The sequence below is a fragment of the Clostridium sp. CTA-1 genome, from assembly GCF_054768215.1.
Map to the genome: position 1 here is coordinate 115,344 of NZ_BAAAAP010000004.1, position 57,671 is coordinate 173,014.

50 protein-coding genes and 1 riboswitch (1 of these 51 only partly in view) are annotated in these 57,671 nt (G+C 28.1%); of the genes, 45 read left to right on the forward strand and 5 right to left on the reverse strand.

Annotation, left to right across the window (positions count from 1 at the left end; all coding sequences use genetic code 11):
• The 11 genes from ade to ACYUEW_RS04540 all read left to right on the forward strand — a co-directional run.
• Positions 1-1,588, forward strand: partial view of an adenine deaminase gene (ade, locus tag ACYUEW_RS04490; RefSeq protein ID WP_460276297.1) — the 3' portion only. The gene continues 212 nt to the left of window position 1, outside the view; only the last 1,588 of its 1,800 coding nucleotides appear in the window; the start codon falls outside the window, past its left edge; its stop codon occupies positions 1,586-1,588.
• A gap of 402 nt (positions 1,589-1,990) precedes the next feature.
• Entirely contained in the window at positions 1,991-2,665 is a 675-nt protein-coding gene (locus ACYUEW_RS04495; protein WP_085333802.1) for a response regulator transcription factor, read from the forward strand.
• Entirely contained in the window at positions 2,662-4,050 is a 1,389-nt protein-coding gene (locus tag ACYUEW_RS04500; protein WP_460276298.1) for a sensor histidine kinase, read from the forward strand. Before ACYUEW_RS04495 ends, ACYUEW_RS04500 begins: the two co-directional genes overlap by 4 nt.
• A 283-nt stretch (positions 4,051-4,333) precedes the next feature.
• Positions 4,334-5,302: a glycosyltransferase family 2 protein gene (locus ACYUEW_RS04505; protein WP_460276299.1), complete on the forward strand. Its 969-nt coding sequence runs from the start codon at positions 4,334-4,336 to the stop codon at positions 5,300-5,302.
• The gene (locus ACYUEW_RS04510) at positions 5,286-5,705 is read left to right on the forward strand and encodes a GtrA family protein (protein WP_043031042.1); all 420 of its coding nucleotides are present in this window, start codon (positions 5,286-5,288) and stop codon (positions 5,703-5,705) included. The genes ACYUEW_RS04505 and ACYUEW_RS04510 overlap by 17 nt, the downstream gene beginning before the upstream one ends.
• Positions 5,706-5,823: 118 nt before the next feature.
• Complete coding sequence (locus ACYUEW_RS04515) at positions 5,824-8,085, forward strand: glycosyltransferase family 39 protein (RefSeq protein ID WP_460276300.1); 2,262 nt, start codon at positions 5,824-5,826, stop codon at positions 8,083-8,085.
• 355 nt (positions 8,086-8,440) lie between these two features.
• Positions 8,441-9,478 carry a helix-turn-helix domain-containing protein gene (locus ACYUEW_RS04520; RefSeq protein ID WP_003487576.1) on the forward strand — a complete coding sequence of 346 codons (1,038 nt, stop codon included), beginning with the start codon at positions 8,441-8,443 and terminating at the stop codon, positions 9,476-9,478.
• A gap of 264 nt (positions 9,479-9,742) precedes the next feature.
• Positions 9,743-10,780: an ABC transporter substrate-binding protein gene (locus ACYUEW_RS04525; protein WP_460276301.1), complete on the forward strand. Its 1,038-nt coding sequence runs from the start codon at positions 9,743-9,745 to the stop codon at positions 10,778-10,780.
• 2 nt (positions 10,781-10,782) lie between these two features.
• A complete protein-coding gene (locus ACYUEW_RS04530) occupies positions 10,783-11,901 on the forward strand; it encodes a FecCD family ABC transporter permease (RefSeq protein WP_003487572.1) in 1,119 nt (372 codons plus the stop codon).
• 1 nt (position 11,902) lies between these two features.
• Positions 11,903-12,673, forward strand: a complete 771-nt coding sequence (locus ACYUEW_RS04535; protein WP_042385825.1) for an ABC transporter ATP-binding protein — start codon at positions 11,903-11,905, stop codon at positions 12,671-12,673.
• Positions 12,674-12,706: 33 nt separating this feature from the next.
• Complete coding sequence (locus tag ACYUEW_RS04540) at positions 12,707-14,029, forward strand: MATE family efflux transporter (protein WP_003487566.1); 1,323 nt, start codon at positions 12,707-12,709, stop codon at positions 14,027-14,029.
• 150 nt (positions 14,030-14,179) lie between these two features.
• Here the strand turns inward: ACYUEW_RS04540 and ACYUEW_RS04545 are convergent, their stop codons facing one another.
• The gene (locus ACYUEW_RS04545) at positions 14,180-15,151 is read right to left on the reverse strand and encodes a helix-turn-helix transcriptional regulator (RefSeq protein ID WP_159034341.1); all 972 of its coding nucleotides are present in this window, start codon (positions 15,149-15,151) and stop codon (positions 14,180-14,182) included.
• Between the two features lie 417 nt (positions 15,152-15,568).
• On the opposite strand from ACYUEW_RS04545, the gene ACYUEW_RS04550 reads away from it, so the two are divergent.
• On the forward strand, positions 15,569-16,507 hold the full coding sequence (locus ACYUEW_RS04550) for an ABC transporter substrate-binding protein (protein WP_159034342.1): 939 nt from the start codon (positions 15,569-15,571) through the stop codon (positions 16,505-16,507).
• A 98-nt stretch (positions 16,508-16,605) separates the two neighbouring features.
• Here the strand turns inward: ACYUEW_RS04550 and ACYUEW_RS04555 are convergent, their stop codons facing one another.
• The gene (locus ACYUEW_RS04555; protein ID WP_460276302.1) at positions 16,606-17,574 is read right to left on the reverse strand and encodes a helix-turn-helix domain-containing protein; all 969 of its coding nucleotides are present in this window, start codon (positions 17,572-17,574) and stop codon (positions 16,606-16,608) included.
• A 317-nt stretch (positions 17,575-17,891) separates the two neighbouring features.
• On the opposite strand from ACYUEW_RS04555, the gene ACYUEW_RS04560 reads away from it, so the two are divergent.
• Genes ACYUEW_RS04560 through ACYUEW_RS04580 form a run of 5 tightly spaced genes read left to right on the forward strand, consistent with a single transcriptional unit; the run spans position 17,892 to position 23,448 of the window.
• Positions 17,892-18,821, forward strand: coding sequence for an ABC transporter substrate-binding protein (locus tag ACYUEW_RS04560; protein WP_096044849.1), 930 nt, complete (start codon positions 17,892-17,894; stop codon positions 18,819-18,821).
• 26 nt (positions 18,822-18,847) lie between these two features.
• Positions 18,848-19,876: a FecCD family ABC transporter permease gene (locus ACYUEW_RS04565; protein ID WP_460276303.1), complete on the forward strand. Its 1,029-nt coding sequence runs from the start codon at positions 18,848-18,850 to the stop codon at positions 19,874-19,876.
• The gene (locus ACYUEW_RS04570) at positions 19,873-20,886 is read left to right on the forward strand and encodes a FecCD family ABC transporter permease (RefSeq protein ID WP_460276304.1); all 1,014 of its coding nucleotides are present in this window, start codon (positions 19,873-19,875) and stop codon (positions 20,884-20,886) included. Before ACYUEW_RS04565 ends, ACYUEW_RS04570 begins: the two co-directional genes overlap by 4 nt.
• A gap of 10 nt (positions 20,887-20,896) precedes the next feature.
• Complete coding sequence (locus ACYUEW_RS04575) at positions 20,897-21,727, forward strand: ABC transporter ATP-binding protein (RefSeq protein WP_043031063.1); 831 nt, start codon at positions 20,897-20,899, stop codon at positions 21,725-21,727.
• On the forward strand, positions 21,724-23,448 hold the full coding sequence (locus tag ACYUEW_RS04580; RefSeq protein WP_265203734.1) for an ABC transporter ATP-binding protein: 1,725 nt from the start codon (positions 21,724-21,726) through the stop codon (positions 23,446-23,448). The genes ACYUEW_RS04575 and ACYUEW_RS04580 overlap by 4 nt, the downstream gene beginning before the upstream one ends.
• Positions 23,449-23,502: 54 nt before the next feature.
• Here ACYUEW_RS04580 and ACYUEW_RS04585 read toward each other — a convergent pair whose 3' ends face one another.
• Positions 23,503-23,883: a metal-dependent transcriptional regulator gene (locus ACYUEW_RS04585; protein WP_003362768.1), complete on the reverse strand. Its 381-nt coding sequence runs from the start codon at positions 23,881-23,883 to the stop codon at positions 23,503-23,505.
• Between the two features lie 222 nt (positions 23,884-24,105).
• Positions 24,106-24,207: riboswitch (purine riboswitch) on the forward strand.
• Between the two features lie 176 nt (positions 24,208-24,383).
• Here ACYUEW_RS04585 and ACYUEW_RS04590 point away from each other — a divergent pair.
• From ACYUEW_RS04590 to ACYUEW_RS04620, 7 genes are all read left to right on the forward strand, one after another.
• The gene (locus tag ACYUEW_RS04590) at positions 24,384-25,685 is read left to right on the forward strand and encodes a nucleobase:cation symporter-2 family protein (protein WP_460276306.1); all 1,302 of its coding nucleotides are present in this window, start codon (positions 24,384-24,386) and stop codon (positions 25,683-25,685) included.
• 22 nt (positions 25,686-25,707) lie between these two features.
• Entirely contained in the window at positions 25,708-26,280 is a 573-nt protein-coding gene (locus tag ACYUEW_RS04595) for a xanthine phosphoribosyltransferase (protein WP_043031069.1), read from the forward strand.
• Between the two features lie 690 nt (positions 26,281-26,970).
• A complete protein-coding gene (locus tag ACYUEW_RS04600) occupies positions 26,971-27,663 on the forward strand; it encodes a response regulator transcription factor (protein WP_043031071.1) in 693 nt (230 codons plus the stop codon).
• Positions 27,664-27,675: 12 nt separating this feature from the next.
• Positions 27,676-28,656, forward strand: coding sequence for a sensor histidine kinase (locus tag ACYUEW_RS04605; protein WP_159034349.1), 981 nt, complete (start codon positions 27,676-27,678; stop codon positions 28,654-28,656).
• Between the two features lie 175 nt (positions 28,657-28,831).
• Complete coding sequence (locus ACYUEW_RS04610) at positions 28,832-29,689, forward strand: undecaprenyl-diphosphate phosphatase (RefSeq protein WP_159034350.1); 858 nt, start codon at positions 28,832-28,834, stop codon at positions 29,687-29,689.
• 13 nt (positions 29,690-29,702) lie between these two features.
• On the forward strand, positions 29,703-30,449 hold the full coding sequence (locus ACYUEW_RS04615) for an ABC transporter ATP-binding protein (protein WP_159034351.1): 747 nt from the start codon (positions 29,703-29,705) through the stop codon (positions 30,447-30,449).
• Positions 30,449-32,311 (forward strand): ABC transporter permease, encoded by a 1,863-nt coding sequence (locus tag ACYUEW_RS04620; RefSeq protein WP_460276307.1) that lies wholly within the window; start codon positions 30,449-30,451, stop codon positions 32,309-32,311. Before ACYUEW_RS04615 ends, ACYUEW_RS04620 begins: the two co-directional genes overlap by 1 nt.
• Before the next feature lie 289 nt (positions 32,312-32,600).
• On the opposite strand, the gene ACYUEW_RS04625 is transcribed toward ACYUEW_RS04620, so the two are convergent.
• Positions 32,601-33,218 carry a hypothetical protein gene (locus ACYUEW_RS04625; protein WP_043031074.1) on the reverse strand — a complete coding sequence of 206 codons (618 nt, stop codon included), beginning with the start codon at positions 33,216-33,218 and terminating at the stop codon, positions 32,601-32,603.
• A 295-nt stretch (positions 33,219-33,513) separates the two neighbouring features.
• On the opposite strand from ACYUEW_RS04625, the gene ACYUEW_RS04630 reads away from it, so the two are divergent.
• The 18 genes from ACYUEW_RS04630 (at position 33,514) to ACYUEW_RS04715 (ending at position 50,555) form a co-directional block, all read left to right on the forward strand.
• Positions 33,514-33,870, forward strand: a complete 357-nt coding sequence (locus ACYUEW_RS04630) for a CidA/LrgA family protein (protein ID WP_159034353.1) — start codon at positions 33,514-33,516, stop codon at positions 33,868-33,870.
• Positions 33,871-33,872: 2 nt separating this feature from the next.
• Positions 33,873-34,568 (forward strand): LrgB family protein, encoded by a 696-nt coding sequence (locus ACYUEW_RS04635; protein ID WP_096044838.1) that lies wholly within the window; start codon positions 33,873-33,875, stop codon positions 34,566-34,568.
• A 296-nt stretch (positions 34,569-34,864) separates the two neighbouring features.
• The gene (locus ACYUEW_RS04640; protein WP_460276308.1) at positions 34,865-35,515 is read left to right on the forward strand and encodes a DUF5105 domain-containing protein; all 651 of its coding nucleotides are present in this window, start codon (positions 34,865-34,867) and stop codon (positions 35,513-35,515) included.
• A gap of 372 nt (positions 35,516-35,887) precedes the next feature.
• Positions 35,888-36,781 (forward strand): SPL family radical SAM protein, encoded by an 894-nt coding sequence (locus ACYUEW_RS04645; RefSeq protein ID WP_460276309.1) that lies wholly within the window; start codon positions 35,888-35,890, stop codon positions 36,779-36,781.
• A gap of 133 nt (positions 36,782-36,914) precedes the next feature.
• Entirely contained in the window at positions 36,915-38,423 is a 1,509-nt protein-coding gene (locus ACYUEW_RS04650) for a DUF1846 domain-containing protein (protein WP_003487538.1), read from the forward strand.
• A 326-nt stretch (positions 38,424-38,749) separates the two neighbouring features.
• Entirely contained in the window at positions 38,750-39,301 is a 552-nt protein-coding gene (locus tag ACYUEW_RS04655; protein WP_003487536.1) for a DUF5317 family protein, read from the forward strand.
• Between the two features lie 178 nt (positions 39,302-39,479).
• Positions 39,480-39,947, forward strand: a complete 468-nt coding sequence (locus ACYUEW_RS04660; RefSeq protein ID WP_460276310.1) for a hypothetical protein — start codon at positions 39,480-39,482, stop codon at positions 39,945-39,947.
• Positions 39,940-40,629 (forward strand): accessory gene regulator ArgB-like protein, encoded by a 690-nt coding sequence (locus ACYUEW_RS04665; protein ID WP_207131004.1) that lies wholly within the window; start codon positions 39,940-39,942, stop codon positions 40,627-40,629. Before ACYUEW_RS04660 ends, ACYUEW_RS04665 begins: the two co-directional genes overlap by 8 nt.
• Entirely contained in the window at positions 40,613-40,747 is a 135-nt protein-coding gene (locus ACYUEW_RS04670; protein WP_043031082.1) for a cyclic lactone autoinducer peptide, read from the forward strand. The genes ACYUEW_RS04665 and ACYUEW_RS04670 overlap by 17 nt, the downstream gene beginning before the upstream one ends.
• Before the next feature lie 88 nt (positions 40,748-40,835).
• On the forward strand, positions 40,836-42,533 hold the full coding sequence (locus ACYUEW_RS04675; RefSeq protein WP_043031084.1) for a bifunctional diguanylate cyclase/phosphohydrolase: 1,698 nt from the start codon (positions 40,836-40,838) through the stop codon (positions 42,531-42,533).
• 230 nt (positions 42,534-42,763) lie between these two features.
• Positions 42,764-43,273 carry a GNAT family N-acetyltransferase gene (locus tag ACYUEW_RS04680; RefSeq protein ID WP_043031086.1) on the forward strand — a complete coding sequence of 170 codons (510 nt, stop codon included), beginning with the start codon at positions 42,764-42,766 and terminating at the stop codon, positions 43,271-43,273.
• Positions 43,274-43,673: 400 nt separating this feature from the next.
• A complete protein-coding gene (locus ACYUEW_RS04685; protein WP_043031088.1) occupies positions 43,674-44,141 on the forward strand; it encodes a hypothetical protein in 468 nt (155 codons plus the stop codon).
• Positions 44,142-44,152: 11 nt separating this feature from the next.
• Positions 44,153-46,006, forward strand: coding sequence for an ATP-binding protein (locus ACYUEW_RS04690; RefSeq protein WP_265204167.1), 1,854 nt, complete (start codon positions 44,153-44,155; stop codon positions 46,004-46,006).
• A 258-nt stretch (positions 46,007-46,264) separates the two neighbouring features.
• Positions 46,265-46,702 carry a hypothetical protein gene (locus tag ACYUEW_RS04695; RefSeq protein ID WP_043031177.1) on the forward strand — a complete coding sequence of 146 codons (438 nt, stop codon included), beginning with the start codon at positions 46,265-46,267 and terminating at the stop codon, positions 46,700-46,702.
• Entirely contained in the window at positions 46,689-47,318 is a 630-nt protein-coding gene (locus ACYUEW_RS04700) for an accessory gene regulator ArgB-like protein (protein ID WP_043031090.1), read from the forward strand. Before ACYUEW_RS04695 ends, ACYUEW_RS04700 begins: the two co-directional genes overlap by 14 nt.
• Positions 47,319-47,393: 75 nt before the next feature.
• On the forward strand, positions 47,394-47,528 hold the full coding sequence (locus ACYUEW_RS04705; protein WP_043031092.1) for a cyclic lactone autoinducer peptide: 135 nt from the start codon (positions 47,394-47,396) through the stop codon (positions 47,526-47,528).
• A 75-nt stretch (positions 47,529-47,603) separates the two neighbouring features.
• Entirely contained in the window at positions 47,604-49,457 is a 1,854-nt protein-coding gene (locus ACYUEW_RS04710; protein WP_043031095.1) for a PAS domain-containing sensor histidine kinase, read from the forward strand.
• Positions 49,458-49,688: 231 nt separating this feature from the next.
• Positions 49,689-50,555, forward strand: a complete 867-nt coding sequence (locus ACYUEW_RS04715; RefSeq protein WP_003487520.1) for a tRNA 2-thiocytidine(32) synthetase TtcA — start codon at positions 49,689-49,691, stop codon at positions 50,553-50,555.
• A gap of 125 nt (positions 50,556-50,680) precedes the next feature.
• On the opposite strand, the gene ACYUEW_RS04720 is transcribed toward ACYUEW_RS04715, so the two are convergent.
• Positions 50,681-51,226: a helix-turn-helix domain-containing protein gene (locus ACYUEW_RS04720; RefSeq protein ID WP_003487519.1), complete on the reverse strand. Its 546-nt coding sequence runs from the start codon at positions 51,224-51,226 to the stop codon at positions 50,681-50,683.
• Between the two features lie 356 nt (positions 51,227-51,582).
• Between ACYUEW_RS04720 and ACYUEW_RS04725 the strand changes: the two genes are divergently transcribed.
• The 3 genes from ACYUEW_RS04725 (at position 51,583) to adhE (ending at position 57,402) form a co-directional block, all read left to right on the forward strand.
• Positions 51,583-52,989, forward strand: a complete 1,407-nt coding sequence (locus ACYUEW_RS04725) for an APC family permease (RefSeq protein ID WP_003487517.1) — start codon at positions 51,583-51,585, stop codon at positions 52,987-52,989.
• Positions 52,990-53,104: 115 nt separating this feature from the next.
• Positions 53,105-54,187 carry a M24 family metallopeptidase gene (locus tag ACYUEW_RS04730; protein ID WP_003487514.1) on the forward strand — a complete coding sequence of 361 codons (1,083 nt, stop codon included), beginning with the start codon at positions 53,105-53,107 and terminating at the stop codon, positions 54,185-54,187.
• A gap of 626 nt (positions 54,188-54,813) precedes the next feature.
• A complete protein-coding gene (gene adhE, locus ACYUEW_RS04735; protein WP_460276311.1) occupies positions 54,814-57,402 on the forward strand; it encodes a bifunctional acetaldehyde-CoA/alcohol dehydrogenase in 2,589 nt (862 codons plus the stop codon).
• The last annotated feature ends 269 nt before the right edge of the window (positions 57,403-57,671 follow it).

The window sequence follows — 57,671 nt, forward strand, 5'->3', positions numbered from 1 at the left end:
AGAGGTAATTGATGCAAAAGGACAGTATATTGCACCAGGCTTTTTAGATGGTCATATTCATGTTGAATCATCAATGCTAAGTGTAAGTGAATATGCTCGTTCAGTAGTTCCACATGGTACTATTGGAATATATATGGATCCACATGAAATTTGTAATGTACTTGGATTAAATGGTGTACGTTATATGATTGAAGATGGCAAGGGTACTCCACTTAAAAATATGGTAACCACACCATCTTGTGTACCAGCAGTTCCAGGTTTTGAAGATACAGGAGCAGCTGTAGGACCAGAAGATGTTAGAGAAACAATGAAGTGGGATGAAATAGTTGGATTAGGAGAAATGATGAACTTCCCAGGTATACTTTATTCTACAGATCATGCTCATGGAGTAGTAGGAGAAACTTTAAAAGCTAGTAAAACAGTAACAGGACATTATTCTTTACCTGAAACAGGAAAAGGATTAAATGGATATATTGCATCAGGTGTGAGATGTTGTCATGAATCTACAAGAGCTGAAGATGCTCTTGCTAAAATGCGCCTTGGAATGTATGCGATGTTTAGAGAAGGCTCTGCATGGCATGACTTAAAGGAAGTAAGTAAAGCCATTACAGAAAATAAAGTAGATAGTAGATTTGCTGTTTTAATATCTGATGATACTCACCCACATACATTGCTTAAGGATGGACACTTAGATCATATTATAAAACGTGCTATAGAAGAAGGAATAGAACCATTAACTGCAATTCAAATGGTAACAATAAACTGTGCACAATGTTTCCAAATGGATCATGAATTAGGTTCTATAACTCCAGGAAAATGTGCAGATATTTTACTTATAGAAGATTTAAAAGATGTAAAAATAACAAAAGTTATTATAGATGGAAACTTAGTTGCAAAGGATGGAGTGTTAACTACATCAATAGCTAAATATGATTATCCTGAAGATGCTATGCATTCAATGCATATTAAAGATAAAATAACACCAGCTTCCTTTAATATTATGGCTTCTAATAAAGAAAAAATAACTGCAAGAGTTATTGAAATTATACCTGAAAGGGTTGGTACATATGAGAGACATATTGAGCTTAAAGTTAAAGATGATAAAGTTCAATGTGATTCAAGTAAAGATGTTTTAAAAGCAGTTGTATTTGAAAGACACCATGAAACAGGAAAAGCAGGATATGGTTTTGTTAAAGGTTTTGGTATTAAGAGAGGAGCTATGGCTGCAACAGTTGCCCATGATGCTCACAACTTATTAGTTATAGGAACAAATGATGAAGATATGGCATTAGCTGCTAATACATTAATAGAATGTGGTGGAGGAATGGTAGCTGTACAAGATGGTAAAGTATTAGGTTTAGTTCCATTACCAATAGCAGGACTTATGAGTAATAAGCCTTTAGAAGAAATGGCAGAAATGGTAGAAAAACTAGATAGTGCATGGAAAGAAATTGGATGTGATATAGTTTCACCATTTATGACAATGGCACTTATTCCACTTGCCTGTCTACCAGAATTAAGATTAACTAATAGAGGGTTAGTTGATTGTAATAAGTTTGAATTTGTATCATTATTTGTAGAAGAATAAATTAGAGAAACATATTTTAAATTTATAATTATTTTTAATTATTAAGAGAGTTATCGCATGAATTGTAAAAATTTTAATGTGATGATTCTCTTTTTATACTTGGACTAATTTGAAATACTGAACAATGAAATTGTATCACATAATTTTCACACAATAATTACATAATCACTTGATATTTTAAATTTAAAATTAGATTAGAGGAAAAGTGGTTTTAGTATTAAATTTTATGTTTAAAAACAAACTATCTAAGATTTAAATCATGGATATATTACCATAGAATATTGATATTGATTTTTAAAATATTAGTAATGTCATAGATGTAAAGTGAATGGTGATTGTAAAATTAAAAATAAGGTTTAATGGATAAACTAAGATACTGGATTATATTTTGAGGTGATAAAGATGGGAAGAAAAGTCTATCTTGTTGAAGATGAAAAAAGTTTGAATATATTATTAGAAAAGTATCTGCAACGTGAAGGGTATGAAGTAACTACTTTTTTTAATGGAAGTTCTGCAATAGAGAAAATAAAAGATGTTCCAGATCTTTGGATATTAGATATAATGTTACCTGATATAGATGGGTACCAAATAATCAAAGCTGTAAAAGAAAACAATAAAAATACTCCGGTTATTTTTATGTCTGCAAGGAATGAGGAACTGGATAGAGTGGTGGGATTAGAATTAGGAAGTGACGATTATTTATCAAAGCCATTTTTACCTAGAGAGCTTATAATAAGAACTAATAAACTTATGGAAAGAATTTATGGGAAAAGCAATAATTCTATGGATATAATTACCAATATTGGAGAGTACAAAATAAGTAAAAGACAAAGAGCTGTTTTTTTTGGAGAAAAAGAAATTCAACTAACAAACAAAGAGTTTGAACTATTAAATTTTTTTGTAGAGAATAGAAACAATGTTATATCTAGAGAACAAATTTTAATTAGTATTTGGGGAGAGGATTATTTCGGATCCGATAGAGTTATTGATGATACAATTAGGAGATTGCGCAAAAAGATGGATAAGTTAGATCTTGAAACTGTATATGGATATGGTTATAAATTGGTGGTTAAATGATGAAGAGATTAAGATTTAAATCATTAACAATGAGGATATGGACAACATTCACTGCTATAATTTTAATAATAATATGTAGTATTTCATTTTTATATTTAGTTGCATTTAAGAGAATTAGTGAAAATTCAAAGCTAGAGGATTTAAAAGTCGCTCATGATGTTTTATTAAACAGCAATAATTTTAATGAACAAAATAGATTTGATGAATTAAGAAATCTTAAGGGAAGTGATCATTTTATTGTAAAAATAGATGAGAATGATAAATATAAAATTATAGATATAGGTAAAAGAAAAGAGGAACCACCACCAATAGAAAAGAAGAATCCACCCCCAAGACCTGCTAGTGATGAAATAAAAATGTGGATGGCCAGTTATATTATAGGTAATAATATTCAGCAAAAGCAATTTAAAGAATATCATAACAACATGAAATTTATCTTTATAATAAGTTCAATTAAAAATGAAGGAGGAGAAAAACTTTATTTAATATCGTATATACCTGAAATACAAGATAATGTATTGTTATATACAGTAATAATTATAGGTATTATATTTATTATTATAGGATTTTTTACTGCTAAATTAGTTGCAAATTATATTTCAAGGCCTTTAAGAGAGCTTGAGGATTATACTGTAAAAATAGCTCATAAGGATTGGAGGGATCCTATTAAAATTAAAAATGATGATGAGATTGGTAGATTAGTAAATTCAATGAATCGTATGCAAAAAGAATTAAAAAAGATTGATGAAGAAGAAAAAATGTTTCTACAAAGCATATCTCATGATTTAAAAACTCCAGTAATGGTAATTATGAGCCATGCTCAAGCTATTATTGATGGTATGTATATAGAATCAGTTGAAGAAACTGCTGAGATAATAAAAGATGAGGCAGCTATTCTTGAGAAAAAAATTAAACAATTATTGTATTTAAATACTCTTGCCTATACTTTAGAAAATAATAGTGAAAATATAGGATTTGAGTTACATAATTTATTGTTTAACATTATAAGTAGATTTGAGATAGTTAATAGTAAAATTCAATGGAATTTAGATATTGATAAGGTTATTATAAAGGGAAATGCTGAAAAAATACGAGTAGCTATTGAAAATATATTAGATAATGGACTTAGGTATGCAGAAAGAGAAATTGCTATAACTCTTAAAAAAGAAAATTCTGTTGCAATCTTAGAAATTTATAATGATGGACCTAATATTGATAAAAATAATATAGAGTATATTTTTGAAAATCTATATAAAGATAGGACTGGAAATTTTGGCTTAGGTTTAGCTATTTCTAAAAAAATTATAGATTTCTATAATGGAGAAATAAAGGCAGTAAATAGAGATAATGGCGTAAGTTTTATAATTAAATATCCTATAGATTAATAATTGTCCCCGGGAAAGTAAAAATAATTATTATTTGCATTTTCCAATAAATTTTAATAATTAAATTTAGCCCTTAGGTAAGTATAAATAAGATTTATTTATCTTGTCCTAAGGGTTAATTATATAAAATCACAAAAAATTCACATAGTTATTTGAAACTGATACAACAATTTATAGTTACAATTTTAAATAAGGAAAGTTTGAGAGGAGCTTAATTTTAATAAATGACTTAAAAAATCAGCTTAAAGACATAATCAAATAACAATTTTATGAGGTGATAAATGTGATTAATAAAATAGTTTATTCTATAGTAGTTCCTTTATATAATGAAGAGCTTGTTATTGATGAAAGTTATAGAAGATTAAAGGAAGTTATGGATTCCACAAAGGAAAATTATGAAATTATATTTATAAATGATGGAAGTAGGGATTTAACTAAAGAAAAAGCAGATAGCATATGTAAAAAGGATGAAAAAATAAAACTTGTAAATTTTTCTAGAAATTTTGGACATCAAGCTGCTATAACTGCAGGAATGGATGTAGCTATAGGTAAGGCTATTGTGGTAATTGATGCGGATCTTCAAGACCCACCAGAGGTTATTTTTGAGATGATTGAAAAATGGAAAAATGGGTACGAAGTAGTATATGGAAAAAGGGTTAAAAGAGAAGGTGAAGGATTTTTCAAAAAATTTACTGCTAGGATGTTTTATAGACTGTTAAAAAACATAACCAATATAGGTATTCCAGTGGATACAGGAGATTTTAGGCTTATAGATAGAAAGGTATGTGATACTTTAATATCACTTCCAGAAAAAAATAGATACGTAAGAGGATTGGTAAGTTGGGTTGGATATAAGCAAACGGCTGTAGAATTCGTAAGACAAGAAAGATTTGCTGGAGAGACTAAATATCCATTAAGAAAGATGCTAAAATTAGCCTTTGATGGAATAACCTCTTTTTCATATAAACCACTTACAATTGCTAGTTATGCTGGGGGGATAATATTCTCTATAGGTACTATTGTATTTATAACTGAAATCATAAAGGCAGTAATAAACTGTACAGATATATTAAGCTTAGGAATGATATTATCAATTAATTTAATTATGTTTGGATTAGTACTTTTTACCATTGGTATAATGGGTCAATATATTGGAAGAATTTTTGATGAAAGTAAAAATAGACCTATGTATATAATTGATAATACTATAAATTATGAGAAGGTTGATAAAAAATATGAAATTAATGACTAAAGTAAACCAATATATATTCCATGGCAAATTTAAACATATAAGTCGTTTTTCAATAGTAGGCGTTGTAAATACTACCATAGACTTTTTAATGTTTACAGTATTTAATGAGTTAGTTGGAGTAGGATATATAACTAGTCAAATTATAGGTTATAGTTTTGGCATAATCAATAGCTTTATATTTAATAAAAAATGGACTTTTAAGGAACATAAAGTTAGTAAGAAGATATTATATGAACTTATGCAGTTTATAATAATTAACTTAATTTCACTTATCATAACAGTTTTTGCTATGAATTTATTAGCAAAAAATCTTAATATAAATGTGTATTTAGCAAAAGTAATAGTTACAATCATAGCCCAAGCAACAAATTTTGTAGCATATAAATTTATTGTGTTTAAGTAAGTATATGAGAATAAATAAAAGATAACATGTAAATAAACATATAAAAAATAAGAAATACTTAATTTTAGAAATGGATAAAGTGAAAACTAACATATATTTTGAGTGGGGGATATAAATAATGAAAAAGATAAAGTTTACAAAAGAGAATATAGCGTTATCATTAATTTTGATATTATCTTTAATATTAAATTTAGTGAATTTGAATATAGAAGGATACGCAAATCAATATTATGCTGCAGGTGTAAAAAGTATGACTTTAAGTTTAAAGAATTTTTTCTTTGTATCCTTTGATCCAGCTAGCTTTGTAAGTATTGATAAGCCACCTTTAGGTTTTTGGATACAAGCTATATTTGCTAAAATATTTGGTTTTAGTGGATGGAGTATAATATTACCTCAGGCTATTGTTGGGGTAGTATCAGTAGGATTAATATATGTTATTGTTAAAAGAAGCTTTGGAACTGCTGCGGGTCTTATTTCTGCAATATGTCTTGCAGTTACGCCTGTTTTTGTAGCTGTAAGTAGAAATAACACTTGTGATAATTTACTTGTTTTAACATTGCTATTAGCTTGTTTAGTTCTTTCCAAGGCAGCAGAAAAAGGGAAACTAAAATATCTTTTAATAGGTTTAGCAATTGTAGGGATCGGATTTAATATAAAAATGCTTCAAGCATATATGATAATACCAGCTATATATATAACTTATCTTCTTTCTAATGCAGTATCCTTTAAAAAAAGAATAGTTCATCTTATGGCTGGTACAATTATTTTAATTTTGGTTTCATTATCCTGGGCCTTTATTGTAGACTTAGTACCTGAGGGAAACAGGCCTTATGTAGGAAGTAGTACTAATAATTCGGTTATGGAGCTTATAATAGGACATAATGGGCTTGAGAGACTTGGTATTGGTAGTAGTTCAACTCAGGGTGGTGGAGCACCAGGAGGAATGGATGGGAAGAATCAACAAAAAACTGATGGCACTTCCAGTGCAACTAAGAATAAAAGTTCGGATCAAACATCAAAGGAGAATGGTAAAACCAAAGGACAGCCACCATCAATAGATAATGATCAAATGCAAGGGCAACAACCTCCATCAATGAATGGTGCACAGGCTAATGCTCAACAAGATGGAAAGGGTAATCCTCCGAATGGTGATGGAAATGGGCCTGGTGGAATGCCTCCAGGAGGTAATGGAATGCAGAGACCTAATGGAGGAGGAATGGGAGGAACCTTTGGTGGCCAAGAAGTTGCAAGTATTGTTAGACTGTTCTCTAATAATAGTTTATCAGACCAAATTATTTGGTTATTCCCTCTTGCTGTGTTCGGATTTATAGCAGCCGCAATAAAAGAAAAGTTAAATAAAACTTTTGATAATAGAAAAAAGCTATCACTAGTATTATGGAGTATGTGGTTACTACCAGAATTTATATACTTTAGCTTTACAAAAGGGTTATTTCATCCATATTATTTAACCATGCTTGCTCCACCAATTTCAGCTTTGGCAGGGATTGGAGTTGTATCAATGTGGGAGTTATATAATGAAAAAGGATGGAAATCTTGGATTTTACCAGTAGCACTTATCGCAGATGGATTAACTCAGATATTAATATTATCTTATTATTATAATATATCAAATACGGCTAAAATTTTAACTACAATAGTAGCAGTTTTATGTATTGTATCTTCCATTATACTAGCTATTGTTAATTTAAGAAAAAATAAAAAAGATATATTAAAGTTTAAAAATATAAAATTTAAGAAATCACTGGTTACTATTGCTTTAATGGGCCTTTTAATAACTCCTTTAGTTTGTTCTGCTACTACAATTTTTTATCCAGTATCTGGTACCTTCCCATCTGCTGGATTATCATTAATCACTAATAAGCAAAAGGATGGTTTTAATATGGATAATTCTAATAGTGGAAACACAAAGTTGATAGAATTTTTAAAAAGCCATAAAACAAATGAAAAATATCTTCTTGTTACTTCATCTACTAATGGTTATGCTTCAGATATAATTATCAATACTGGAGAATCAGTAATGGCACTTGGAGGTTTCTTTGGAACAGATAAAGTAATTACTTTAGATGAATTTAAAAAATTAGTTAGTAATGGAGAAGTTAGATATGTAATGGTAGGTGGTATGGGAGGAAACTCAAGCAGCGATATTATGAATTGGGTTAAAGAAAATGGTAAAGTTGTTTCAGAAAGTGAATGGAAAAATTCAAATGAGGTAAATAGTGAAAGAGTTAATAAGGACAACAATAATAAAGAAAACTTAAACTCAAATTCAAATACTAAACAATTCGACCCAGAAGGAAAAGGAAATTCTGAGCAGTTATATGATTTAAAAAATTATACTGATACCACAACAAAAAAATAGTTAATTATATATGGGAAAGCTTGGCATATAATGTTTCAACCCCACCACGGAAATGTGGTGGGGGTTATGTATTTAATACTCTATTTTTTAAGTATATAAATGGTAGGCGAATAGGGTATACATTTTGTTAATTATAATTGATAAAAATTTTAGTTTAGAATCAATTAGATTAATATATTAAGTAGATATATAGAAAATAAATTGATAAAATAAATAAAAAGAAATATAATATATGATAATGAATTACATTATCATATAGTGTGTTGTAATATATTAAATGTGAATTATATAAACATTGAAATAAATCATAGTAAGCAGAAAAAGATTTATTGAGGACAAGAAAGGAGCGCATGAAATGAAAAATAAATTTCATATAAATACAAAACAAGGATGTTCATCAATGATTATGCAATATTCATCAATACGTACCCAATTTGCAACGATACGAGATTCTATGAATTTTAATGATGAAAAAGAAGTTATATATGATATAAAGCCCCAATATGGTAAAGGCTGTATAAAATTTTATAAACTTATGGGAAATGTGATGCTTATAATTTATGATACAATATTTAATCATGATATGATAACAGAATTTGACTTATCGGAAGAGTATTTTGAAATAGAATATTGTGTTGATGGTTGCTTAAATATTCATGAAGATAAAGTAGGAAATATGTGTCTTTCTAAAAATGAACTTTCCATATCAATGTCCCGTGAAACTTGCGGAAAGGTGATTAATTGTGCAGGTCAGAAATATCAAGGGATTTCAATTACTACTGAAAAATCAGCTATAGCATCATATTTTGGTAGCTGTGGGATTGAGCTATGGGAGGACACAATAGAGGAATTAGAGAATGAACTTAGAAATCAGTATTATCAAGGAATAAATGTTTCTCCTGAAATTGCAAACATATTTTTGAAAATATTTAATTGTAGTTTACCAGAGAAATCGAAAATTTTATTTTTTGAAAGTAAGGTAATGGAAATATTATCAAAAATAGTATCCTATGAAATTCTAGGGACAAATAAAATAAGTCAATTGCAGTTGGATGAATTTGAAATTAATCAGATAAAAAAGATACCAGAGTTATTAATGAAAAATTTATACGAGCTTCCAACAGTAAATATTCTATCTAAGCAGCTAGCAATAAATAAGAATAAATTAGCAAAGGGATTTAAAGCAATATATGGTGATACTATATTTAGATACCATAGAAAAATATGTCTAGATCGTGCTGCTATATTATTATTAGATACTGATAAATCTATTAATGAAATTGCTCTTGATGTAGGATATTCAAATCCAAGTAACTTTTGTTATGCTTTTAAAAAGGAATTTGGATTAACCCCTTTGCAATATAAAGATGACTCTTTAAAACTTGTAAATTAATTTTTTCGATAATTTTTATTTATTTAAATTGCCACAGGTATAGTACCTGTGGCTTATTTTATTGGAGAAATTTAGTTATCTACTCATATATTTTACAACATATTATCACATCTAAAGATAACAGATATTGTCCTTATTTTTAAAGTTTTTTTCTCAATATAAACAGTGACTACATCAATATAGATAATATGAATTTTTTTGTATTATAGTTCTTAAGAAGAAATAAAATTTTTGTAGGTACTAGAATACATAAGGAGGTAAAAAATGTTAAAAAAGTGTGTAACATTATTTATAGGAGTTATTTTTATCTTAGGGCTAGTAGGTTGCTCTCAATCTACAAAAGGACAGAATGGAAAAGTCAAAACTATAGGTATACAAGGACAAAAACAAAATAGATCTAAAAGTAAAAATAATTATCCTGTCAATATTAAAGTTTATACGGATGAAGGAAAAGAGATAGTACAAACCATAGAAAAAGAGCCTAAGAGAGTGGTGATAATGGGACAATCTATGGCTGAATTAATGATTAAATTTGGATTACAAGATAAAGTTGTTGGGGTAGGATATCTTGATAAATCTTTTTCAAAATATGATGATGAAATATCTAAAATGCCTATTATTGCAAAATCATGGCCTTCTAAAGAAGCAATAATTGCTTTGAAGCCTGATATTATTTATTCTATGTCTTCAGCCTTTAAAGAAGATAGAGTAGGTGACATTTCCTTTTGGAATGATAGAGGTATTCCAGTTCTTCCAGCGGTAAACTTTACAATAGGGCGAAGCATTGATGAATATTTTAAGGATATTAAGAATTTTGGATTAGCTTTTAACATTGAAAATAAGACAAATAAGTATTTAAAAGAACAAAAGGACAGAATGGATAAAGTTAAAGAAGTAGCTAAAAAAGCAAAAACTACCCCAAATGTATTACTTGTGGCAAGTGCCGGACGTGAAAATTATGATTATTATCCGCCATCAGGGTGCATCATTGATGAAGTAATTGAAGATGCAGGTGGAAAATATATAGAATTATCAAAGGATTCATATATGGAGATGTCAATTGAGTCAATTATTGCTGCAAATCCAGAAAAAATAATTATAACTGAGTTCCAAGGTTCTGATAGGGAAAAGATAAAAAATAAAATACTTTCTAATAAAAGACTTCAAAATGTTACTGCAATAAAGACAGGTAATGTGATGGTTGTAGACTACACCAATGCAATACGTGGAAGCCTTGAACTTTCAGATTTGTATGAAGATGTTGCAAAATTCATTCATCCTGAACTATTTGGAGGAAATTAGCTATGTTACAAACAGAAAAAGTAGGAGCAGCAAAATATAATATAGTGAATTATGGATATACTTCTAAAAAACGTTCTCTGTTTACTGCAATAATTATTGGTCTAGTTACTATCCTTATATTATCTATCATAATTTCAGTATCAATGGGGCAAGTATCTATTCCATTCAGCCAATCTTATAGAATATTAATCTATAAATTAACTGGATTACAAACTGGTAATTTAGATCAATTTATGAATGGAATGTTTGAGGAGATTATTTGGCAAATTCGTTTTCCTAGAGTGTTATTGGCTATGATTGCAGGAATTGGGCTTACATTATGTGGTGTAGTTATGCAGGCTTCTGTACAAAATCCTTTAGCTGATCCTTATATATTAGGAATTTCTTCTGGTGCTTCATTAGGAGCAACATTTTCAATTATGATCGGATTTGGTGTTGCAGGTACTTTAAGTGAACTTGGAGTTGCTTTTTGGGCATTTATTGGCGCATTTGGTGCTGGTGCTTTAGTTATGGGGCTTGCCAGTATTGGTGGAAAAATGTCCTCTGTAAAATTAGTACTCGCTGGAACTGTTATTAATGCTTTATGCAATGCAATTTCAAGTTTTATTGTTTATTTTGCTAAGGATGCAGAAGGAATACGTTCTGTAACATTTTGGACTATGGGAAGTCTAACCTCTGCACAGTGGGGAAAGCTTCCTATTATTACTACCATTGTAATGTTAGCTGTGGTGTTATTTTTATCTCAGGCAAGAGTAATGAATACTATGATGATGGGAGAAGAGACGGCAGTTACTTTGGGAATAAATCTTAATTTTTATAGAAAGCTTTATATGGTGATTTCAGTTGCAGTAACAGGTGTTATAGTAGCAACTTGTGGGATTATAGGATTTGTTGGCTTAATTGTTCCTCATATTGTTAGAAGTATTGTTGGCTCGGATAATAAAAAACTTTTACCAACAAGTATTTTATTTAGCGCGATATTTTTAATTTGGGCAGATATTTTTGCTAGGACAATTATTCCAAATGGAGAACTGCCAATCGGTATTATTACATCTTTTCTTGGAGCACCTGTGTTTATGTACATGCTAGTAAAGAGAAGTTATGGATTTGGAGGTAAATAAATTGAATTTAAAAGTAGACAATATATTTGTTACTTTATCGGGCAGAAAAATTGTAAAGGATATTTCCCTGCAGGTTGATAATGGAAAATTTGTTGGAATTATTGGACCAAATGGATGTGGAAAATCAACCTTGTTAAAAAGCATATACAAGGTAATCAAACCTGAAAAAGGATCTGTTTTTTTAGGAGAGAAGGATGTTTTAAAATCAAAGGCTAAGTCAGTTTCAAAACAGATGGGGGTTGTTGGACAGTTTAATGATTTGAGTTTTGATTTTTCTGTTTACGATATGGTTATGATGGGGCGAACACCTCATAAGAATTTAATGGAGCCTGATAATAAAGAGGATTATGAAATTGTGCATAATGCTTTGAAAAAGGTGGATTTAACTACATATTCTGATAGAAGCTACTTAACTCTTTCAGGTGGAGAAAAACAAAGGGTCATATTAGCTAGAGCTATAGCACAGGAGCCAAAGTTTTTAATTCTAGACGAACCAACAAATCACTTAGACATTAAATATCAACTCCAAATTTTTTCTATTGTAAAGTCATTAAAAATAGGAGTATTGGCAGCGTTACATGACTTATCAATGGCAGCTACATACTGTGATATTTTGTATGTAGTAAAGAATGGAGAAATAGTAACCTATGGAAAGCCAAATGAGATTTTGACTAAAGAGCTTATAAAATCAGTATATGAAATTGACTGTGAGATATATACCAATCCTATAACGGGAGAAATGGCTATTGCATATAAAATGCCTAAATATTAAAGAGTACATATTTCAAAAAAAGGAGGTTTTATCATGGAAACCGATATGACAAAAGGAAAACCAATGGGAATCATTGTAAGGTTCTTTATTCCTATGTTTATTGGAAATTTATTTCAACAAATATACAATGTAGTAGATTCCATTGTTGTAGGGCGATTTGTAGGAAATGAAGCCTTTGCAGCTGTAGGTTCCTGTTTTCTCATTATGAGTTTTATGACATCTATTTTAATTGGACTAGCTATGGGAGCATCTGCATTTTTTTCACAACTTTATGGTGCAAAACAATATGATGAAATGAAAAAAGCTATATCTACTTCATTTTTTTTCATAATATCTATAAGCATTCTGTTAAGTCTTATAACGAATGTATTTCTCTATGAAATAATAGAATTATTTCAGATGCCCAAAGATACTGTAACATATTCTGCTGAATATTTAAGGTATATCTTAACAGGGCTTATATTCACAGGACTTTATAATATATGTGCTTATTTGCTACGTTCCGTTGGAGATTCAAAATCTCCACTATATTTTTTGATTGTTTCTTGTATTTTAAATACTATTTTAGATTTAATTTTTGTCTTAGTGTTTAACATGGGAGTTTCAGGTGTAGGATTAGCTACATTTATAGCACAAGGAGTATCCGCATTATGGTGTGCATTCTATACTGTAAAACATATGAAATTCCTTGATTTTAAAAGAAAAGATATTGTATTTAGTAGAAAACTTTTTAAAACGATTTTAAGCTACTCTGTTTTGACAGCAGTGCAGCAATCTCTATCAAGCTTTGGAATGTTAATGATTCAAGGATTAATTAATACATTTGGAACTACCGTGATGGCTGCCTTTGCAGCTTGTTCAAAGATTGATGAGTTTGCTAATCGTCCTTTACAGGATTTAAGTAATGCATTTTCAACTTATGTGGCACAAAATAAGGGAGCAGGAAACATAAAAAGGATTCGCCAAGGGTTTCATGCTATTTTAAAAGTTATTGCCTTAATTTCTTTTATAATATCAATAGTTGTTTTTATTTTCGCACCCAATTTAATATCAATTTTTGTTAAAAAAGAATCCATAGATATTATTCAGGTTGGGGTAGGTTATCTTCGGATTGTATGTATTTTTTACATATTACTTGGTTGTATCGTTATGTTTTATGGATTTTTCCGTGGTATGGGAGAGGTTAATATATCAATTATTTTAACTGTTGTATCTCAGGGAATAAGAGTAGCCTTGGCTTATGGATTAGCTAGAACATCTATGGGATTTACAGGAATATGCTGGTCCATTGTAATTGGATGGTTCTTATCTAATGCTTTAGGTGGATTTATGTATAAAAAAGTAATGGCAAATTAAATATAATTATATAGATAGGAGTGTTATGTGAGCACTCCTACTTTTAGTGAACTTAGTATTGGCAATAACTTAGCTTATTAGTGAAAGTCTGAGATTATCTTAATAGTGAGAATTAGGAACTGACAATAAGGCTTTAGCTTTCAATCATAATTACAGATTAAAGGATTTTCTAAATGCGCTAGGAGTAATACCGTAAATTTTTTTAAATGCTGCTGAAAACTTACTTGCACTTTCATAGCCTAGGGTAGTAGAAATATTATGTATACTCATTTCATCATGGGATAGAAATCTAATTGCTTGTTCCATCTTTTTATATCTAATATATTTATAAATTGTTTTACCATAGGTTGATTTAAAGCATCGTCTAAGTTTAGATTCACTCATTTCAGCTATATTTTTCATTTGTTCAATTGTAGGGGGATTTAATATATTTTTATCTATTTCTGTCTTTAAAAGCCACATAAACTGCTTATTTTGGTAACTTAGATGATTATGGCGAGGTATGTTTAAATATTCCTCGTTATCTAAATTGTGTATGATAATAGCAAAAATTTCATATATTTTCCCTATATAATACATATAGGGAAGATCACAGTTTCTAATAGAATATTTTAATTGTTCAAATATCATAAGTAATTCAGGGGTATTAAAATGATTTGTATTTAATATTATATCTTTAGATAGAATATATGAAGGTTGGGATGAAAAATCTTTTATATATTTTATAATAAAGTCTTCAAATACTAAAGCAAAAGTATACCATACAGGTTCATCCGTATTAATAATTATCTTAATTTGTTTTCCCTTATTAACGAAGAAATGCATACCTTGATACAAACGCTTTGATTTTTTACCATTCTCCACAATAGTAATATTACCACTATATAAAGAGCATATTAAGATATGATTCTCTGGAATATTATAAACATAAGTTACTGATTTCAGTAATGAAAAGTAAGCATCACTAAGAATTAGTCCATCAGCAGGGTTAACCTCTACAAACCAACTGTCTCCATTTTCCTCAGGTAAACGATAAATACTTCCATTTCCATAATCATATTCTTTGCAATTAAGTTGTAAAGCAAATTCTTTAATTATTGTGGTAGTTTTATCTATTTTCATGGATTTAAATCCTTTCTTTACTTAATAGCAATTTATTTTTTATACACATTTATTTGTGCAAATAACAATGTTATCAATACTTCCTATATAGTCTTACTAAAAGTGGTGAATTAAAAATAATATATCATAAATGGTAGCATATATTATCTTTTGGGACAATATAAAAATACTCCAAAACGGTATAATTATATACCTATATGAACATAAAATTTTTAAGTAAATTTTATTATATACATTGGAATAGATGTATTTATTCTATATAAAAGATAATTATAACCTTCACCAAATGAAAATGATTATTATTGACATGTGAAAAAGAGTGTTGATATAATAACTCTAAAATCAGCTATAGCTAATTAATTAAATTTTTATTAATTATATAAATTTAAAAACATTTATAAAAGTAGGAGGAACAAAATGGGTATAAAAAAATTAAAAATAACTTTTATTACTTGTTTAATTCTTATGTTTTCTGCGTTGGTTGTAGGATGCGCTAAAAGTACTAGTACCAATAGTGGTGGAGAGTTAGATAAAGATCGTAAAACTAGAACTATATCTACAGCCATGGGAAAAGTTGAAGTACCTGCAAATCCAAAAAGAATTGTTGTAAATTATTTTCAAGGAGATTTGCTTGCTTTAGGAGTAAAACCTTTAGCAATGTCTCGTATGGAAGGTGATAGCGCTCTTAAAAACGAGCTTAAAGGTGTTAAAATCATAGAGAAATGGGAACCTGAAGAAATAATGGCTTTTAAACCAGATTTAATAATTGTAATAAGTGAAGAGCAGTACAAAAAATTTAATAAGATTGCTCCAACAGTACTTATCCCATTTACAAAAATATCTTCAGAAGAAAGAGTAACCCTTATAGCTGAAGCTGTTGGAAAACAAGAAGAAGCAAAGAAAGTAATTAATAATTTTAAAAACAAAGTGGAAACTAGTAAGAAAAAATTAGAAGCGGCAGGAGTGATGGATAAAACTTTCACTCTTATAGAACAAGATACAAAGCAAATAACAGTGTTTGGGAATAAATGGGGAAGAGGAGGAGAGATACTTTATGATTATCTTGGAGTAAAAGCTCCTAATGTGGTAAAAAAAGAAATAATAAATGGAGAGCAATACAAGAATGTTTCTCTTGAAGCTTTTACAGAGTATTCTGGAGACTATATAATACAAGCGGTTTGGAATTACGGAGGAGATAATTTAAAAGATAACAATGTATGGACAAATTTACCTGCAGTAAAAGAAAATAGAGTTATAAAAACAGATTGGAATTTGTTCTTTTATAAGGATTTATATTCTATGGATAAACAACTTGATTATTTAGTTAATGCAATTCTTAAAACTACCAAAAAGTAAATTTGGAGGAGTGGGAATAGCTGTTGATAAAATATGTTTATCAACAGCCTGTGGAATTTAGATACTTGTATACTATAAGCATATAAGTATCTAAATCTCTATAAATTAAAAGATTTTCTAAAATCACTAGGAGTAATTCCATGGACATTTTTAAAGGCAGCAGCAAATTTGGCTGGATTTTTATAGCCACATAGTTCAGATATGTTACGAATACTTAGATGGTCAGCAGATAAGAGCTGCATAGCTCTTTTCATGGTTTCTATTCTAATATATCTATAAAGAGGAATTCCATAATGGTTTTTAAAAGATTGGCGAAGTTTACTTTCGCTCATTCCAGCTATTCTGCATAGTTCAATTGTATCCGGAAGATTTAAAATATCTTCATCAATCTTATTTTTAACTTTATAAATTTTTTGCTCATTTTCCCAAGTAACATAGTGACGGCGGTTGCTTCTTCTTTTAGGTATATCAGGAAAATTTCTAGTTATTGAAGATAATAAATGCAAAGCCATACCTTCAAAGGCAAGCAAAGGCATGTCTGTATTTCGTACAGCCCATCTAATTTGTTCAAAAATAAGCATTATATCCGGTGTATTGTAATGTTGTGTTTTCCAAAGTTTCGCATCCTCCACACTGATTCTAGGTGCATTGGTACGGTCTTTGAGAAAAGGTTTTATAAAGTCATCAAAAATTAAAATACTGGTAAAACAATAATGTACATCTTTAAAGAAAGTAAAGGTAAATTGTTTTTGGGGATTAATAATTAGATGAGTGATAGGGAATAAAGCTTGCTTCTTTTTTCCTTGCTGCGAATAGACTATTTCTCCGCAGTCAATACAAAAAAGCATCATAAAGGGATTACTAGAATTTATTGTATGTACTATTTGCTCACTTGGAGTAAGCCAAGCACTTGAAACAAATAATCCTTTAGCAGGGTTTACTTCTGCAATCCATCCATTTGACCAATGAGGAGGGAAATCATAAATCTGTCCTTTACCATAAGGTCTTTTAACAAGATTATATTTATCTGCTAAAGCACTCCAAGAAGAATCACTATATTTAACCATAAAACTTTTACACCTCTTTTTTCTTTGATTTAAAGTAAGAAAATTATAGCATTATTTGAGAAGGATTTTCAATTAAAATATAATCCATTTTATTTTAATTGCAATCCATAATGAAGAGAAGCGTTTTCAGTTAGCTCTTATAAGACAACAAACTGCTATCATTTTAATAGGAAATGACTTCGGAAAAGGAGCCTCTTAAGCCATTGACAGCAGAATTTATAAATGCTACGATTTTAAAAGTTAGACTAGTCTTACATTTGTATATAGCGCAGACGTTATCAGATTAATATAAGATATTTATAAGGGAGAGATATAAAATGAAAAAATTATTGTCATTATTTTGTGCAATATTTATGACTACTGTGATTTTTGCTGGTTGCTCTTCATCTAAAAATGAAAAGAAAGAAGAAGCAACTGTTCGTACTATAACTACCGTAAAGGGGGATATTGAAATCCCTGCTAATCCTAAGCGTGTTGTTGCTAATTGGTACGTTGGAGAGGTTATTACTTTAGGGTTAAATTTAGTTGGATATAATGCTTGGGAACAAGAGACTATGCCTTTTTATGATAAACTTAAAGCTACAAAAAAAATAGAAAAATGGGAACCAGAAGAGGTTATGAATTTAAAACCAGATCTTATCATCACATATGATGAGGCAGATTTTGATAAATTCAGTAAAGTAGCTCCAGTTCTTGTTATTCCAGAATCTAAAAATTCCATTGATAGAATAAAGTTCATTGGAGAAGCTACAGGACGTACTACTGAAGCAAAAGAAGCTGTTAACAAATTTGAAAAAAAACTTGATGCTGTGAAAAAAACTCTTAAAAGTGATAAGTTTGTAGGAAAAACTTTTAGCATTATGGAAGATTGGGGTCCTACTGGAGAATTTAGTGGTATATATTATGAAACAGGCTCTAGAGGTGGTACTTTAGTATATGACTATCTTGGACTTAAATATCCAGACAAACTTAAAGAACTTATAGAAAAATCCAAAAAAGGTCGTGGATCTATAAGTTATGAAGTGGCTCATGAGTATTTCGGAGATTATATATTATGGTTCCAACAAGAAGGTAAAGAATCTAAATATTCAAAAACAGATATTTGGAAAAGCATTCCTGCAGTTGCAGCAGGCAGAATTGTAGAAATACCAGGGAAGTATTTAGGTCTTTTCTATTATTCTGATATTACAAGTCTTACTGAACAACTTGACTATATGAGTAATGCAATAAATTCATTAGTTAAATAATTCTAATATAAGAAAGGAAAATAAATATGCAAAAGACCTATAATAAAAAGCGACAATTAGGAGCTTTGAATTTTACAATCTATATGATTGTAGGAGTGGTTTTGCTAGTAATTATATCAGCGGCGTCAATTTCTTTTGGTGCTGCTGATATGAATTTGACTACAGCTTGGGGAGCCATTTTTAATTTTGACGCTTCTTTAACTGAACATCAGATTATTCAAACTCTAAGGCTTCCTCGTATAGCAGCTAATATAATTGTTGGGTCAAGCCTTGCGATATGTGGTGCTATAATGCAGGGAACTACAAGAAATCCTCTTGCTGATTCTGGACTTATGGGTATAAGTAGCGGTGCTACTTTTGCTATGGCTTTTTGTATGGCATTTTTACCTGGTGGAAGTTACGGACAGATGATGCTTTTTGCCTGCATTGGTGCAGCTGTTACTACAGGTATGACTTATTTTATTGCATCTATTGGTAGAGGAAGCATGAAACCACAGAGACTTGTTTTAGCAGGTATTTCTATATCAATGCTATTTGGTGCTTTTAGCCAATATCTTTCTATTAAATATAGACTCGGACATGCATTAGCTTATTGGACTGCTGGAGGAACGGCAGGTGCTAAATGGAGTGAACTTGCTATAGTTTTCCCATTCTTCATTGTAGGTATTATTGTAGCTCTTGTTATATCCCCTTCAATTACGGTTTTAAATCTTGGAGATGATGCAGCTATAGGACTTGGACTTAATACTAAGAAGGTTAAAGGGATATCTACTGTAGTAGTTTTAATACTTACAGGGCTTTCTGTAATTGTTGTTGGACCTGTTGGATTTGTAGGATTAATAGTACCTCATATTGTCCGCTACCTTATAGGGGTAGATTATAGATACATTATTCCAGCTTCAGGATTATATGGAGCCTTGATTACTGTAGCAGCAGATTTAATTGGAAGGCTTATTAATAAGCCCTATGAAACTCCAATTGGAATTATTTTTGCTTTAATAGGTGTTCCGTATTTTCTTTATCTTACAAGGATACAAAGGAGGGAATTTGAATGAAGAAAAAGGGCTATTCAGTTTCACGTGGTCTAACTATTATTTTGCTACTTACCATTATTCTATTAGTTGTGGCAGTAATAAGTGTGAACTCAGGTAGAATGAATCTCTCTCCTTCGGAGGTTTTTAATGTTCTTATTGGAAGAGGTACAGATAAACAAAATCTTATAGTATATAATTTTCGTCTTCCTCGTATTGTATTGACCATGCTTGTAGGCATTGGTATGGGAACAGCTGGCTGTGTAATGCAGAGTTTACTTCGTAATGACATGGCTAGTCCTGGAACTTTGGGAATAAGTTCTGGATCAGGGTTATTTGTATTGTTGTTTATAGTTATTTTTAAGGTAGACAGTGTATCTTCAGCTATTGCGCTCCCACTTCTGGCCTTTGTAGGTGGAATGACAGCAGCTGTATTGATATTTTTACTTTCCTATAGAAGAGGAAAAAGTATATCACCTACAGGATTAATTTTGACAGGGGTAGCCGTTGGAAGTGGATATAGTGCTGTTACTATGATGCTTACTTTAAAGCTAGATGAAAAACAGATGGATTTTGTTCAAAGATGGAGTGCAGGAAGTCTTTGGGGAGACAATTGGACATATATTTCTATTCTTGCACCTTGGGTGTTGATTCTATTTTTATATGTATTTTATAAATCTCGTATTTTAAATACCTTAAATCTTGGGAATCAAACTGCAACAGGATTAGGAGTAGCAGTAAAGCGTCAATTTATAGGGTTAACTGTAGCAGCTGTTGCTCTATCATCAGGTAGTGTAGCTTTAGGTGGAAACTTCTTTTTTGTAGGAATGATTTCTCCACATATGGCAAGAAAGTTTGTAGGGTCAAATCATAAACTATTAATTCCTACAGCATCTTTAGTAGGCTCAATAATTATTCTATTATCAGACACTATTACTAGAACCATAAGTTTTGGAAGTGATATTCCTACAGGAATTGTTATCACTGTATTAAGTACACCCTACTTCTTATACCTATTAGTAAAGTCAAATTAAGGAGGTTTGTATGAAAAGTATTGAAACTAAAAATTTAGATATAGCTTATGAGGATACTGTCATTGTAAAAGAATTAAATATGCAGATACCCAAGGGAAAGATAACTTCTATTATAGGAGCAAATGGCTGTGGTAAATCAACTATCTTGAAAGCTGTTGGACGTATATTAAAGCCTAAGACGGGTGTAGTACATTTAAGTGGACAAGATATAAGTAAATTGTCTACAAAAGAAATAGCTAAAAAGATGGCTATACTTCCTCAAAATCCTACTGCACCAAGTGGACTCACTGTAAGTGAGTTAGTTGCATATGGACGGTTCCCTCATCAAAAAGGTTTTGGAAATCTTACAAAGGAAGATAAAAGAATTGTTAAGTGGGCTTTAGATGCAACTAAGCTAAGTGAATTTGAGAGAAGAGAAGTTGATACTTTATCAGGAGGGCAAAGACAGAGAGTTTGGATTGCTATGGCTTTAGCACAGCAAACTGATTTGATTTTATTAGATGAACCTACTACTTATCTTGATCTTGCTCACCAATTAGAGGTTTTAAAGCTTTTATATGAGCTTAACCGTAATCAAAAGTGTACTATTGTTATGGTACTTCATGATTTAAATCTTGCTGCAAGATTCTCTGACTATATTATTGCTATTAAAAAAGGAGCTATCATAAAATATGGAACTCCTGAGGAAGTTATGACTCCAGAGGCTCTCAGGAAAACCTTCAATATTAATGCTGATATTGTTATTGAGCCTAAGAGTAATCGTCCAGTATGTATTACTTATGATATTATAGATGAAAATGAGGATGTGCAATTGAAGGAAAGGGAGGCAGTAGGTATATGAGAACCACCTTACGTATTTTTATAGGAGCCAGAAGATATTGGATTTATTTAATATTAGCATTAATAGCTGTTATTATTTCTACTATAGCAGGATTTTATAATCCCTGGGCCTTAAGAGAGCTTACAAGTATAGCAACTGAAGGAAGTGCTAATTTTGGACAGCAATCTTTACGAATTGGATTAATGCTATTAGTTGCAACGATACTTCAATCAGCTGGAAGTGCTATTTCAGGATATTTAAACCATCATGCAGCTTTGCATTATGTTGCAGATATGAGAACAGAACTTTACTCTAAGCTTCAACATATGGGGCTTAAGTATTTTAATAAAAGTCGTACAGGAGATTTAACTAGCAGAGTTATTAATGATGTTATGGAGGTAGAGATTCTTTTGGCTCACGTAATTCCTGATTTTGTTGTTAATATATTGACTTTCGTAGGTGTAGGGATATTATTATTTTCTATTAATGTAAAGTTAGCTTTTATAAGTCTTGTTACTATTCCTTTTATTATTATGCTTACTCTTTGGCAAAGTAAGCATCTTTCCCCCATATGGAAGCAGAATTCTATGATTAGAGGAGAACTTTCTGGTACTGTTCAAGATAATTTCTCTGGAATTAAAGAAATACAGATATTCAATCAACAGGAAAGAGAAGAGAAAAAGATTAAGAACCTTTCTATAAAACATAGTAAGGCATATTTAAAGGCAAGCTTCTTTTTTGAAACCACTTTTCCCCTTCTTGCATTTTTCACGGCTCTAGGTTCTGTTATAGTTATAATATTTGGTGGATTTATGGTTTCAAGAGGAGAAATTAATATTGGAGATATTGTAGGATTTTCTATGTACCTTGGTATGTTTTATGGACCTATAAAGAGTTTTTCAAGGCTTATGGAAATGGCAGGTAATGCAGTTGCAGGATGCAAGCGTGTCTTTGAGGTTATGGATGAAGTTACAGATGTCAAAGAGAAAGTTAATGCAAATAAATTACCTAGGGTTAAAGGAGAAGTTGAGTTTAAGGGAATTTCTTTCTCCTACAATGATGAGATAAAGATTTTAAAAAATATAAATTTAAAAGTAAATGCAGGAGAAACTGTAGCTTTTGTTGGAGCAACTGGAGTTGGCAAAACCACAATAGCTAGTCTTTTAAATCGCTTTTATGATCCACAGAATGGAAGCATTTTAATGGATGGAATAGATATTAAAGATGTAACCTTAAAAAGTCTTAGGGATAATATAAGCATGGTTTTGCAGGACACCTTTTTATTTAACGGAACAATTTATGAAAATATTGTTTATGGCTGGAAAGAAGCTACTAAGGATCAGGTTGTTGCAGCCTCAAAAGCAGCCAATGCTCATAATTTCATTGAGAATTTAGAAGATGGTTATGATACCATAATAGGTGAGCGTGGAGTACGTCTTTCTGGAGGACAAAAACAGAGAATTTCCATAGCTAGAGCAATTCTTAGAAATTCACCCATCCTAATTTTAGATGAAGCCACATCAGCTCTGGATACAAAGACAGAGAAAGAAATTCAAGCTGCATTAGATGAAATTTCAAAGGATCGAACAACTATAGTAATTGCTCATAGATTATCAACTATTTATAATGCAGATAAAATTGTAGTTCTAGAAGGAGCAGGCATTAAAGAAATGGGAACCCATGATGAGCTAATTCGTTCTGGAGGAACTTATGCTATGCTCTATAAAAGTCAGGTATCTTAAAGGTAAAAAATTAACGACTTAAAATCTAAAAGCAATTTTGAGTCGTTAATTTTTTTATTTATTCTCATGTTCGGAAAGAAATTTTTGCATAGCATAAACAGAATCGGAACTAATAACATGTTCTATAGCACATGCGTCTTCATCTGCAATAGAACTATCTATATTTAGAGTTTTTATAAGGAAATCTTTAATAATGTGATGCTTTTTATATGTAAATCTAGCTATTTTTAAGCCTAAAGGAGTTAAAAATATTTTCTTATACTTTTCATTAGTTATAAGTCCCTTTTCAGCTAAAGTTACCATAGCACTATTAGTACTGGCTTTAGTCACTCCAAGCTTTTCTGCTATACGAGTCATTTTAACTCCGTTACTTTCTTCTGATAACTCATAGATAGCTTCTAAATAATTTTCCATTACAAAAGTAAGTTTTTCCATACAAATCTCCTGTGATTTTTAAAGTTGAGTTTATTCATTCTATATTAATAAAAAGTCTTTTAATAATAATAACATATTTTAAATGGAGTTCCAAGAATATAGATATATTATTAAATTTATGCATTTTATAATACAAAATGCATAATTTTCTTTAAAATGAAGTAATTTTTTTATTTAAATTTTGTATTTGATTATTAATAGTGTAAAAAATATGTTATAATGTCATATATCATATAAAAAGCTCGTATATCATCGGTAATATGGTCCGAAAGTTTCTACCTGCTAACCATAAATTAGCAGACTACGGGGTATTGTGTATTTAGTAAATAGATATAGTTTATGTCTATTTGTTATGAACTCAACACCTCAATTTGATTGAGGTGTTTTTTGTTTTACAAAATTATCTCCTATATAGGTGGATTCTTATTTATGTACCTTAAGATGCTGTATGATAAATAAATATTTAGAGCATTAATAAAGTTAGGGAGGAGAGTAGTAAAATGAAAAAAAATGAGACGGATATTCAGTTAATGTATGGGGTTAATGATAAGCCAAAAATATTAATGCAAATTTTATTAGGATTGCAGCATATTTTTGCGGCTTTCGGTGGAATAATTGTTGTTCCAATTGTTATTTCAGCAGCCTTAGGCTTTGATGCTAAAACTTCAACAGCATTAATTAGTAGTGCAATTTTAGCGGCAGGAGTGGCTACTTTCATTCAGTCAAGAGGAATAGGTCCTATTGGAGCACGTGTTGCCTGTATTATGGGAACTGATTTTACATTTGTTGCACCGGCAATTGCTGTTGGTGGAAAGTTTGGATTATCAGGAATTTTTGGTGCAACAATTTTAGGTGCTGGTATAGTAATTATTTTAAGTTTTTTTGTTAAGCCACTAATGAAACTATTTCCACCTATTGTAACAGGAACAGTTGTGAGTTTAATTGGGTTAACATTATTACCAGTTTCAATAGATTGGGCAGCAGGTGGTGTTGGATCAGCTAATTATGGAAGTTTAAAAAATATTTCTATTGCTTTATTTATAATGATAGTTACATTATTACTAAATCATTATGGAAAGGGATTAGTAAGTAGTGCTTCAATCTTAATAGGTATGGTTGTTGGATATATAATTTGTATTCCATTAGGAATGGTTGATTTTTCATCAGTAAGCCAAGCTAGTTGGGTATCATTACCTAAAATTTTTGGCTATGGTATAACTTTTAACTTACAGGTTTTATTACCTTTTATTCCTGCATATTTTGTTACTATCATTGGAACTGTTGGATGTCTTAAAGCCATTACAGAAGTTTCTGGAATTAAAGCAGATGAAAAACCTATTACAGCAGGAGTTCTATCTGATGGTGTAGGAAGTATGTTAGCAGGGGTTTTTGGTGCCTTACCCAATACATCATTTAGTCAAAATATTGGATTAATTCCTCTAACAAAAGTAGCTAGTCGTTATGTAACAATGATGGCTGGAATATTATTAGTTATTTTGGGATTGTTCCCTAAATTTGCTGCACTAATCAATATAATGCCACAGCCGGTACTTGGGGGTGTAGGAGTTGTTATGTTTGGAACAGTTGCTGCAGCAGGAATTCAAACTTTAAGTAGTGTAAAGTTAAACAATAGAAATATGTTAATAATTGCTACATCTATTGGATTAGGATTAGGGGTTACCTTCCGTCCAGAATTTATTGCTCAATTACCAGAATCCTTAAAAATGATTTTTTCATCAGGAATTTCAACTGGAACAATTGTAGCTTTATTATTAAATGTAATATTAAAAGAAAAAGAATAAGGAATTTTACGGGGTGATATAAGTGGAAAAATTACAAAATCGTATTTTACAAGAGGGTCATGCATTATCTGAAACTGTATTAAAGGTGGATTCTTTTTTAAATCATCAAGTAGATCCAGATTTAATGTATGAAATAGGAACTTATTTTAAAAATTATTTTAAAGAACATAAAATCACAAAGGTATTTACAATTGAAAGTTCAGGAATTGCTCCAGCTGTTATGACTGCAATGCAAATGAATTTGCCAATGGTAATATTAAAAAAACAAGCATCAAAAATTTTAAATGGAGATGTTTATCAAACTACTGTACACTCATTTACAAAGGGATTGGATTATGAACTAACATTATCCAAAAAGTATATTACAAAAGAAGATAATATATTAATTATAGATGATTTTTTAGCAAACGGAGAAGCTGCATTAGGGGCTGCACGCTTAGTACAAGAGGCAGGAGCTAAAGTCGCAGGAATGGGAATTGTTATTGAAAAATCATTCCAACCAGGACGAAAAATGTTAGAAGACAAAGGATATGATGTATACTCACTAGCACGTATAGCTAAATTAGAAAAAGGCTTAATTGAATTTGTAAAATAAACTATATTTATTATTAAATTTTATAAATAGTGCTTAGTAGTAACTATATAAGATAATATTTCAAAATAGATTTAATTTTAATATAACAAAGATAAAAAATATATGTAGCAAATTGTTCTACTATACGTATTTTTTATCCTAGTAGTGTTAAAATTAAATCTATTTTATTTTAGACAATAGTTAATCATATAATCTTATTTACAAATGTAGTTAGATTGTTTATTGTATATTTTAAATAAAATAATTTTTATATATAAATAAATATGGAAAGTGTTCTATTTATATTTTTTAAAATTAAAATTTATAACAAAATGGTTTTAATCAAAAGGATATTAATAAGAAAAAAATAATATGAATTTTATATTTAAATATTGAAAAAATTTACATAAATATAATGAAAACATATATTAATATTGGTATAATTAATATGATTTTATCCGATGACTACCTGCTCTAATACTTCCATCGCACTCTGTGAAAGCGATTCGCACCAAATCGAAGATTTGGACTCTCTGCTTTTCTTCAAAGTGGGAGTAAAGAGCGGATACGTCCCTGGATAACGATTCCCACTAAAGGATAATGGCTTCTAAGGAGTAAAACTCCTAAGAATTCTGTTAATAAGCTTCAGAGGGAGTAAAAACTCTCTCTGAAGCCAAGAACTCTGTTTATAATGAATAAGGAGAAAATAATATGAATTATAAAATATATATTATAGAAGATGATTTATCAATAAGCTTGTTATTAAAAGACTATATTACTAAATATGGATTTCATGTAAAGGTAGCAGAAAACTTTGAAAATATAATGGAAGACTTTAATGAATTCAATCCTGATGTAGTATTATTAGATGTGAATTTGCCCAAATATGATGGATTTTATTGGTGTAGAAAGATAAGACAGAAATCAAAAATCCCTATAATTTTTATATCAGCTAGAGATAGTGGAATGGATCAGGTAATGGCACTTGAAAACGGAGCTGATGATTATATAATTAAACCTTTTTATTGTGATGTTATTATGGCTAAGATAAAAAGTCATATAAGAAGAGCCTTTGGAGAGTATGCACCAAAGATTGATGAAAAAATAGTAGAACTTCAAGGATTGAAATTTTATAAAGAGAGGTCTGAAATAGAATTTAAAGATGAAAGCGTAATTATAACTAAAAAAGAAGGAATATTATTAGAATATCTTATGAAAAAATATCCTAAGGTTGTAAATAGAGATTTCCTCTTAGAGAAAATATGGGATGATATTGAGTTTGTAGAAGAGAATACATTGAATGTTAATGTAAGTAGAATTAGAAAAAGACTTCATAAGTTAGGAATAGAAGATGGAATAGAAACCGTAAGAGGGGTAGGATATAGATTGAATAAAACTTGGTAGGGAGCAGAAAAAATGAAGTTATTTATAAAAGACAATAAAGGATATATAGTTATATATTTTATAAGTATTTTTATTACGTTGGGATATTTAGCTCTTTTGGGATTTGTACAAATTGGTGAGTATATATATATATTATTATTCAATACATTTATTTTAGGATGTTTTTTATTTTTTAGATATTATAAGAATAAGGAAGTATATCGATTTTTAGACAGGGGTCTAAAGAATTTAGATGAATCTTTTTTAGATTTAGGAAATTCAGTCTTAGGAGAAGGTATCTCTAATATTTTAAAGAAAGAGCATAATTTATATGAAACTGAAATTATAAAATATAATAAGGTTCATAATGATCATCTAACATTTATAAATCAATGGGTTCATCAGATGAAAACACCTCTATCAGTAATTCAACTACAAATGCAAGAATACGAGGGAGAAGAACCTGTTGAAAGTATGAAAGTAGAGATAAGTAAATTAAATAGAGGATTAAATATGGCTATGTATTTTGCTAGGCTTGATTCTTTTAAGCAAGATTTTATAGTAGAAAAGTTTTCTCTATATAATTTAGTTAGGAGTAAAGTTAACGAAGAAAAGCAGATATTTATTAAAAACAAGATATTACCAAAAGTTCAAATAGATGATTCTATAGAAGTACACAGTGATTTTAAGTGGATGAAATTTGTATTGGAACAGCTTATTGTTAATGGAGTAAAGTATTCCAAAGACAAGGGGAAAGAATTGATTATAAGAGCTTATGATGATGAAAATTCTGTTAAGTTAAGTATAATTGATAAAGGTGTAGGAATACCAAGAAAAGATATTAAAAGAGTTTTTCAGCCATTTTTTACAGGGGAAAATGGACGTAATTTTGGAGAGTCTACTGGAATGGGACTACATATAGTTAAAAGAATTTGTGATAATCTAGATCATGACATATTTATAGAATCTAAAGTTTCAGAGGGAACAACTGTTTCCATAGTATTTAAAAAGTAGGGTATCATATTAAATATAGAAATAGGATAGATAGTTTAAGGCTATACTATTCTATTTTTTTATTAATTAATAAGTGTGACATACATGTCATACTTATGTAAGGTTTTGAGATAGTATTTTTATATGGCATCTTTTAAACTAGATACATAAGTATTAGTTTAAAGGAGATGTAGTTATGGGTATTGATATAATATTTATATTAAAAGCTATTATAATAGCAGTTGTAGAGGGGCTTACAGAGTTTATTCCTGTATCTTCTACAGGTCATATGATATTAGTAGGAAGTGCAATTAATTTCAATGGGGAGTTTGCTAAAATGTTTGAGGTTATAATTCAGCTTGGGGCAATACTTGCAGTAGTAGTTCTTTATTGGGAAAAGATTAAAGAAAGTGTAGTAGAATTTTTTAAGTTTATATTCACTAAAGGTAAGGAAGGTAAGACTGGATTTAAATTTGGAATTAATGTTATAGTAGGTTCTATTCCCATTGGGATTACAGGCCTATTATTCTATCATAAAATAAAAGCATTATTTAGACCAGAGGCAGTAATTATAGGATTTATAGTAGGAGGCATTTTACTTTTAATAATAGAAAATATGTTTAGAAAAAAAGAACATGCTGTACAGCATATAGATAGCATAACTTTTGTTCAAGCTTTAAAGGTAGGTTTATTACAAATTTTATCTTTATGGCCTGGAATGTCAAGAAGTGCATCTACTATAATGGGCGGCTGGATTGCAGGAATATCAACACCAATAGCAGCAGAATTTTCATTCTTTTTAGCTATTCCAGCAATGATAGGAACATCTATAAAGGACTTATTTGAATTTGATTATTCTATAATGACACCAACTTTATGGAGTGCATTAATATTAGGTTTTATTGTAGCATTTATAGTGTCAATAATAGTTATGAATAAGTTTGTAAGTTACTTAAAGAAGAAACCTATGAAAATATTTGCAATATATAGAATTTTAGCAGGTCTTTTACTTGCTGTATTAGTATTTACTAAAATTATAATATTAACTGCATAGGATGGTGAATAAAATGGAAATTTTAAGAGTTAGTAATTTAAAAAAAGTATATGGTAAAAAAATTATATTTACCTCTTTAAATAATATAAGCTTTAATATAGATGAGGGTGAATTTGTAGGAATTATGGGCCCTTCAGGAAGTGGTAAAACAACGCTTTTAAATATGATTTCTACAGTTGATAAACCAACTTCAGGACAAATAGCAATAAAGGATAAGAACCCTTTAACACTTAAAGGGGAGGATTTAGCTTTGTTCAGAAGAAGAGAATTAGGATTTGTATTTCAAGATTTTAACTTGTTGGATACATTAACTATCGGAGAAAATATAGTGTTACCATTGACTTTAGATGGTATAGCAATTAAAGAACAGGATGAAAAGTTAACTAGAGTATCAAAAATTCTTGGAATAGAGAATTTATTAGCAAAGAGAACATTTGAAGTATCAGGAGGCCAAGCACAAAGAACAGCTATTGCAAGAGCATTAATACATGATCCCTCTCTACTTTTAGCTGATGAGCCTACTGGTAACCTAGATTCAAAAGCATCAAAAACTGTGATGGAACTATTTGAAAAAATAAATAAAGAGGAGAAAGTAACTACTATGATGGTTACCCATGATCCACTAGCTGCTAGTTATTGCAATAGAATACTTTTTATAAAAGATGGAGCTATTTACAATGAAATTTATAAGGGGGATAGTAGGCAGCAATTTTATCAAGAAATAATAGATGTTCTTGCTCTATTAGGAGGTGGTAACTAATGAATTTTAGAGAGTTTTCCACCAGAAATGTAGTAAGAAATATTAGAGCATATTTTGCATATTTATTAAGTAGTACTATATCAGCAGCTTTATTATTTTCATTTACTATGCTTGTATTACATCCTAATTTAGATGTAACTATATTCCCAATGTATTTACAGAAGGCATTTAACATAACAACAATAATTGCATATCTATTTTTATGCTTCTTTATATTTTATTCTGTAAGTGTGTTTATAAAAAGTAGGTTTAAAGAGCTGGGTATACTATATATTCTAGGAGCTTCGGATAAACAAATTAAAAAGATGATAGCAATTGAAAATGTATTAATTAGTTCATTGTCTGGAATATCTGGAGTTACATTAGGATTGGTTTTTTCAAAAATATTTTTAGTACTTAGTGGAAAACTTTTAGGTTATAATGCTTTGCTGTTCTATTTTCCAGTTAAAGCAATGGCAATAACTTTCTTAGCCTTTGCTTTAATGGGAATTTTAATTTCTATTTTTACTACATTTATAATAAAGGAAGATGAAGTTTTAAATTTACTAAAGGGAACTCAAAAACCCAACAGTGAACCAAAGACTTCAAATATTATTGCAATATTGTGTGTAGTATTATTGCTTGGAGGATATTATTTTTCTATTACATCAACTATGAATAATATAGTTTATAGAATTATACCCGTAACAGTAGCAGTTATAATTGGAACATATTTGTTATTTTCACAGTTAAGCGTTTTTGTAATAAAGATTTTAAAAAAGAATAGAGAATTTTATATGAATAAAACAAGGGTATTATGGATTTCAACTCTTTTATATAGGATAAAGGATAATACAAGAATGTTCTTTTTAGTTACCATAACTTCTGCCATGGCATTTACATCTATTGGAGCTGTATCAGCTTTTTGGGTAAATAAGGAGGCCGAAGTTGACAGAAATTTTCCACAAGCATTTTTTTATGCATCTAATAAAAAAGATTATAAAAAATTAGATTTTATAGAAGGTTCTCTAAAAAAAGAAGGTTATAATTATACAAAAGTTCAAGGGCAAATTAAGTCTATAGTGTCTAAGAAAGATACTATACCTATAAATATAATTAATGAAAGTACCTATAATATGTTGAATGAATCACTTGGACAAGAAAGAATACATATTAAAAGTAATGAATCAATAGCAGGGTCACCATTAATGATTAATAAGAGAGACAATATTTTAGTAGATAATATGGATATAAAAGTTGTTACAAAGTTAAAAGAGAGGGTAATACCTGCATTATATGATGATGTATATATTGTAAAGGATGATGTATATAGGAAGATTAATGGCTCGATATCTTTATTTTCTGCATTAAATGTAAAGAATTATAAAGATACTTTGAATATTTGTAAAAGCTATAAGGAGAAATTTGGAGAAGATAATCATAAGGAAAATTATATTATTTTAATGAAAGCTGATATATTAGAATCCCACAAAATTGGATATGGGGTGGTTCTGTTCTTAGCTATATTCATAGGAATAATTTTCTTTGTAACTACAGGAAGTTTTTTATATAACAAATACTATATGGATGTTAAAGAGGATAGAGTAAAGTATGAACAGTTAAATAAAATTGGGTTAACCTTTAGAGAAATAAAAAAAGTATCAACTATTGAAATCGGAGTATTATTTTTATTTCCTTATATTGTTGCAGTAATACACTCATCATTTGCATTGTCAGCATTAAAAAATACCTTTGCAATGGATGTTAATATAGTAGCATTCTTTGTAATGGGAAGTTTCCTTATTATTCAAATAATATATTTCTTTATTATAAGAGGAAACTATCTATTAGATATAAAGAAAAGCTTAGCAAATAGAATATAATTCACGCATAAATAGTGGGTACCAAAGAGATTCTTTATAGCCAAGATGAAAATCTAAGAATCCAGTATGATATGAGAGCTTTTAAAGATTATGTAAAATTAAATGAAGAAAGACAAATTATTATGGATTCAATAAAGAAGGATGGTAAAGTTTATGGTTAATGATGTTTTATATAATAAAAAAAGCATAATAGAAAAGTGCTTAATAAGAGTGTTTAAAGGGTAATGTAGCAGCCAGCTACATTACCCCTTAGTAATTAGGCCTATACTTACTTAGTAAGACTACTTTATTAATCCAAAAGGATTAATTCTTTTGCATATGGTAAAGTTTCAATCCATTGGCAGAAAGTATGCCATTCTTGTAATTTATGATTTTTTCTAGAATGATATATATTAATCATAGTTTCATAATTAAAAGTACAGGTTCTTAACTGATTATAGCTTGAAGGCAATAATTGAATTATATCATACCAATATTGCTTATCTTTTGTTTCAAGATATTTGGTTCTTAAATCTTCTAGATATTTTATTAGAAGTATCATTTGTTCCTTGGTTTTTTCAGTCATTTGGTCACAACTAAAATGATCTAAAGTGAACTCTTGACTATGAATTTTGTGCATTGTGCTTGTTGAATTGGCAACTGTTCCTATCTTATAGGTGTCAAATTCCTTCCACCAATATAATGGAGCAGTTATATCAACGGAAATGAATATTTGGCGTAAAAATTTTCTATGGTCACTTCCTGCTTTGCAAAGTTTCTTAGCAAGGGTTAAATCATTTTCTCCAATAACAAATAAGCCTTTAGAATCATAATAACTATCACTTTTTCCCCAACTATTCATCGGATTTCTTGCCCCACGCAAGGCATTTTCGAAGTTCATGACACTCATATTTTTAACATTTAGCATAAAATTCATCCCCCCCAAGTATAAATTACATTCATATGTGTATGAAATTTTTTAGCTTGTTTTATTATAGAGTAAGGGGATTATTTTTGCAAACAATAGTTAGTTATATGTTATGAGCGGAACCATTTTTATAATCCCAATCCATTTTTGGAATTTATATTATTGATTATATATTGCCACAATACTAATTTGTTTTAAAATTTCAACTTTTATTTTACTATGGTATTTATAATAAAAAAGTAATAAAATAAATACTAGTTGTTAAAAACTTAATATTTAGAAAAGAGGTGTTACCTTGAGATTATTAAGACAGTTAGGAATAATTTTGTTAATTTGCCTGCTAGGTGAAGCCATACATGACTTCTTTAAGTTGCCTATACCAGGAAATGTTATAGGGATGATACTATTATTTCTATGCTTATCCTCAGGTATAATAAAATTAACTAAAATAAACTACATAAGTAAATTCTTACTTGATCATTTAGCTTTTTTCTTTGTACCAGCGGGAGTAGGAATTTTATCCTGTATGCCTATGCTAAAAGGTAAATGGTTAGCATTTTTAGGAGTATGCTTAATAACAAGTATTATTATAATAGTTGTTACAGGTTGGACTATTCAATTATATATAAAACTAACAAGTAAGGAGGCATAATAATGGTCCAAGATCTTTTAAATTCTCCTGTTTTCGGAATACTATTATCAATAATAGGTTTTGAAATAGGACTTTACATATACAGAAAAACAAAAATAGCCTTATTTAATCCTCTTTTAATATGTATAGCTTTAATAGTATGTATATTAATATCCTTTAATATTAAATTAGATAATTTTAATAAAGGCGGCAATCTTATATCTTTCTTTTTAGGACCTGCTACTGTAGCACTTGCCGTACCATTGTATAAAAAAATAAATGTAATAAAAAAATATGCTATACCTATATTACTTGGGGTAACTGTAGGTTGTATAACTGCTATGATAAGTATATTCTATATTTCTAAAGCATTTGGTCTGACCAGTGAATTATCTTATTCATTGATGCCAAAATCTATAACAACACCTATAGGTATAGAAGTGTCTAAAGTTTTAGGTGGTATACCTGCCATTACGGTATCTGCTATTATAATAACAGGTATAATGGGAGCTGTAATAGCTCCTATAGTGTGCAAGATATTTAAAATTAAAAACAATATAGCTATAGGTATTTCTATTGGAACATCATCCCATGCTATAGGTACCACAAAAGCTATAGAAATGGGAGAAACTGAAGGAGCTATGAGTAGCTTAGCTATAGGTATAGCGGGACTTATTACTTCTTTCTTAGCTCCTATAATAATAAAATTTCTACAATAATTATTGATTGTTTTTATTTCCTTTTATTTTAACTAATTTATTTTTATATAGAATCTTATTAAAATAATTAATTTTAATAAGAGGGTGTCTCAAAATAGATTTAATTTTGAGATACCCTCTTTTTAGTTAATGAGAATTAGTATAAAATTTTTTGTGAAAATATCAATTCGATTAAAAAATTAATATTATTAAAATTTAGAATTAACTTATAATACATGGGATATATAAAAAAAATTGACAAAAAGCTCAAAATATAATATATTTATTTTAAAAATATATTATATTAGGGGGAAAATATGAAAAAAGCAAAAAAAAGTCTAATTTTATCATTTGTTTTACTATTTATTCCAATAATGGCTATGGGATGCAGCTCTAAGCCAAAGGTAGGTGCTGATGAAACAGCAAAGATTTTATTTGATTTTTATATTAAAGGAGATCAAGAGTCTTTATCAAAAATTAAGATATCTAAAGAACAAACAGAAGAAATTTCAAGAATGCAAAAAGATCAAACTATATCAACAATAAAAACTAATCTTACAGCAGCAGGTTTGAAAGTTAACGATGAACAAATAAACAAAATATACGCAGCTCGTGTATCTGCTTTAAAGAAATTATCAGCAAAAACAGAAGTTGTTTCTCAAGATGATAAATCTGCACAAGTTAAAGTAAAAGCAACTCACATTAATGAAGTTGCTCTTGATGAAAAAGCAGCAACAGATGCTGTTGAACAAGTTAAAAAAATGAATATTACAGACAGACAAGAAGCTATTAATAAAGCCACAGGTATCTATATACAAAATCTTATAAAATCATATGAAAATGTAAAACCATCATCTGATATGAAAGAACAAACTTTTAAATTTACTATAAAAGAAAAGACTTGGATACCAGAAGATATGAAAAGTTTTGGTGCAGGCATTGTTAAATTAACTTCAGGAATAAAATAAACTCGTAAAGATAAAACTTATTTTATACATAATAATACAGTTTTAAACAAAAAATTGTTAATTAAAATTAAAAGATTAATTTAAAATTATATATTTATATTAAGGAGATGGAAAGAGATTTTCTATCTCCTTAATTTTGATTATAATAAATATTTTTTTATTTTTAATATAATCAAATTAATAATTACAACAAATTCAATAGATTAATGGATATAATATAGAAGTAATGAAATTAAGATTTATTAGACAATAAATAAAAAGTTTTAAAATTATGATAAGGATTTGTTTAATATGACATGCAGATGTCATGTATGATTTGATAATATAAATACAAATAGTTAATAAAAGATTTATTAAGGAGTGATAGTAAACTTGGAGTATGTTCCAGCAAAAACTTTAATATCAAATTATAGTAAGGACAATTGGTGGTTTGGGATAAATTATAATATGAACATTTATAAAGGTTGCTGTCATGGTTGTATATATTGCGATTCTAGAAGCGAATGTTATGGTATAGAAAACTTTGATAAAGTAAGAGCAAAGAAAAATGCAATACAGATTATTAAAAATGAATTAAGAAGAAAAAGAAAAAAAGGAGTTATAGGAACAGGAGCTATGAGTGATCCTTACAATCCTTTTGAAAAAGAACTGATGCTTACAAGAATGGCATTAGAAGAGATAAATACTTTTGATTTTGGAGTAGCTATAGCAACTAAAAGCAATCTTATAGTACGAGATATTGATATTTTGAAAAAAATTAAGAACCACTCGCCTACACTAATAAAGATTACCATAACTACATATGATGATGAATTGTGCAAAAAAATTGAACCTAATGTTTGTGTAACATCTAAAAGGTTTCAAGCTATAAGGGAGCTTTCTTACAATGGTATATTTACAGGTATATTGCTTATGCCTATTTTGCCCTTCATAAATGATGATGAAGAAAATATTATAAAAATAGTAAGAACTGCTCATGAATGTGGTGCAAAATTTATTTTTGCATATGGTATGGGATTAACTTTAAGGGGAAATCAAAGGGAATACTTTTATAGGAATTTAATAAAAAAGTTTCCAAAAGAAAATATGGTAGGAAAATACAAAGATACCTTTGGAAATAAATATGAATGTGCCTCACTTAATCAAAAAAAATTATGGAATATATTTAGAAATGAATGTGAAAGATTAGGTATTTTATATAAAATGGAAGATATAGTTTTGGCATATAAAAAGAACTATGGAAATAATCAGCTAAGTTGGTTTTAGTAATTTAAATAATTAAAAAATCCATTATATAATAATTTACTTTCAATCAAAACTATGTAATAATATAAAAATGTAAAAACTTAAAGGTTCTTATAAATAAGAATAAAATAATAAAGTATAGTGAGGCGTAAATATGAAAATAGGATTTGATCACGAAAAATATCTTGAAGAACAATCAAAGTACATATTAGAAAGAGTTAACAATTATGACAAACTATATTTAGAATTTGGAGGAAAACTTTTATTCGATTTGCATGCAAAAAGAGTTTTACCTGGATTTGATGAAAATGCAAAAATTAAACTACTACATAAATTAAGAGAAAAAGTAGAAATAATTATTTGTTTATATGCAGGCGATATTGAAAGAAACAAAATAAGAGGAGATTTTGGTATTACTTATGATGTTGATGTTTTAAGGCTTATTGATGATTTAAGAGGATATAACCTTGAAGTAAACAGCGTTGTAATAACAAGATATAGCGGTCAGCCTGCAACTAATATATTTATAAATAAATTAGAACGTAGAGGTATAAAGGTTTATAAGCATGAAGCTACTAAAGGATACCCTACAGATGTAGATACTATTGTAAGTGATGAAGGATATGGTAAAAATCCATATATTGAAACAACAAAGCCAATTGTAGTTGTTACAGCACCAGGCCCAGGAAGTGGTAAATTAGCTACTTGTCTTAGTCAACTTTATCATGAATATAAAAGAGGTAACGTGGCAGGGTATTCAAAATTTGAAACTTTTCCAGTATGGAATGTACCTTTAAAACACCCTTTAAATATAGCCTATGAATCAGCTACAGTAGATCTTAAAGATGTGAATATGATAGATTCCTTCCATTTTGATGCTTATAACAAAGTAGCTGTAAACTATAACCGTGATATTGAAAGTTTCCCTGTACTTAAAAGAATTATAGAAAAGATAACAGGAGAAGAATCTGCTTATAAATCTCCAACAGACATGGGGGTAAATAGAGTGGGATTTGGTATAGTTGATGATGAAGTTGTTAAAGAAGCATCTAAACAAGAAATAATAAGAAGAGCTTTTAAAACAGCCTGCGAATATAAAAAAGGATATGTAGATAAAGAAACTTTCCATAGAGCTAAACTTATTATGGAAGAGCTTAATTTAAAAGAAGAGGATAGGAAAGTTGTTATACCTGCAAGAGAATATGCATCTAAATTAAAAGAAAGAGCTAACAAAAGTGAAATTTGTGCAGTTGTAGCTTTAGAATTAGAGGATGGAATAATATTAACAGGTAGAAGTTCAGATATAATGGATGGAACAGCTGCTGTAATTTTAAATGCAGTTAAGCATTATGCAAATATATCTGATGAAATACATCTTATTTCACCAGTTATACTAGAACCAATTATAAATTTAAAAGCAAAAACTTTAGGAAGTAAAAGAACTGCTTTAAGTTGTGAAGAAGTGTTAATAGCCCTTAGTATATGTGCAGCTACAAATCCAACAGCTCAAGTAGCTATGAGTAAATTACCAATGTTGAATGGATGTCAAGCTCATTCAACTACAATTTTAAGCACCAATGAAGAACAAACCTTTAGAAAGCTTGGGATAGATGTAACCTGCGATCCAGAATATATTTCAGAAAGTCTTTATTATAATAACTAAAATTAATATAAATTACATGCCTAAAATTCATTATTTCAAAATTTGGAGTAATGGATTTTGGGCATGTTTTTTTATTGTCTATGAAAAAAATATGCTTTAAAAATTTAAATTAGATTTTAATTTTTTAATATTGACAATTGGGATATTTATATTATAAAAGGACAATTATGAAAAATATAGATATAAAAATTTAATGGATATAAAATATAATGGTAAATATTTGACTTAATAAGTAAATTTAACTTAATATTTATTTATATTAATATTAAGGTAAATTAATATAATAGAATTAATAAAAATATATATAAGAAGGGGAGGGAGTATCTATGTTAGAAACAATAATATTAGCCTTAATAATAACTAAATTAAAGGGATATGAAATAAAGTCATTATTTAAATCATGGCATATTTATCCTGTGGTAACTATTGAATTAATATATATAATTATACAAATAAACATATTCTTAGAAAATTATAGTTTAATAACACATGTTAAAATATTAGAGACTATATATATTTGTTCCTATTTATTTATTATTATAAAATATGAACAATATACCAGTGCTATTATAGGGTCTATATTTATTTTAATAGGTGGTATGCTAAATAAAATTGCCATAGCAGTAAATAATGGTAAGATGCCTGTGTTTCCTACACTATCTTATTTTACAGGATATGCAAAGCCTTATTCTTTTCTTAAAGTTAATGATATACATATTCTAGGTAATTCATCTACTAAATTTAAATTTTTAACAGATATAATTGACGTAGGCTATAGTGTTATGAGTATTGGAGATATATTTATAAGATTTTTTGTTTTTATTGTTATTTTTAATACTATAAAACATATAAATAATATAAAATCTATAAAAATTTAAAACAATTTCTAATTATTAGGATGATAAATATATTAGAATATATTATAATTTTAATTATTGAAAAATATATATAAATTGCTAAATATTAAAAGTAAGTTCATTTTATTTCGATAATGTTAGTGATATAATTATAAAAGATGTATAAATATTTACATAATTAATAAAGGAGAAATAAAATATGCTAAAATTATCCGTGGTAGAGTTTGTTGCAAGAGCTATTCCAGAAGCATTTTTACTTATTTTTGCAGTTTATACATTTTCCAATACTAGAATGAATAAAAAAAACTATTTATTGTCCAGTTTCTCAATGCTAATAATGATATTTATAATTAGATCTTTGCCAATCAGTTATGGTATTCACACAATACTTAGTATTATGGTGATTATTTTATTAAGTTATATTATAAATGGAATAGATATAATGAAGGCAGTAAAAAGTACTATTATTACAATAATTTTACAGCTTATTTGTGAAGGCACTAATATTTTTATAATACAATACATTTTAGAAGAAGATATGAACCATATATTTAATAATCCTAATTTGAAAACTATATATGGAATTCCATCTTTGATTATTTTTGCTTGTATTATAGCATTACGTTATATTAGATTATTAAAAAGGGAAAAGCTCCAATATGATTAATGCAGAGACAATATCTAATAATGTTGCTACAAAAATAGCATCAGAATTAAATTTGGATAATGATAAAAAAGAAGTTATAGCTTACGGGACTTTTGCTTTTTTTCAAACTATATTTTGTATATTTCTTATAATTATGCTTGGATATTTATTCAATGTTCAAATTGAAGCTTTGCTGATATCCTTTACAATAAGCATATTAAGGAAGTTTTCCGGTGGAGTACATGCTACTTCTCCAAATAATTGTGCTATTATAGGAACAATTATTTGTGTTGGGTTTGCTATAATAGTAGTATTTTTAACAAGTTCATTAGTTAATTTAAATATACTATTATTTTTAGGGGTAATTATTTTTGTGTGGTCTTACTATATTATTTATAAATTAGCTCCTGTAGACTCTAAGGCCAAACCTATAAAGAAATCTAAAAAAATAAAAAGGCTAAAAAAAAGTTCTATTATAACATTAAGTGTTTATTTAGTTATTATATTAATTAATTTTGTTTTATATTATAAAATGGGGAATAAAAAGTTTATTATATATTCTTTATGTGTATATAGTGGAATACTATGGCAAACATTTACTCTTACACAATATGGGCATTTAGTAGTGAAAAAATTAGACGATTTTTTAAATTATATAATAGATACTACAAAGGGGGACAAAAATCATGAAAAAATTAAGTAAAAGGGCATTAATGCTAGTTGCAACATTTACAACTCTTCTTGCATCTATAGTAGCATCATCAGCGTGTGTTTGGTGCGTATATCAACCTGAAGAGCCAAAATGTTTAAAAGAAGAATAAAAGAAAAAGATCAGTTTATAACTGATCTTTCTTATTAAATATATATAAATAAAAATATTTATTTTGTGAGAATATGAGGTAGCAGAAAATGAGTAAAATGCAAGATGATAAAATAAATAAGATAAATGATATAGTATCTATAGTAAAGTTGTCTATGTTATTATTTTCGGCAATAATATTTTTTAAAAGATTTTTTTATTACAATAGTTTATCAAGTACATATTCTTATTATAGTTTGATATCAGTAATATTTGTAGTACTTTTGTTATTGTTAATATATGGTATATGGGTATTCCCTAAAACCAATAGGATTAGTGACAAATACATTAAATATGTATATTTGATGGAAAATTTGATCTTTGTGTTTATATTTCTTATTCTGATACATGTATCTGGATCTTATGCTAGCGAATATAAATTTTTGTTTTTATTTATTATTATAATAACAACTATACAATTAGGGATGAAGCAGGGAATAATAATAGCTTGTTTAGCTTCATTGATTATCTTAATTATGGATGTTATCTGTGTACCTAATTTAATAATTAATGAATATTTTGAACAGGATTTGATATTAGCAGGAGTGTTTATACTTACAGCCTGGCCTTTAGGTTTTTATGTGAAGGTTGAAAGTGAACATATCAAAAAACTTGAAAGTTTAGTTAATAGGGATGGACTTACAGATGTATACAATCATAGATTTTTTCATGATGCTTTAAGCAAAGAAATAATAGAATGTGAAGAAAAAAATGAAGCTCTTTCTATGATATTTATTGATATAGATTATTTTAAACATTATAACGATTTATATGGTCACCAAAAAGGAGACAAGGTACTTAAAACCATAGGTGACATATTAAAAAATAATACAAGAGAAGGAGACATAGTAGCAAGATATGGGGGAGAAGAATTTGCAGTACTGCTACCTAATACTCCAGAGAAAGAAGCTATTAATATAGCGGAAAAAATAAGGAGAAAGATAGAATACACTTATTTTGAAGGTGAAGAAAATCAACCCAATGGTAATTTAACTGTATCAATGGGAATATCTGTATACCCTTATAAAGCTAAAAGTGATATGGAGCTTATTAAGAGTGCTGATGATGCTCTTTATAGAGCTAAATTTTTTAATAAAAATAGAGTTGAAGCGTATACTTCCATTTTAGATGAACTTAAAAATGATATTGATGAAAAACACATAGATTTGGTTACATCAATAAAAACATTAATAAGTGTTATCAACGCTAAGGATAGATATACATATGGGCATGTTGAAAGGGTAGTTCTTTATAGTAGATTATTAGCGGACAAGCTTAAATTATCTGAAGAGGATAAAAAAATTTTTATATATGGAGCTTATATGCATGATATAGGTAAAATAAATATTTCAAGGGAGATATTGAATAAAAAAATGCCTTTAGCAAAAGAAGAATGGGAAATATTAAAACAGCATCCTGTAAATGGGGTTGAAATAATAAAGCCTGTTAGTTCTCTTCAAAGTATCTCTGATTTAATATTACATCATCATGAAAGATATGATGGAAAAGGTTATCCAGGTAAGCTTAAAGGGGATAATATACCTTTTCTTGCTAGAGCATTGACGGTAGTAGATAGCTTTGATGCTATGACCTCTAATAGGCCATATAATAGAAGAAAGACTTATGAAGAGGCTATTGAAGAATTAAAAAGGTGTAGTGGGACCCAATTTGATCCATATATTGCAGAAAAATTTATAAAGGTTATTATAGAAAACAAGGATAGTTTTGATGATTTAAGTTTATTATAATAGAGGTATATGCCAATTATGAAGATAAAATGAGCAATATTCATTTTACCATGGCCATTCTTCACCAATCTGTACTAATGCAATAGAAACTATATTAAACGTTAAATACAGTATTTGAAATAAATAGATAATCCTGGTACAATCCAATTGTATGTAGATAAATCCTATTGTAAATGCAAAATTTGCACTTATAATAGGGTTTTTTATTATGCTAGGGAGGATTAATGTTAATGGAAGATAATAATGTAGAGCTGAGACAAGAAGTTTTTAAATCAGATGCTTCAATAATTGCTAATTGGTTAGAAGATACTGAAATAACACAATATTTAAACGAAAAACAGAATGTAAGTAAAAGTATTAAAGATATAATGTATAGAATAAATATGCCTATTCTTACTCATTTATTTAATCAAAATGGTAGTTTTTTTATGGTAACAACTAATGAAAAGGAACCTGTAGGATTTTTAAGACTTGTTCCTAAGAATAATATTGCAGAAATGGTTATAGTAATAGGAGATAAAGATAAATGGGGTAAAGGATTAGGAACTAATGCAATATTAGAAGGATTAAAACATGCATTTTTTCAGTGGAGAGTTGATGAAGTTGTTGCAAAAATTAATTTTAAAAATCAACGTTCAAGAATGGTATTTAAAAAAATTGGATTTACAGAAGATAAAGAGTTAGCAAAAGAAATGCAATATTCTATGTCTATAAAGAAATTTTTACAATTAGTAGCATAATACTATTGTTAAATTTTTGGTAAAAAAAACACAGAAGACATAAAATATATTGCTAAATTTACATATATGAATAAATAATCAAATAATAGTTATGAAAAGTCATATGCGATATAAGTGTATATGGCTTTTTATTTATAATAAATATGGAATATAAATCCTTAATAAATAATATAATTATTAAATAGGAATTATAGTTTAAATGGAACAAAATTTGACAAAAAATGATTTTTTGTATAATATAGAGTTAAAATTTGTTGTAAAAACTAAATTTTTATAAAAATATGACGAAAATAACAATAGAACAAATAAAAAACATATTTTTTCTTGTCATTAATTTTATATAATAGAAAAATATGATATAATTACATATAGATTCTATAAATGAAAAGGAATAAAAAATATGCTTAAATTATCTATATTAGAGTTTTTTTTAATAGCGATACCAGAAAGTTTTACATTTACAACGGGGATTTATTTTTTATCAAAGAAATTTTTTGATAAAAAAAGGTTAATAATAATGTCTTTATTATCAGCTATAGAAATTTATTGTGTTAGAATGTTACCTATACATTTTGGAATTCATTTAGCTATAAATATTATTTTTTCAATAATATTATCTGTTAATATTGGTGAAATATCCATGGAAGATGCCATTTCTTACAATATGATTATGACAATAATTTTATGCATAAGTGAATTTATAAGCATTTTCGTTTTAACTAAGGTATTTCAAATTAATGTACCTTTACTAAGACTTACACCTATCACTAAAGTAATATATTTTATTCCGTATTTTATTCTATTTGTATTTAATGTTTTTCTTATAAGCAAATTTATGGATAGAAGGAAACAATGTAAAAATATATAGGAGTTAAATTAATGAATTTAGATAAAATAAAAATTAAAAATTGGAGTCATGATAAAAAAATATATAATAGTATGCTTATAGTAAAATTTATTATATTGCTTTTTTGTGCAGGTGCTATTTATTTAAATTATGCAGAAAAGAATAATATTACTGAAAAATTTTATTTTGATGCATTAAATTTAGCTATTATTATAATATGTTTAGTTAGTGTATATCTTATTTGGATGTTTATATCAATAAAAGCTTTTAAACTGAAAAAAATAAAAACAATTCAAGTCATAGAAAATATCATATCAATGATAAGTTTTACATTCATAATAATATTGTCAGGAAGTTATAAAAGTTCTTATAAGTTTTTATTCTTATTAGTTATAATTATTACTACCATACAATTAGGAATGGAATATGGAATAATTACAGCAATTGTATCTTCCAGTATAGTATTAGCTATAGATTTAATATTAGCACCAAAGGCTCCAATAAATATATATTTCGAAACAGATTTAATTTTAGTAGGGGTATTTATAATGACAGCTTGGCCTTTAGGGTATTATGTAAATATTCAAAAGGAAGATTTACGACAAAAAGAGGAAGAAGTAAATATATTAGCTAGCAAACTAGGCCAGAAGGAAATGCAAAAAAGATGTATGGAACAATTACTTATAAAAAATGAAAATTGTTATAATTTACTTATAAGAAATTCAAAGGATGCTATATTGGTACATAGATATGGTAAAATTATATTTGCTAATGAGAGATTAAAACAGATGTTAGGATACAAAAAAGAGTATAATTTTGAAGATATAGATATAAAAAGTTTAATACCTAAAGATCAATATAATGCTGTAAAAAATAAATTGGAAAATTTATATTGTGGTAGTGAAAATATAGTTAAGTTTCAGCACAATGTAATTAATAATAAAGAGAAGACAATACAAAATACATCTACTTATGTTATATATAATGGTATGCCAACAATTTTTAGTATATTACATGATGTAACATCTAAAATACAAGTAGAAAAACTTGAACAAGATGTTAAAAAGAATATAGAATTATTAAATGAAAGTAGGGAGTATAACAAATTAATTACAGAATTTTTATCTAATATATCTCATGAGCTAAAAACCCCATTAAACGTGATTTTTACAGCAGTACAATTATTAGGATTTTATGAAAAAGATATTAACAAAGATCTTGATTATGAAAAGCAAGATAAATATTTAAAACTAATAAAACAAAATTGTTATAGGCTTATGAAGTTGATAAATAACTTATTAGATACAACTAAATTAGATTCAGGGTATTTAAAATTAAATTTAGTTAATTATAATATAATAAGTTTGATAGAAGAAATAACATTATCTGTAACATCCTATGCGGAAAGCAAGGGTATAAATATTGTATTTGATACAAATGTGGAGGAGAAAATAATTGCGGTAGATCCAGATAAAATAGAAAGAATTATTTTAAATTTACTTTCAAATTCTATAAAATTTACTAACTCTGGAGGTAATATATTTGTAAATATAAAAGATTCTGGAGATTATGTATATATACATGTAAAAGATACAGGGGTTGGGATACCTTCAGATAAATTAGAATCTATATTTCAAAGATTTTTTCAAGTGGATAAAACTTTAAAGAAAAATAAAGAGGGAACTGGTATAGGATTACATTTAGTAAAGTCCTTTGTAGAAATGCATAAGGGTGATGTTACTATAACTAGTGAACTAGGAAAAGGAACAGAATTTATAATAAAATTGCCTGCTACAGTTTGTAATAATAATATAAAATCAAAAAATGTAATTTATGAAGCTAATGTAGAACGTATAAATATGGAGTTCTCAGATATAACTCAATAATATTATAATTATTACAAAATAAATTCTCTAAAATTGTATTATACAATTTTAGAGAATTTATTTTGTTTTTATTTATTAAAACTTATATAAGTTTACAAGTTGATAAAAAAATAATACTATATATCCAAAAATGTTAAAATTTTAGTTAAATAGAAAAATAACATTACATTAATTTCTAAAAGTGTTATAATTATAGTGTAAATACACTAATAAAGGAATGATTTAATCGTGTTGAAAAGTAGTGTAGTAGAGTTATTTATGAGATTAACTCCAGAAGCGTTTTTATTTATTTTTATTATACAAGCTTTTAGCAATAGTAAGATAAACAAGAATAAATATGTTTTATCTAGTATTTTATTTTCTGTAATTATATATTCAATTAGATTACTCCCAATACATTATGGTGTACATACTATTTTAAATATTATAGCCATTATATTAATATGCACTTTCATAAATCAAGTTGCTCCTATTAAAGCTATAACCTATTCTTTAATATTAGTGAGTTTTTTAGCACTAAGTGAGGCTTTAAATTTATATTTTATGTATAAGATATTTGGTGAAAATATAGAAAATGTTTTAAAAAGTCCATTAAAAAAATGCATTTATTTAATGCCATCTATCCTTGTTTTGGTAATTATAGTTTTACTTATATTTAAAATAAAAGATAGGAGAGTAAAGGATGTTTTTAATTGAACAGATTTCAAATAAAATAGGAAGTAAAATTTCTAGTAATTTAAATCTAGATAAAGATACAGAAGAGATTATTGCATATGGAGCCTTTTCAGTATTGCAAACAATATGGGCATTTCTATGTGTAGTAATTTTAGGATATATATGTAATGTATTGATAGAATCTGTAATTATTGCATTAACTTCAGTTATATACAGAAAGTATTCTGGTGGAATACATGCTAATACACCTAATAAGTGTGCAATTTTAGGAGCTATAGTTTTTGTAGGATTTGCATTAATAGTAAAAAATATTAATATAGGTTTGAATTTATTTTTCCCAGTAATTTGTATTTTGATATTCATTTATTCATATTATGCAATTTATAAATTTGTGCCAGTAGATACTAAAACTAAGCCTATAGAAAATGAAGATGAAATATTAAAATTAAGAAGGTATTCTTTTTTTATAATTAGTATTTTATTTTTCATTGAAGCCCTACTTTTGTTAATTTATTTTCAATATAAGAATGAAATGTTGATTTATTACGCTAAATGTATAATTGCAGGTGTTTTATGGCAGAGTTTTACTCTTACACCCTTAGCTAAAAGAGTGTTTGCTAATATAGCCATGGAATAACAAATTATTTCATTAAAGTTAATTATATGTTAATATGTTAATATGTAATAATATAAAATTATAGGGGGAATTATAATGAAAAAACAATTAAAAGAAAAATGTATAAAGGTTACTGCAAAATTTCTTAAATCTGTAGCTTATTCTACAGCAGATTCAGCTTGTGTAGCAGGTATATATCAGCCAAAAGAACCAAAGTCATTAAGAAAATAAAAATTTTAAATAGTGTATAGGGAAAGGAAACTTACCTATACGCTATATATTAATGTGACTGCGAGTGTGAGGTATATGAGCGAAATTAATCAAATTAAAGAAAAAAATATATATAATATAACTTGTATAGTAAAGTTAATATCTTTACTTTTTTCTTCTATAATACTATATAATTATCTTTCTGAAAACAATTGTGCTAATAAAAACAGTTATTACAATACTGCTTTTGCGATATTATTATCTTTAATAATGACTGTAATATATTTAATTTGGTCTTTTTTTGCCATAAAAACTAGAATGTTTAAAAATATATTACTTGTTCAAAGAATAGAAAACATGTTTTTCATTTTAATTTTTACAGTATTGATTATAATGTCAGGAAAGTATAATAGTCAATACAAGTATTTATTTTTATTTATTATAATTACAACTACTATCCAAAGAGGATTAAAGTCTGGTATGATTATTTCAATAATATCATCTCTTATAATTTTAACTATAGATTTATCTATGGCTAATTATAATTGCATAAATACTTATTTTGAAAATGATTTAATTCTTTCAGGAGTGTTCATTTTAACAGCCATATCTCTAGGGTATTATGTTAAATTAGGTAATGAGAGCATAAAACAAAAGAATATTCAACTAGAAAACTTAAACAAGAAATTAAATGAAAAAGATAGTCAAAGAAAGTATATAGAGGAACTTCTTTTTAAAAACGATACTTGCTATAATTTACTTATAGAAAATGCAAGAGATGCTATTATAATCCACAGAAAAGATAAGATTGTTTTTGCCAATGAAAGTGCATCAGAATTATTAATTTGTAATAATAATGATAAACTTCAAGATATAAATATAAATAATTTTATATTAAAAGAAGAGCAAAAGAAAATAAGGAATAAATTAGAGTTAGTATATAGAAATAAAAGTGATATAATATGTGTTGAACAAGTTATACAAAATAATAAAAAAGAAAATATAAATGTTGAAAGTATAAGTACTTATATTATATATAATAATAAGCCTGCTATATTATCTATACTAAGAGATATTACTTCACAAAAACAGGTAGAAAAACTTCAAAAGGATGTAGAAAAAAATATAGAATTATTAAATGAAAGCAGAGAATACAATAAATTAATAACTGATTTTTTAGCTAATATATCCCATGAATTAAAGACACCTTTAAATGTAATATTTACAGCAGTGCAAATATTGGATTTATATAAAAAAGATGCAAACTCTTATGATAAAAAGGAACAGTATATAAAAGTTATAAAGCAAAACTGCTATAGACTTATGAGGTTAATTAATAATCTATTGGATACAACTAAACTAGATTCAGGATATTTAAAACTTAATCTAGTGAATTGTAATATAGTAAATTTAGTAGAAGAGATTACTTTATCCGTTGTATATTATGCAGAAAGTAAAAATATAAATATCATATTTGATACAGATGTTGAAGAAAAAATTATGGCTGTAGATCCAGATAAAATAGAAAGAATAATATTAAACTTATTATCTAATGCTATAAAATTTACAGGTAGTGGCGGAAATATATATGTAAATATAAAAGATTGTAAAGATAGCATTACCATATCCGTAAAAGATACAGGGATAGGTATACCACAAGATAAAATAGAAAATATATTTGAAAGATTTGTTCAAGTAGATAAAACTTTAAGAAGAAATAAGGAAGGCAGTGGTATAGGCCTATATTTAGTTAAGTCCTTTGTAAATATGCATGAAGGTAATATAGATATCCAAAGTGTAATAGGTAAAGGTAGTGAATTCATAATAAATATACCAGTTAAATTGGTAAAAGAAGATTCAGAAAAGGAAAATAATGTACTGTATTCACCAAGTAAAGAATATGTAGATATGGAATTTTCAGATATTTATTCAGAGTTTTCATCTAAGTAGAATAGTTTTATATATAATTTTATTTGGATACATAATAAATCCTTTTAAAATGATTAAATTTTTATTAAGATAGATTTAATGTACACGTTAGTGTTTTTAATATAAATAATAACCTTAAATAAGCTGTATTTATTAAAAAATATAATATAGCTTATTTTTGATTTATTAAAAATCTTTTAACACAAAATAATATAAAAGTGTTATAATATTTTTCATAAGTGAGGTGAAAATATGAGTGGTATAGCTGGTAAAGGTTGTGAGGTTTTAGTACCTTTTAATGAGAGAATACCTCTTAAAGATATAGAAAAAAGTATTATTAAAAAATATAGAAAACCTATATGGAATAAATTTATTAAAGCTATTAAAGAATATAACCTTGTAGAAGATGGTGATAAAATAGCTGTGGCAGTTTCTGGGGGAAAAGATAGTATTTTAATGGCAAAATTATTTCAAGAGTTAAAAAAACATGGCCAAATAAATTTTGAAATAGAGTTTATTTCAATGAATCCAGGTTATCATGAAGATATAAGGAAATTATTAATAGATAACTGTAATTATTTAAATATACCTATTAATTTGTTTGATTCTGATATTTTTAAAGTTATAGATGATATAGCTAAGGACTATCCTTGTTATATGTGTGCTAGAATGAGGAGAGGAGCTCTTTATTCTAAAGCTCAAGAATTAGGATGCAACAAATTAGCTTTAGGTCATCATTTTAATGATGTTATAGAAACTATTTTATTAAATGTACTTTATGCGGGAAATTTTAAGACCATGTTACCTAAATTTAAATCTACAAATTTTGAAGGATTAGAATTAATAAGACCATTGTATTATGTAGAAGAAGAATATATACAAAAGTTCATACAAAATAGTGGGATTTGGCCTCTAAACTGTGCTTGTATGGTGGCAGCAGGTAAAATAGGTAATAAAAGGCATGAAATAAAAGACTTAATTAAAGAATTAAAGAAAAACTTTAAGGACGTAGATAAATCTATATTTATGTCATCTAAAAATGTTAATATGGAAGCTATATTAGGATGGCAAAAGAATAAAGAAAAATATTCTTACTTAGATTTTTATGATGAAGATTAATATAGTTAAAGAACAGATAAATAATTAAAAAAAGATTTCCAAATATTTAAAAGTGTAAATTTACTTTAATATTTGGAAATCTTTTATCTATAAATAGCACATGAATATCAATTATATAAATATTTTTAAAAAATTGCAGGGCATACTACTGTTAATATTTTAGAGTCCGTTTTAAGAGGATTAGAAAGTATATGCGGTATAGTAGAAGGGAAATGAATGGAATCACCTTCGTTTACAAAATATTCTTCCCCATCTAGATTAGCTATAATAGCTCCTTCTAATACATATATAAACTCTTCTCCTGGATGGCTAAATTTATGACCATGCTGTTTTTCAGCAGGTATTACAACTAATATAGACTCCATATTTCTTTCCGTAAAATTACCACTTAATCTTATGAACTTAGAAGCAGAGCCTTCAAGTTCAAAAACTTCTCTTTCTTGTTTTTTTACTAAATATTTATGAAGTTCTGGACTCTTGAAAAAATAGGTTATAGGTACATTCAATGCATCTGCAATTTTTTTTAAAGAAGTAATTGCAAGAGAAGAGGAATTATTTTCTACTTGTGATAAAAAACTTATGGACAAACCTGTCTTTTCACCAAGATCTTTTAAGGTTAAATTTTTTTCTTTTCTTAGATTTCTAATTTTTTCAGCAATTTCATTGATCATTTTGACCTCCAATATATATATTAGCAAAATCCAGAAAAATCTTACTTTTCTTTCAATAATAATAGCATAATAACCTTGGTAATTCAAGATTATTATCCTATTATTAGAAAAGTATATAATAAATATTAAAAAAATATATGACATAATAGAGTGTTTTACCAATAATTCAAAATTCTTAATATAAACAAAAAAACAACAAATTTATTACAGTAAACAATAAAAAATTACTGTAATATCGAAAAAATATATATACATAAATAAAAAATTATGGTATTATCAAAATATACTGAAAATATTTTAAAATTTTAATTTAAATATTTAACGAAACTAAAGAATTGACGTATGGAGGGATAAACATGAAAAAGAAAATAGGTCTATGGGACTTAGTTTTCATGAATGTATCAGCGCTTTTTGGAATTAGGTGGATAGCAAAATCTACAGCATCTAGTTTTGGGTTAGGTCTTGGTGCTATACCGGCCTGGGTATTATTCGCATTTATATTTTTCTTACCAAGTGCGCTTATTTGTGCAGAACTTGCAGCTACTTATCCAAGAGATGGAGGGCTTTATGAATGGGTAAAAGAAGCCTATGGAGAAAAATGGGGATTTATGGTTTCTTGGTTAAATTGGACAGCTAAGTTATTTTGGTATTCTTCATTTTTAACATTTTTAATAGTAAACGTTTCTTACGTATTAGGAAAACCAGAACTTGCAGGAAATAAAATGTTTGTACTTATATGTTCATTAGTTATATTTTGGATACTTTCATTAATTAGTACTAAAGGTATGGCCTTTGCTAAGATATTTACTAATGTAGGAGCATTAGGCTCAACTGTGCCAGCAGTTCTTTTAATAGTAATGGCTCTTATATCTGTATTAGTGTTTGGACATAAACCAGCATCAACTTATACAGTAGCTACGTTAACACCAAAATTAAACATGGATACTTTAGCAGCAATTTCATCAGTTATGTTTGGCCTTGCGGGAGCAGAAACTGCCGCAAACTTTGTCACAGAAATAGATGATGCTAAAAAAAATTTCCCAAAGGCAATTTTAATATCAGCAGCTATAGTTGGAGGTCTTTATGTATTAGGTTCAATTGCTATAACTATGATTATTCCAACAGATAAGATAACTGCATCTGAAGGTATATTAGCAGCCTTAGGGACTGTTGCAGCTAATTTAGGAATAGGACCATGGTTTATAAGAATAATAGCTTTTGGTATTTCTTTATCAGTGCTTGGAGCTATAATACTTTATATAGCATCACCAATAAAAATGTTATTTGGTAGTGTTAAAAAAGGAATATTTACAGAGAAGTTTACAAAGGTTAATGAACACAATATACCTGTACAAGCAGTTATATTACAAGCGGTTATAGTAAGTATAATATTATTAACTACTACATTGTTACCATCCGTTGATGCAATATATAATGTGCTTGTTACAATGACAGCATTAACATCATTATTCCCATATGTTTTATTATTCCGTTCGTATATAAAGTTAAGACAAGACAGACCAAACGAAGTAAGACCATATGAAATGTCTAAAAATAATGGAAAAGCTATATCTATAGCTAATATGGTACTTATAATATCAGTAGTAGGGATAGTTTTATCAGCAGCACCAGTTATGCCAACTTTAAAAGAAAATATTATATATGAATTAGAAATGATAGGCGGAGCAGTTTTAGTTATAGGTATAGGTTTATGGAAATGGAATAATTTTGTTAAAAAAACAGGATTTAGAGAAGAAAAATAGAAATATGAATTAAGAGGCTATCTAAAAGGTAGTCTTTTTCACAAATAAATATTGATTTTGTTTCTCTTTTATATAGAGAATAAAAAAATAAATATAAATTTAGGAGTGGATTTTTATGAACCAAGAAAGACTTAATAAAGTTTTAGAGGGAATGAAAGAAAGAGAAATTCCTCAAATGTTGATTTCAGATGCACCAGCTATATTTTATTTAACAGGAAAATGGATTCATACAGGAGAAAGGCTAATAGCTCTTTACCTTAATGAAAATGGGAACCATAAATTATTTATAAATGAATTATTCCCAGTAACTGAAGACTTAGGAGTAGAAAAAGTTTGGTTTAATGATAACCAAGATGGAGTAGAAATAATTTCTAAATATGTTGAAAAAGATAAAGTAATGGGTGTAGATAAAAATTGGCCAGCACGTTTTTTATTAAGACTTATGGAATTAGAAGGCGGAAGCAAATTTGTTAATGGTTCAATAATAATAGATAGAGCAAGAATGTTCAAAGATGAAAAAGAAAAAGAATTAATGAGAGCTTCATCAAAAGCAAATGACGCTGCTATGGAAAAATTATATAGCTTATTTAAAGAAAATCAAGATTTATCAGAAAAAGAAGTTGGTGAAAGACTTGCAAAAATTTATAGTGACTTAGGTGCAGAAAGATTCTCATTTGATCCAATAGTAGGATATGGAGCAAATGCAGCAGATCCACATCATGAAAATGATGGTTCTAAACTTAAAGAAGGAGATTGCATAGTTTTAGATATAGGTTGTGTAAAAGATTCTTATTGTTCAGATATGACTAGAGTTTTCTTCTATAAAAGTGTTCCAGAACATTCAAAAGAAGTTTATGATACAGTAGTAGCTGCTAATATGGCAGGTATAGCTGCTGTTAAACCAGGAGTAAGATTCTGTGATATAGATAAAGCTTCTAGAGACGTTATAGAAAAAGCTGGATATGGAAAATACTTTACTCATAGAACAGGACACTCAATTGGTATAGAAGATCATGACTTAGGAGACGTTTCAGCAGTTAACACTGAAGAAATAAAACCAGGAATGATATTCTCAATAGAACCAGGTATATACTTACCAGGTGAAGTTGGTGTTAGAATAGAAGACTTAGTTTTAGTAACAGAAGACGGCTGTGAAGTTTTAAATAAATATAGTAAAGAGTTAACTATAATAGAATAAATTTTTTATATAAGTATCCTATAAACAGAGTTCTTGGCTTTAGAGGGAGTTTTTACTCCCACTAAAGCTTATTAACAGAATTCTTAGGAGTTTTACTCATTAGAAGTCGTTATCCTTTAGGGGAAATCGTTATCCAGGGACGTAGCCGTTCTTTACTTCCACTTTGAAGAAGATGGGAGTGTTAGAGCGGGTAGTCATCGGATAAACAGTACCCTTTAGTAATAAAAATAACTATGTAAAAAGTATATTATAAAATATATTTTTTCATAGTTATTTTTTTATCCATAAATATTATTTTAAATATAATAAATTCAATTTTAACATTAATGTGCAAAATTCTCCCATATTCTATAAGTGGTAGTAATTTATAAACAAATTATCTATATCAAATTAATAATTTTATAAATGTACTATGTAATAAAAATAAAATAAAAAAAAGAAAAGGTTAACAAAATAAAATATGATAAAAGTTTAACAAATACTATTGACTTTGATTTAATAAAGTATTATTATGAAATTGTTAAATAAATAACAATTAAGAAACTTTAAGTATTACTAATTATTAATACTTTTATATTTTAGATAACTTTGTGAAAAAATAAACTATCATTAAAAGAGGTGTTATTATGAAAATTACAACTACTGAGGAACTAATAAGAAAAATTGAAAAAATTAAAGAGGCACAAAAAGTTTATTCCACATATTCTCAAGATGAGGTGGATAAAATTTTTAAAGCAGCAGCCATAGCCGCTAACAAAGAAAGAATTAAACTTGCAAAAATGGCGGTAGAAGAAACAGGTATGGGTATTGTAGAGGATAAAGTTATAAAAAATCATTTTGCATCTGAATATATTTACAATAAATACAAAGATGAAAAAACCTGTGGTGTAATAGAAAGAGATGAAGCCTTTGGATTAACAAAAATTGCGGAACCAATAGGTGTTATTGCGGCCATAGTTCCAACAACTAATCCAACTTCAACAGCTATTTTTAAAGCTTTAATAGCTCTAAAAACTAGAAATGGTATAATTTTCTCACCTCATCCAAGAGCTAAAAAGTCTACAATAATGGCAGCTAAGATTGTTTTAGATGCAGCGATAAAAGCAGGGGCACCAAAAGAAATAATAGGTTGGATAGAAGAACCTACACTAGAATTATCTAATGCGGTAATGAGTAATACAAATCTAGTACTTGCAACAGGTGGTCCAGGTATGGTTAAAGCAGCTTATTCTTCAGGAAAACCAGCTATAGGAGTAGGACCTGGAAATGTACCAGCTATAATACACGAAACAGCAGATATTAAAATGGCTGTAAGCTCAGTAATACTTTCTAAAACCTTTGATAATGGTATGATTTGTGCCTCAGAACAATCAGTAATTGTAATGAATAGCATATATGAAGAAGTAAAAAAAGAATTTATAATTAGAGGAGCCTATATTCTAAATAAAGAAGAAACAGAAAAAGTTAAAAAAATAATTTTAGTTAATGGAAATGTAAATGCTAAAATTGTTGGTCAAACACCACAAAAGATAGGTGAAATGGCAGGAATACAAGTTCCAGCTTGGGCTAAAATTTTAGTTGGAGAAGTTCAATCTGTAGAATTAGAAGAACCTTTCTCCCATGAAAAATTATCACCAATTTTAGCAATGTATAAAGTTAAAGCCTATGAAGAAGCTCTAACTAAGGCAGAAAGATTAGTAGAACTAGGAGGATTTGGACATACATCTTCATTATATATAAACACAATAAAATGCAAAGAAGAAGTAGAAAAATTCTCAAATAATATGAAGACAGGAAGAACAATTATAAATATGCCATCAGCTCAAGGTGGTATAGGTGATATATATAACTTTAAGTTAGCACCATCTCTAACTCTTGGTTGCGGATCCTGGGGTGGAAACTCAGTATCAGAGAATGTAGGACCAAAACACTTATTAAATATCAAAAATGTAGCTGAGAGGAGAGAGAATATGCTTTGGTTTAGAGTGCCAGAAAAAGTTTACTTTAAATATGGATGTCTTCCAATAGCTTTAAAAGAATTAAAAAGAATGAATAAGAAAAAAGCATTCATAGTTACAGATAAAGTATTATACGAATTAGGGGTTGCTAAAAAAGTAACAGATGTATTGGACGAAATAGGAATAAATTATAAAGTGTTCTTTGATGTAGCACCAGACCCAACTTTAGAAACAGCAAAAAAGGGTGCAAAGGAAATGGTAGATTTTAACCCTGATACAATAATAGCTATAGGCGGAGGCTCTGCTATGGATGCAGCTAAAATAATGTGGGTAATGTATGAACATCCAGAAGTAGAATTTGAAGATTTAGCTATGAGATTTATGGATATAAGAAAAAGGGTATATGAGTTCCCACATATGGGAGATAAAGCAATGATGATATCAGTAGCTACTTCAGCAGGTACTGGTTCAGAAGTAACTCCTTTTGCGGTTATAACTGATGAAAAAACAGGGGTAAAATATCCACTAGCAGATTATGAATTAACTCCAGATATGGCTATAGTAGATGCAGATTTAATGCTTAATATGCCAAAGGGATTAACAGCGGCATCAGGAATTGATGCATTAACTCATGCAGTAGAAGCTTATGTATCAGTTATGGCGTCAGAGTACACAGATGGATTATGTTTAGAAGCTATAGAAACTATTTTTGAATATCTACCAAAAGCTTATAAAGAAGGAGCTAAAGATATAGAAGCAAGAGAAAAAATGGCCCATGCATCAACTATTGCAGGTATGGCCTTTGCAAATGCATTTTTAGGAGTATGTCACTCTATGGCTCATAAATTAGGTTCTATGCATCATGTACCACATGGTATAGCTAATGCTTTATTAATAAATGAAACAATTAAATTTAATTCTGAGGATATGCCAAGAAAGCAAACTGCTTTCCCACAATATAAATATCCAAATGCTAAGGCTAAATATGCAAAGATAGCAGATTATTTATCATTAGGTGGAAAAACTGAGGATGAAAAAGTAGAGTTATTAATAAAAGCCATAGATAAACTAAAGGCAGAAGTAAATATTCCAACTTCCATAGAAGAGGCGGGAGTATCAAAGGATAAATTCTTCAAAACTTTAGATGAAATGTCCGAACAAGCCTTCGATGATCAATGTACAGGAGCTAATCCAAGATATCCATTAATAAGTGAAATAAAAGAAATGTATACTAATGTTTTTAGTAACAAGAAATAAGTTTGTTTAAAATATATAGTATGGAATATTATTATAGTTACACAAAGCTAAAATTTTAGTTTTTACCCATAAACCAAACATCGATACAAAAAAAGTAATACTGTGTCAAAATAGAGCTAATTTTATTTTGACACAGTATTACTTTTTTAATAAATGAATATAATTTATTTTATTTTGTACTAATAAATATCAAATTATTTCTCAAATACTATTGATTTTATGTCTCATTTGTTATATAATCTAAATGAAATTGATTCTCAGTTTCGGGG

What these genes read in the sequence shown, in the direction of transcription:
- ACYUEW_RS04495 (WP_085333802.1), top strand. Translation starts at nt 1,991, where the DNA reads ATGGGAAGAAAAGTCTATCTTGTTGAAGATGAAAAAAGTTTGAATATA.
- ACYUEW_RS04500 (WP_460276298.1), top strand. Translation starts at nt 2,662, where the DNA reads ATGATGAAGAGATTAAGATTTAAATCATTAACAATGAGGATATGGACA.
- ACYUEW_RS04510 (WP_043031042.1), top strand. Translation starts at nt 5,286, where the DNA reads ATGAAATTAATGACTAAAGTAAACCAATATATATTCCATGGCAAATTT.
- ACYUEW_RS04515 (WP_460276300.1), top strand. Translation starts at nt 5,824, where the DNA reads ATGAAAAAGATAAAGTTTACAAAAGAGAATATAGCGTTATCATTAATT.
- ACYUEW_RS04520 (WP_003487576.1), top strand. Translation starts at nt 8,441, where the DNA reads ATGAAAAATAAATTTCATATAAATACAAAACAAGGATGTTCATCAATG.
- ACYUEW_RS04525 (WP_460276301.1), top strand. Translation starts at nt 9,743, where the DNA reads ATGTTAAAAAAGTGTGTAACATTATTTATAGGAGTTATTTTTATCTTA.
- ACYUEW_RS04530 (WP_003487572.1), top strand. Translation starts at nt 10,783, where the DNA reads ATGTTACAAACAGAAAAAGTAGGAGCAGCAAAATATAATATAGTGAAT.
- ACYUEW_RS04540 (WP_003487566.1), top strand. Translation starts at nt 12,707, where the DNA reads ATGGAAACCGATATGACAAAAGGAAAACCAATGGGAATCATTGTAAGG.
- ACYUEW_RS04545 (WP_159034341.1), bottom strand. Translation starts at nt 15,151, where the DNA reads ATGAAAATAGATAAAACTACCACAATAATTAAAGAATTTGCTTTACAA.
- ACYUEW_RS04550 (WP_159034342.1), top strand. Translation starts at nt 15,569, where the DNA reads ATGGGTATAAAAAAATTAAAAATAACTTTTATTACTTGTTTAATTCTT.
- ACYUEW_RS04555 (WP_460276302.1), bottom strand. Translation starts at nt 17,574, where the DNA reads ATGGTTAAATATAGTGATTCTTCTTGGAGTGCTTTAGCAGATAAATAT.
- ACYUEW_RS04560 (WP_096044849.1), top strand. Translation starts at nt 17,892, where the DNA reads ATGAAAAAATTATTGTCATTATTTTGTGCAATATTTATGACTACTGTG.
- ACYUEW_RS04565 (WP_460276303.1), top strand. Translation starts at nt 18,848, where the DNA reads ATGCAAAAGACCTATAATAAAAAGCGACAATTAGGAGCTTTGAATTTT.
- ACYUEW_RS04570 (WP_460276304.1), top strand. Translation starts at nt 19,873, where the DNA reads ATGAAGAAAAAGGGCTATTCAGTTTCACGTGGTCTAACTATTATTTTG.
- ACYUEW_RS04575 (WP_043031063.1), top strand. Translation starts at nt 20,897, where the DNA reads ATGAAAAGTATTGAAACTAAAAATTTAGATATAGCTTATGAGGATACT.
- ACYUEW_RS04580 (WP_265203734.1), top strand. Translation starts at nt 21,724, where the DNA reads ATGAGAACCACCTTACGTATTTTTATAGGAGCCAGAAGATATTGGATT.
- ACYUEW_RS04585 (WP_003362768.1), bottom strand. Translation starts at nt 23,883, where the DNA reads ATGGAAAAACTTACTTTTGTAATGGAAAATTATTTAGAAGCTATCTAT.
- ACYUEW_RS04590 (WP_460276306.1), top strand. Translation starts at nt 24,384, where the DNA reads ATGAAAAAAAATGAGACGGATATTCAGTTAATGTATGGGGTTAATGAT.
- ACYUEW_RS04600 (WP_043031071.1), top strand. Translation starts at nt 26,971, where the DNA reads ATGAATTATAAAATATATATTATAGAAGATGATTTATCAATAAGCTTG.
- ACYUEW_RS04605 (WP_159034349.1), top strand. Translation starts at nt 27,676, where the DNA reads ATGAAGTTATTTATAAAAGACAATAAAGGATATATAGTTATATATTTT.
- ACYUEW_RS04610 (WP_159034350.1), top strand. Translation starts at nt 28,832, where the DNA reads ATGGGTATTGATATAATATTTATATTAAAAGCTATTATAATAGCAGTT.
- ACYUEW_RS04615 (WP_159034351.1), top strand. Translation starts at nt 29,703, where the DNA reads ATGGAAATTTTAAGAGTTAGTAATTTAAAAAAAGTATATGGTAAAAAA.
- ACYUEW_RS04620 (WP_460276307.1), top strand. Translation starts at nt 30,449, where the DNA reads ATGAATTTTAGAGAGTTTTCCACCAGAAATGTAGTAAGAAATATTAGA.
- ACYUEW_RS04625 (WP_043031074.1), bottom strand. Translation starts at nt 33,218, where the DNA reads ATGCTAAATGTTAAAAATATGAGTGTCATGAACTTCGAAAATGCCTTG.
- ACYUEW_RS04635 (WP_096044838.1), top strand. Translation starts at nt 33,873, where the DNA reads ATGGTCCAAGATCTTTTAAATTCTCCTGTTTTCGGAATACTATTATCA.
- ACYUEW_RS04640 (WP_460276308.1), top strand. Translation starts at nt 34,865, where the DNA reads ATGAAAAAAGCAAAAAAAAGTCTAATTTTATCATTTGTTTTACTATTT.
- ACYUEW_RS04650 (WP_003487538.1), top strand. Translation starts at nt 36,915, where the DNA reads ATGAAAATAGGATTTGATCACGAAAAATATCTTGAAGAACAATCAAAG.
- ACYUEW_RS04655 (WP_003487536.1), top strand. Translation starts at nt 38,750, where the DNA reads ATGTTAGAAACAATAATATTAGCCTTAATAATAACTAAATTAAAGGGA.
- ACYUEW_RS04660 (WP_460276310.1), top strand. Translation starts at nt 39,480, where the DNA reads ATGCTAAAATTATCCGTGGTAGAGTTTGTTGCAAGAGCTATTCCAGAA.
- ACYUEW_RS04665 (WP_207131004.1), top strand. Translation starts at nt 39,940, where the DNA reads ATGATTAATGCAGAGACAATATCTAATAATGTTGCTACAAAAATAGCA.
- ACYUEW_RS04670 (WP_043031082.1), top strand. Translation starts at nt 40,613, where the DNA reads ATGAAAAAATTAAGTAAAAGGGCATTAATGCTAGTTGCAACATTTACA.
- ACYUEW_RS04675 (WP_043031084.1), top strand. Translation starts at nt 40,836, where the DNA reads ATGAGTAAAATGCAAGATGATAAAATAAATAAGATAAATGATATAGTA.
- ACYUEW_RS04680 (WP_043031086.1), top strand. Translation starts at nt 42,764, where the DNA reads ATGGAAGATAATAATGTAGAGCTGAGACAAGAAGTTTTTAAATCAGAT.
- ACYUEW_RS04685 (WP_043031088.1), top strand. Translation starts at nt 43,674, where the DNA reads ATGCTTAAATTATCTATATTAGAGTTTTTTTTAATAGCGATACCAGAA.
- ACYUEW_RS04690 (WP_265204167.1), top strand. Translation starts at nt 44,153, where the DNA reads ATGAATTTAGATAAAATAAAAATTAAAAATTGGAGTCATGATAAAAAA.
- ACYUEW_RS04695 (WP_043031177.1), top strand. Translation starts at nt 46,265, where the DNA reads ATGAGATTAACTCCAGAAGCGTTTTTATTTATTTTTATTATACAAGCT.
- ACYUEW_RS04700 (WP_043031090.1), top strand. Translation starts at nt 46,689, where the DNA reads ATGTTTTTAATTGAACAGATTTCAAATAAAATAGGAAGTAAAATTTCT.
- ACYUEW_RS04705 (WP_043031092.1), top strand. Translation starts at nt 47,394, where the DNA reads ATGAAAAAACAATTAAAAGAAAAATGTATAAAGGTTACTGCAAAATTT.
- ACYUEW_RS04710 (WP_043031095.1), top strand. Translation starts at nt 47,604, where the DNA reads ATGAGCGAAATTAATCAAATTAAAGAAAAAAATATATATAATATAACT.
- ACYUEW_RS04715 (WP_003487520.1), top strand. Translation starts at nt 49,689, where the DNA reads ATGAGTGGTATAGCTGGTAAAGGTTGTGAGGTTTTAGTACCTTTTAAT.
- ACYUEW_RS04720 (WP_003487519.1), bottom strand. Translation starts at nt 51,226, where the DNA reads ATGATCAATGAAATTGCTGAAAAAATTAGAAATCTAAGAAAAGAAAAA.
- ACYUEW_RS04725 (WP_003487517.1), top strand. Translation starts at nt 51,583, where the DNA reads ATGAAAAAGAAAATAGGTCTATGGGACTTAGTTTTCATGAATGTATCA.
- ACYUEW_RS04730 (WP_003487514.1), top strand. Translation starts at nt 53,105, where the DNA reads ATGAACCAAGAAAGACTTAATAAAGTTTTAGAGGGAATGAAAGAAAGA.
- adhE (WP_460276311.1), top strand. Translation starts at nt 54,814, where the DNA reads ATGAAAATTACAACTACTGAGGAACTAATAAGAAAAATTGAAAAAATT.